This is a genomic window from Halomonas sp. AOP30-A1-24, from assembly GCF_052378165.1.
In the GTDB taxonomy this organism is placed as follows: Bacteria; Pseudomonadota; Gammaproteobacteria; order Pseudomonadales; family Halomonadaceae; genus Vreelandella; species Vreelandella citrativorans.
The window spans coordinates 56,431-107,570 of sequence record NZ_JBQSXL010000013.1; the positions used below are offsets into that span (position 1 = coordinate 56,431).

The 51,140-nt window shown below is 53.4% G+C and carries 47 protein-coding genes (1 of these 47 running past the window's edge); 34 read left to right on the forward strand and 13 right to left on the reverse strand.

All coding sequences use genetic code 11. The features are described from left to right. The 3 genes from ACT3TJ_RS09250 to ACT3TJ_RS09260 all read right to left on the reverse strand — a co-directional run. Window positions 1-33, reverse strand: partial view of a lysophospholipid acyltransferase family protein gene (locus ACT3TJ_RS09250; RefSeq protein WP_444622271.1) — the beginning only. Its footprint begins 903 nt before the window's first position; only the first 33 of its 936 coding nucleotides appear in the window; it begins with the start codon at window positions 31-33; its stop codon lies beyond the left edge, outside the window. Between the two features lie 3 nt (window positions 34-36). Then, window positions 37-438, reverse strand: coding sequence for a DUF4870 family protein (locus tag ACT3TJ_RS09255; protein ID WP_444622270.1), 402 nt, complete (start codon window positions 436-438; stop codon window positions 37-39). 116 nt (window positions 439-554) lie between these two features. Next, window positions 555-935, reverse strand: a complete 381-nt coding sequence (locus ACT3TJ_RS09260; protein ID WP_087109765.1) for a VOC family protein — start codon at window positions 933-935, stop codon at window positions 555-557. Between the two features lie 44 nt (window positions 936-979). Between ACT3TJ_RS09260 and ACT3TJ_RS09265 the strand changes: the two genes are divergently transcribed. The 4 genes from ACT3TJ_RS09265 to ACT3TJ_RS09280 all read left to right on the forward strand — a co-directional run bounded on the left by ACT3TJ_RS09265 (window position 980) and on the right by ACT3TJ_RS09280 (window position 6,012). After that, the gene (locus ACT3TJ_RS09265) at window positions 980-1,615 is read left to right on the forward strand and encodes a class I SAM-dependent methyltransferase (RefSeq protein ID WP_193054507.1); all 636 of its coding nucleotides are present in this window, start codon (window positions 980-982) and stop codon (window positions 1,613-1,615) included. A 170-nt stretch (window positions 1,616-1,785) separates the two neighbouring features. Continuing rightward, window positions 1,786-3,159 (forward strand): MFS transporter, encoded by a 1,374-nt coding sequence (locus tag ACT3TJ_RS09270; protein WP_444622269.1) that lies wholly within the window; start codon window positions 1,786-1,788, stop codon window positions 3,157-3,159. Window positions 3,160-3,288: 129 nt separating this feature from the next. After that, entirely contained in the window at window positions 3,289-5,076 is a 1,788-nt protein-coding gene (locus tag ACT3TJ_RS09275; RefSeq protein WP_444622268.1) for an acyl-CoA dehydrogenase, read from the forward strand. A gap of 162 nt (window positions 5,077-5,238) precedes the next feature. Beyond that, the gene (locus ACT3TJ_RS09280; RefSeq protein WP_441679491.1) at window positions 5,239-6,012 is read left to right on the forward strand and encodes an enoyl-CoA hydratase-related protein; all 774 of its coding nucleotides are present in this window, start codon (window positions 5,239-5,241) and stop codon (window positions 6,010-6,012) included. Between the two features lie 201 nt (window positions 6,013-6,213). On the opposite strand, the gene ACT3TJ_RS09285 is transcribed toward ACT3TJ_RS09280, so the two are convergent. Continuing rightward, a complete protein-coding gene (locus ACT3TJ_RS09285) occupies window positions 6,214-7,593 on the reverse strand; it encodes a GntP family permease (RefSeq protein ID WP_444622267.1) in 1,380 nt (459 codons plus the stop codon). Window positions 7,594-7,804: 211 nt separating this feature from the next. On the opposite strand from ACT3TJ_RS09285, the gene ACT3TJ_RS09290 reads away from it, so the two are divergent. From ACT3TJ_RS09290 to ACT3TJ_RS09325, 8 genes are all read left to right on the forward strand, one after another. Next, entirely contained in the window at window positions 7,805-8,494 is a 690-nt protein-coding gene (locus tag ACT3TJ_RS09290) for a glutathione S-transferase family protein (protein ID WP_444622266.1), read from the forward strand. A gap of 56 nt (window positions 8,495-8,550) precedes the next feature. Next, window positions 8,551-9,090, forward strand: coding sequence for a YaeQ family protein (locus ACT3TJ_RS09295; protein ID WP_444665666.1), 540 nt, complete (start codon window positions 8,551-8,553; stop codon window positions 9,088-9,090). A gap of 264 nt (window positions 9,091-9,354) precedes the next feature. Beyond that, complete coding sequence (locus tag ACT3TJ_RS09300; protein WP_172117288.1) at window positions 9,355-10,344, forward strand: lipid A deacylase LpxR family protein; 990 nt, start codon at window positions 9,355-9,357, stop codon at window positions 10,342-10,344. Window positions 10,345-10,602: 258 nt separating this feature from the next. Then, window positions 10,603-11,112, forward strand: a complete 510-nt coding sequence (locus tag ACT3TJ_RS09305) for a CinA family protein (protein ID WP_444622265.1) — start codon at window positions 10,603-10,605, stop codon at window positions 11,110-11,112. A 77-nt stretch (window positions 11,113-11,189) separates the two neighbouring features. Beyond that, the gene (gene nadE, locus ACT3TJ_RS09310; RefSeq protein ID WP_444622264.1) at window positions 11,190-12,014 is read left to right on the forward strand and encodes an ammonia-dependent NAD(+) synthetase; all 825 of its coding nucleotides are present in this window, start codon (window positions 11,190-11,192) and stop codon (window positions 12,012-12,014) included. Window positions 12,015-12,094: 80 nt separating this feature from the next. Then, window positions 12,095-13,243: an exonuclease SbcCD subunit D gene (locus ACT3TJ_RS09315; protein ID WP_444622263.1), complete on the forward strand. Its 1,149-nt coding sequence runs from the start codon at window positions 12,095-12,097 to the stop codon at window positions 13,241-13,243. After that, a complete protein-coding gene (locus ACT3TJ_RS09320) occupies window positions 13,240-16,308 on the forward strand; it encodes an AAA family ATPase (protein ID WP_444622262.1) in 3,069 nt (1,022 codons plus the stop codon). The genes ACT3TJ_RS09315 and ACT3TJ_RS09320 overlap by 4 nt, the downstream gene beginning before the upstream one ends. Before the next feature lie 86 nt (window positions 16,309-16,394). Next, window positions 16,395-17,129: a tellurite resistance TerB family protein gene (locus tag ACT3TJ_RS09325; RefSeq protein WP_444622261.1), complete on the forward strand. Its 735-nt coding sequence runs from the start codon at window positions 16,395-16,397 to the stop codon at window positions 17,127-17,129. Window positions 17,130-17,349: 220 nt separating this feature from the next. On the opposite strand, the gene ACT3TJ_RS09330 is transcribed toward ACT3TJ_RS09325, so the two are convergent. Continuing rightward, window positions 17,350-18,246: a LysR family transcriptional regulator gene (locus ACT3TJ_RS09330; protein ID WP_444622260.1), complete on the reverse strand. Its 897-nt coding sequence runs from the start codon at window positions 18,244-18,246 to the stop codon at window positions 17,350-17,352. A gap of 129 nt (window positions 18,247-18,375) precedes the next feature. Here ACT3TJ_RS09330 and ACT3TJ_RS09335 point away from each other — a divergent pair, with 129 nt between their 5' ends. From ACT3TJ_RS09335 to ACT3TJ_RS09345, 3 genes are all read left to right on the forward strand, one after another. Continuing rightward, the gene (locus tag ACT3TJ_RS09335) at window positions 18,376-19,887 is read left to right on the forward strand and encodes a CoA-acylating methylmalonate-semialdehyde dehydrogenase (RefSeq protein WP_444622259.1); all 1,512 of its coding nucleotides are present in this window, start codon (window positions 18,376-18,378) and stop codon (window positions 19,885-19,887) included. A gap of 20 nt (window positions 19,888-19,907) precedes the next feature. Further along, a complete protein-coding gene (locus ACT3TJ_RS09340) occupies window positions 19,908-21,572 on the forward strand; it encodes a GMC family oxidoreductase (RefSeq protein ID WP_193054523.1) in 1,665 nt (554 codons plus the stop codon). A gap of 189 nt (window positions 21,573-21,761) precedes the next feature. Then, entirely contained in the window at window positions 21,762-21,968 is a 207-nt protein-coding gene (locus tag ACT3TJ_RS09345) for a cold-shock protein (RefSeq protein WP_054641278.1), read from the forward strand. 504 nt (window positions 21,969-22,472) lie between these two features. Here the strand turns inward: ACT3TJ_RS09345 and ACT3TJ_RS09350 are convergent. Both ACT3TJ_RS09350 and ACT3TJ_RS09355 read right to left on the reverse strand, forming a co-directional pair. Further along, window positions 22,473-22,835, reverse strand: coding sequence for a helix-turn-helix domain-containing protein (locus ACT3TJ_RS09350; protein ID WP_226912098.1), 363 nt, complete (start codon window positions 22,833-22,835; stop codon window positions 22,473-22,475). Beyond that, complete coding sequence (locus ACT3TJ_RS09355; protein ID WP_193054524.1) at window positions 22,832-23,128, reverse strand: type II toxin-antitoxin system HigB family toxin; 297 nt, start codon at window positions 23,126-23,128, stop codon at window positions 22,832-22,834. The genes ACT3TJ_RS09350 and ACT3TJ_RS09355 overlap by 4 nt, the downstream gene beginning before the upstream one ends. A gap of 504 nt (window positions 23,129-23,632) precedes the next feature. Between ACT3TJ_RS09355 and ACT3TJ_RS09360 the strand changes: the two genes are divergently transcribed. The 7 genes from ACT3TJ_RS09360 (at window position 23,633) to ACT3TJ_RS09390 (ending at window position 32,694) form a co-directional block, all read left to right on the forward strand. Then, entirely contained in the window at window positions 23,633-25,402 is a 1,770-nt protein-coding gene (locus ACT3TJ_RS09360; protein ID WP_444622258.1) for an SLC13 family permease, read from the forward strand. A gap of 121 nt (window positions 25,403-25,523) precedes the next feature. Continuing rightward, window positions 25,524-26,189 carry an alpha/beta hydrolase gene (locus ACT3TJ_RS09365; RefSeq protein WP_444622257.1) on the forward strand — a complete coding sequence of 222 codons (666 nt, stop codon included), beginning with the start codon at window positions 25,524-25,526 and terminating at the stop codon, window positions 26,187-26,189. A 68-nt stretch (window positions 26,190-26,257) separates the two neighbouring features. Then, a complete protein-coding gene (locus ACT3TJ_RS09370; protein WP_444622256.1) occupies window positions 26,258-26,944 on the forward strand; it encodes an NADH-quinone oxidoreductase subunit K in 687 nt (228 codons plus the stop codon). Further along, the gene (locus ACT3TJ_RS09375; protein WP_444622255.1) at window positions 26,941-28,431 is read left to right on the forward strand and encodes a complex I subunit 5 family protein; all 1,491 of its coding nucleotides are present in this window, start codon (window positions 26,941-26,943) and stop codon (window positions 28,429-28,431) included. The genes ACT3TJ_RS09370 and ACT3TJ_RS09375 overlap by 4 nt, the downstream gene beginning before the upstream one ends. Beyond that, complete coding sequence (locus ACT3TJ_RS09380) at window positions 28,428-29,933, forward strand: complex I subunit 5 family protein (protein WP_444622254.1); 1,506 nt, start codon at window positions 28,428-28,430, stop codon at window positions 29,931-29,933. The genes ACT3TJ_RS09375 and ACT3TJ_RS09380 overlap by 4 nt, the downstream gene beginning before the upstream one ends. Further along, window positions 29,930-31,702 (forward strand): proton-conducting transporter transmembrane domain-containing protein, encoded by a 1,773-nt coding sequence (locus tag ACT3TJ_RS09385; RefSeq protein WP_444622253.1) that lies wholly within the window; start codon window positions 29,930-29,932, stop codon window positions 31,700-31,702. Before ACT3TJ_RS09380 ends, ACT3TJ_RS09385 begins: the two co-directional genes overlap by 4 nt. Then, entirely contained in the window at window positions 31,699-32,694 is a 996-nt protein-coding gene (locus tag ACT3TJ_RS09390; protein ID WP_444622252.1) for a YihY/virulence factor BrkB family protein, read from the forward strand. Before ACT3TJ_RS09385 ends, ACT3TJ_RS09390 begins: the two co-directional genes overlap by 4 nt. Before the next feature lie 77 nt (window positions 32,695-32,771). Here ACT3TJ_RS09390 and ACT3TJ_RS09395 read toward each other — a convergent pair whose 3' ends face one another. From ACT3TJ_RS09395 to ACT3TJ_RS09405, 3 genes are all read right to left on the reverse strand, one after another. Further along, window positions 32,772-34,181 (reverse strand): PhoH family protein, encoded by a 1,410-nt coding sequence (locus ACT3TJ_RS09395; RefSeq protein ID WP_444665668.1) that lies wholly within the window; start codon window positions 34,179-34,181, stop codon window positions 32,772-32,774. Window positions 34,182-34,384: 203 nt separating this feature from the next. Next, complete coding sequence (locus ACT3TJ_RS09400) at window positions 34,385-34,762, reverse strand: LysR substrate-binding domain-containing protein (RefSeq protein WP_444665670.1); 378 nt, start codon at window positions 34,760-34,762, stop codon at window positions 34,385-34,387. Window positions 34,763-34,764: 2 nt separating this feature from the next. Next, window positions 34,765-35,253 carry a LysR family transcriptional regulator gene (locus ACT3TJ_RS09405; RefSeq protein ID WP_444622249.1) on the reverse strand — a complete coding sequence of 163 codons (489 nt, stop codon included), beginning with the start codon at window positions 35,251-35,253 and terminating at the stop codon, window positions 34,765-34,767. Between the two features lie 122 nt (window positions 35,254-35,375). Here ACT3TJ_RS09405 and ACT3TJ_RS09410 point away from each other — a divergent pair, with 122 nt between their 5' ends. After that, the gene (locus tag ACT3TJ_RS09410; protein WP_444622248.1) at window positions 35,376-36,242 is read left to right on the forward strand and encodes a cation diffusion facilitator family transporter; all 867 of its coding nucleotides are present in this window, start codon (window positions 35,376-35,378) and stop codon (window positions 36,240-36,242) included. A gap of 99 nt (window positions 36,243-36,341) precedes the next feature. On the opposite strand, the gene ACT3TJ_RS09415 is transcribed toward ACT3TJ_RS09410, so the two are convergent. Further along, window positions 36,342-36,527: a DUF3008 family protein gene (locus ACT3TJ_RS09415; protein WP_087109712.1), complete on the reverse strand. Its 186-nt coding sequence runs from the start codon at window positions 36,525-36,527 to the stop codon at window positions 36,342-36,344. Window positions 36,528-36,650: 123 nt separating this feature from the next. Between ACT3TJ_RS09415 and ybaK the strand changes: the two genes are divergently transcribed. The 3 genes from ybaK (at window position 36,651) to ACT3TJ_RS09430 (ending at window position 39,540) form a co-directional block, all read left to right on the forward strand. Further along, window positions 36,651-37,118 (forward strand): Cys-tRNA(Pro) deacylase, encoded by a 468-nt coding sequence (ybaK, locus tag ACT3TJ_RS09420; RefSeq protein ID WP_444622247.1) that lies wholly within the window; start codon window positions 36,651-36,653, stop codon window positions 37,116-37,118. Between the two features lie 104 nt (window positions 37,119-37,222). Continuing rightward, window positions 37,223-38,620, forward strand: coding sequence for an ATP-dependent RNA helicase DbpA (gene dbpA / locus ACT3TJ_RS09425; RefSeq protein WP_444622246.1), 1,398 nt, complete (start codon window positions 37,223-37,225; stop codon window positions 38,618-38,620). 62 nt (window positions 38,621-38,682) lie between these two features. Beyond that, on the forward strand, window positions 38,683-39,540 hold the full coding sequence (locus ACT3TJ_RS09430; protein WP_444622245.1) for a PA4780 family RIO1-like protein kinase: 858 nt from the start codon (window positions 38,683-38,685) through the stop codon (window positions 39,538-39,540). 90 nt (window positions 39,541-39,630) lie between these two features. On the opposite strand, the gene tkt is transcribed toward ACT3TJ_RS09430, so the two are convergent. Further along, on the reverse strand, window positions 39,631-41,625 hold the full coding sequence (gene tkt, locus ACT3TJ_RS09435; RefSeq protein WP_444622244.1) for a transketolase: 1,995 nt from the start codon (window positions 41,623-41,625) through the stop codon (window positions 39,631-39,633). A 483-nt stretch (window positions 41,626-42,108) separates the two neighbouring features. Between tkt and ACT3TJ_RS09440 the strand changes: the two genes are divergently transcribed. The 3 genes from ACT3TJ_RS09440 to ACT3TJ_RS09450 all read left to right on the forward strand — a co-directional run bounded on the left by ACT3TJ_RS09440 (window position 42,109) and on the right by ACT3TJ_RS09450 (window position 45,486). Then, window positions 42,109-42,582 carry an RpiB/LacA/LacB family sugar-phosphate isomerase gene (locus tag ACT3TJ_RS09440; protein ID WP_444622243.1) on the forward strand — a complete coding sequence of 158 codons (474 nt, stop codon included), beginning with the start codon at window positions 42,109-42,111 and terminating at the stop codon, window positions 42,580-42,582. Between the two features lie 106 nt (window positions 42,583-42,688). Further along, the gene (locus tag ACT3TJ_RS09445; RefSeq protein ID WP_193054756.1) at window positions 42,689-44,419 is read left to right on the forward strand and encodes a dihydroxyacetone kinase family protein; all 1,731 of its coding nucleotides are present in this window, start codon (window positions 42,689-42,691) and stop codon (window positions 44,417-44,419) included. Window positions 44,420-44,508: 89 nt separating this feature from the next. Beyond that, entirely contained in the window at window positions 44,509-45,486 is a 978-nt protein-coding gene (locus ACT3TJ_RS09450; RefSeq protein WP_193054757.1) for a sugar-binding transcriptional regulator, read from the forward strand. Here the strand turns inward: ACT3TJ_RS09450 and ACT3TJ_RS09455 are convergent. Continuing rightward, complete coding sequence (locus tag ACT3TJ_RS09455) at window positions 45,468-45,608, reverse strand: hypothetical protein (protein WP_444622242.1); 141 nt, start codon at window positions 45,606-45,608, stop codon at window positions 45,468-45,470. The genes ACT3TJ_RS09450 and ACT3TJ_RS09455 overlap by 19 nt on opposite strands. A 304-nt stretch (window positions 45,609-45,912) precedes the next feature. On the opposite strand from ACT3TJ_RS09455, the gene ACT3TJ_RS09460 reads away from it, so the two are divergent. The 5 genes from ACT3TJ_RS09460 to ACT3TJ_RS09480 form a co-directional block, all read left to right on the forward strand. Next, a complete protein-coding gene (locus ACT3TJ_RS09460; protein WP_444622241.1) occupies window positions 45,913-47,019 on the forward strand; it encodes an MDR/zinc-dependent alcohol dehydrogenase-like family protein in 1,107 nt (368 codons plus the stop codon). 46 nt (window positions 47,020-47,065) lie between these two features. Next, window positions 47,066-47,710, forward strand: a complete 645-nt coding sequence (locus tag ACT3TJ_RS09465) for a DUF2291 family protein (protein ID WP_444622240.1) — start codon at window positions 47,066-47,068, stop codon at window positions 47,708-47,710. Between the two features lie 9 nt (window positions 47,711-47,719). Next, window positions 47,720-49,270 carry a sugar ABC transporter ATP-binding protein gene (locus tag ACT3TJ_RS09470; RefSeq protein ID WP_444622239.1) on the forward strand — a complete coding sequence of 517 codons (1,551 nt, stop codon included), beginning with the start codon at window positions 47,720-47,722 and terminating at the stop codon, window positions 49,268-49,270. A gap of 25 nt (window positions 49,271-49,295) precedes the next feature. Continuing rightward, window positions 49,296-50,393, forward strand: coding sequence for an ABC transporter permease (locus ACT3TJ_RS09475; protein ID WP_192528513.1), 1,098 nt, complete (start codon window positions 49,296-49,298; stop codon window positions 50,391-50,393). A 74-nt stretch (window positions 50,394-50,467) separates the two neighbouring features. After that, a partial coding sequence (locus ACT3TJ_RS09480; protein WP_444665672.1) for a substrate-binding domain-containing protein occupies window positions 50,468-51,140 on the forward strand: 673 nt, incomplete at its 3' end.

The window sequence follows — 51,140 nt, forward strand, 5'->3', positions numbered from 1 at the left end:
TCGCTTGTCTGATGTCGTTGCGTGTTCCGTCATTCGTTAGATTAACCAGCTGTCCACATTACTCGGAGCACGTTTATCCTGTAAGCCTTTAAACCCTTTAACGCAGCGAACGATAAACCAAACCGCCAGCGCAAATAAAAGCGGGAAGCCGATCAGTACAAAGGTAAGCAGGAAGCTAACGCTTGCGTACAGCAAGCCAATCCAGAAGGTGCGAACCTGATAGCGGTAGTGTTCGTCCAGCCAGGCCGGGCCTTTGCCTTGATAGACATAGGCAATGATGACGCCGACAACCGAGGTGAAGCCGACAACAAAGCTTGCCAGATAAAGCGCATAAACCACCATGGCCATTGTGGTGTCGTGCTGCTTGCTTGGCTCGGCGGTAGTGTGTTCTGAAATAATTTCGCCTTCAATCGGCGAGTCATGACGGTTATCTTGCATGTCTTTTTACCTTTAATACGGATGAGACAATAAAACGAAGGTTCTTAACGCCCTATAATACCTTGCACGACGCCGCTAAGCATTAGTCACTGGCCTGCAAGATACTGACGGTAAAATTAGCGAGCCGGGCGGCAAATTTCCAAAAGGTTACCATCGGGGTCGCGCAGATAAACGGACTCGATCGCGCCATTGGCGCCCTGGCGAGCCACCGGGCCAAGTTCAACCTCAATGCCCAGCACGTCTAGATGCTGTTTGAATTCATCCAGCGGCAATTGGCAGCGTAGGCATAAATCCAGGCTGCCAGGCGTAGGGGTTGCAGAAATAGGCTCGATGTCGGTGTCGGTTTGATGGAGTCGTAGGGCGGTATCGCCCAGCATTAAATCTACCCGTTGGGCATCACGATAGCGTACGTCTAGCCCGAGAACTCGCGAGTAAAAATCAACCGCGCGACCCATATCTGTGACAGTAACAACAAGATGATCCAAGCCTGAGAGCATGCCTCTTTCCTTAAATGCAAAACCGAAAACCAGAGAATACGACGATGCAATGCTGTCCGCTATGCGGTGAAATTAAGGTCTCGCTCTATCATCAAAATCATCGTCGTGAATATTACCAGTGTGCCACGTGTTGGCTGGTGTTTGTGCCGTCCGAGCAGCATTTAAGCGTAGCGGATGAAAAAGCAGAGTATGACCAGCATCAAAATTCACCGCAAGATATGGGGTACCGGCGATTTTTAGGGCGCTTGTTCACGCCGTTGCTAGCCAAACTGCCGAAAGGTGCCAACGGGTTGGATTTTGGTTCAGGGCCTGGCCCCACGCTGTCTGTGATGTTCGAGGAAGTTGGCCACCCCATGACGGTGTTCGACATCTTCTATGCGCCCGACATGTCCGTTTTGCAGAACACCTATGATTTTATCACCGCGACTGAAGTCGTTGAGCATTTAGCCATGCCCGGAAAGGTGCTGGCGCAGTTGGTGGCTCAGCTACTCCCTGGTGGCTATCTGGGCATCATGACCAAGCGAGTGACCACTCAAGCAGCATTTGCCAACTGGCACTATATTAATGACCCCACCCATATCTGTTTTTTCAGTGAGGCAACCTTTGAATGGTGGGCCGCGCAGCATCAACTAACAGTCGAATTTCCTGAAAAAGATACGGTTATTTTGAGAAAACACTAATCGATACGAACAGGCTATGAAAAAGCGTTGACTTTATGCTATCCAGGGCAATAATTGCGCGCCCGTTTCTTGCCTGTGGTTGTGTAAAAGGTGGCAACGGCCCTTAAACAGCTATGTCCGCTTTTTTTGACCCTGTTTTTTGACAACGTGTTTGGCAAGTTGAGGTTTTCATGTCGCGGCAATTACTGGCTATGGCGTTTGCGCCTCTGTTGGGCCTGTTTATTTTAGGCATTGGCAACGGCTTTTTGGCTACCTTGATCACGGTACGCCTGGATGCGGCAGGCGGGTCTGCGACGGTGATCGGGATTGTCTCGTCAGCGTACTTTATTGGCCTGGCCTTGGGCGCCTTGTTTAACGACCGGTTATTGCTACGTATTGGGCACATTCGCGCCTATGGCAGTTTCGCCTCGCTGGTTGCCGTGACGGTGCTTCTTCAAGGGCTCTTTTTTGACCCTTGGGCCTGGTTTGCATTGCGCTTGATTGGCGGCTGGGCAACGGTCGGTGTCTATCTGGTCATTGAGAGCTGGCTGCTCACGGCAGGCGAGCAAAAAGTGCGTGGCCGCCTGTTGGCGCTCTACATGATTTCGCTTTACGCCGCCGGTGTCATTGGTCAGCTATTGCTGGGCGTCACCAATGCTATGGGCGGGACGGCACCGTTTATGGTGATCGGCATGCTGGCGTCGCTTTCTGTGTTGCCAATGGCGATGATTCCGCGTGTTACCCCTCTGGTTGAGCACGCCGAACCGCTGCCTCCTTATCGATTAATCATGTTAACCCCAACGGGCGTGCTGGGTAGCCTGGGGTCGGGCATGGTGGTCGCGGCGGCGTACACTTTGCTGCCCCTTTATTTGCAGCGCATTGGAATGAGCGTGAATCAGGTGGGTCAGATGATGGCCTTGGTGGTGCTGGGGGCCATGCTGCTGCAGTACCCGATTGGACGCTGGTCAGACCGTCATGATCGACAAATGGTGCTTATCGGGATTAGTGGTTTTTGTGTGCTGGTGTCGGCAGCAATTCTTTGGCTACCGCTCTCCACGCCGCTGCTGGCGGTACTGCTGTTCTTGCTGGGCGGTGGAGTATTTGCGTTCTACCCCGTGGCCGTCAGTCATGCTGCCGACCGAGCACCCGCCGGGGCGCTTGTACGTATGAGCCAAGGACTTTTGCTGATTAACTCTATCGGGGCAACCTTAAGCCCGCTGATGATTTCACCCGTTATGACAGCCGTGGGCGATGCCGGGTTGTTCTGGGCATTTGGTGGGCTCAGCCTGTTCTTCCTGCTCTTTTTTGCCTGGCGGCGCAGCGTGCGCCCCGCTCCGATGCCGGTGGCGCCGTTTACCGCGACGACGCCCATGACTGCGGCCGGGGCAGAGCTTGTGATTACCGAGGAGCTTGTTCAGGGGGCGCTTGAGCACGAGCATCTGGAAGATTTGTCGGATGCAGTGCCAAACGTGGACGTAGCGGAACCTGTAGTCGGACCGCCTGCCGAGGAAGAAACCCGAATTGCCTATTATGACGATGTCGAACAGTTAGGCACGCGTAAGTAATTTGGTAGCGAGTCTGTATCGTAAAGAGGTGAGACGTTGGGCTAATGGTGTAACGATAGGCAGGAAACTACTATCGAATATAACGGTTTATAACAAACGACTGTTTTATTTCTACATCGAGGTTTTGCCATGAATCACTACGTCGCGCCGGTACGCGATTTGCGTTTTGTGCTCGAAGAACTGCTCGGGCATCACTCGCTGACGCTGTCCAATTTTACAGAGACAACACCCGACGTTGTTGAGGCGGTGCTGGATGAGGCCGCCAAGCTTGCGGGTGACGTTTGGGGGCCGCTAAATGCTACCGGTGATCATCAAGGCGCCAAACATCATCCGGATGGGCGAGTAACGACGCCTGATGGATTCGCGGCGGCCTACCAGGCGTATGTAGAAGGCGGCTGGAACGGCATCGGCGTGTCGGAAGCGTTAGGTGGGCAGAACTTGCCTGAAGTGGTGGCCAGTGCCGTCCAGGAAATGCTCCACGGTGCCAATATGGCGTTAGGGCTTTGTCCCATGTTAACTGCTGGCGCCATTGAAGCATTGGCCCATCATGGCAGCGAGCCGCTGAAAGCGACGTATTTACCCCATTTGGTAGAAGGGACCTGGACAGGCACCATGAACCTGACCGAGCCCCAGGCAGGGTCGGATCTTTCTAAAGTGCGTACCAAGGCAGTACCTGAAGGCGATCATTACCGGATAAGTGGCCAGAAAATCTATATTACCTGGGGTGAGCACGACGCCGCTGAAAATATCATCCATTTTGTGCTGGCGCGTAAACCTGATGCGCCAGAGGGTAATAAAGGCATCTCGCTTTTTCTGGTGCCTCAATTTCTCGTCAATGATGACGGCACCCTGGGCGAGCGTAATGACGTTTTATGCACCGCCATTGAGCACAAGCTGGGTATCCACGGCTCACCAACTTGTTCGTTAAGTTTTGGCGAGCAGGGTGGGGCAATCGGTTATCTGGTGGGTGAAGAAGGGCGCGGCCTGAATCACATGTTCACCATGATGAACGAGGCGCGTCATAAAGTGGGTATCCAAGGGATCGGCGTGGCCGAACGCGCCTGCCAGCACGCGTTTGCCTACGCACAAGAGCGCCATCAGGGTCGTTTGTCGGCAGCGCGAGGCGGTAAAGAGTGCCCCATTAGTGAGCATCTCGACGTGCGGCGCATGCTGCTTTCCATGCGCGCACGCACCGATGCGCTGCGTGCGTTAGCACTGTACTGTGCAGCACAGCTGGACACCGCCCGCCATGCTGAAAACGAGAGTGAACGCCTGGCGGCTCAGGCTCGCGTTGATATCCTGATTCCTGTGGTAAAAAGCTTCTCAACGGATCAAGCGGTAGAGATCGCCTCGTTAGGTATTCAGGTGCACGGCGGGATGGGATATATCGAAGAAACCGGCGCGGCACAGCTGCTGCGTGATGCTCGTATCGCACCCATTTATGAAGGCACTAACGGCATTCAGGCGCTGGATTTAGCAGGACGCAAGTTACAGCGTGATAATGGCGAAGCATTTTCCAGCCTGCTAAACGAAGTAGCCGACACGGTTGAACGTCTCAAGGCTGAACCTGCGTTGGCTCATTTGGGGCAGGCGCTGGATGCCGGGCTTGAGGATTTACGTGCTGCCAAGCAGCAGGTACTTGAGCAAGGCAAAGACCCGGAAAACGGGCCTGATGCCGTACAAGGTTATGCGACTCCGTTGCTAAACCTGGCAGGCCATGTGTTATGCGCCTGGCAAATGGGGCAGGCGGCACTCAGTGCGCAGGCGGCCATTGGGCGGGGCACAACAGACCCCTTCTATAAGGCAAAACTTCTAAGCGCACAGTTTGTGATCACCCAGTGGCTCCCTGTTGGGCGTGCCCAGCGGGCGGTAATTGAGGCAGGCATTCAATGCCTGAGTGATTTTGAGGTTGGCTAATCGCCCTATTGTGACAATCGCCGCCCCAGGAGGCGGCGATTGTATTTCTGGCGGGCGAGAAAAGAAGTGATTGCCCCCCAACCAGGCGTTCGCTAGGGTTGCAAGGTAGGTCAGTGAAGCCGTCATAACGATGTAAGTCACCATAACAATGAAGGAGCCAATATGAGCGAATCAGTTATTGAAAAGGTCGATAACGAGGGTATCGTCCGCCTGACTATCAACCGCCCCAAGGCGTTGAATGCGTTAAATAGCGATGTACTTTCCGCGCTAGAGACCCACCTGACTGAGCTTGAGAATCAGCCAAACCTGCGCGCCGTATTACTGACTGGCGCCGGTGAAAAGTCATTTGTCGCCGGAGCGGATATCACCGAAATGCGTGATAAAACACCGGAAGAAGCGCGTGCCTTTGCAAGCCAAGCGTTACGAACCATTAAACGACTTGAAACGCTTCCGGTGCCGGTGGTCGCCCTTGTGAACGGGTTTTGCCTTGGCGGCGGCTGCGAATTGGCACTGGCCTGCGACTGGGCAGTAGCCAGCGACAACGCGGTATTCGGCCAGCCTGAAGTTTTGTTGGGTGTCATCCCAGGCTTTGGTGGTACGCAACGCTTACCACGCCGCGTAGGCCCAGCCATGGCGATTGATCTTGTGACGACAGGGCGCAAGATAGACGCGAAAGAAGCGCTACGCATCGGTCTGGTGAATCGCGTAATGCCTCAGGCAGAGCTTGAAAGCTATGTAGCAGAGCTTACCCAACAGTTAAAAGGCAACGGCCCTCAGTCGGTACGCGGTGCCAAGCAGGCCGTTCATGACGGGATGGACCAGGACCTTGATAGTGCACTGGCCCTGGAGACTAGCCTATTTGCACTCTGCTTTGCCGGTGAGGAACAAAAAGAGGGCATGAGCGCATTTATAGAGAAGCGTAAGGCCAGCTTTTAGTCAGGCAACAAGCCCATAGCGCTCTATTCAAGGGTGGCGGAAGCGCCGCCCTCGTTTTATGCTGAGCTACTCCTCATCACTTATTCAACGCTTAAACGCAGGCATATTGATGGCGCTTGGGGGAAATACGTTGTTCCAGGCTGCACGCTAGGAACGCCTGGAAAGCTCTTTAGTTGATGTTTTTCTATGCAGCGTAACCGTTCAAAACAGCATAAAAATAAATGATGCGAACACAAACCCCACAACAGATTGCAGCGCCTGCTGAACGGTCCAGGTCTTGAGCGTTGTCTTGACGTCCATTCCTAACAGGCGGCCAACCAGCCAGAATCCCGAGTCGTTGACATGCCCAGCAAAGACAGAGCCCGCTGCTGTTGCCAGAGTAATCGCCACTACCTGCATGGATGTAAAGTCACCGCCAATCACGGCGGGGGCCATGAGCCCGGCGGCGGTTACCAGGGCGACAGTTGCCGAGCCTTGGGCCAAGCGCATAATCACCGCAATGACATAAGCCGCCAGGATGATCGGTAAACCAATATCGCTGAGCGAACTTGATAGCGCATCGCCAATGCCGGATGCCCTGAGTACGCCACCGAACATACCGCCGGCGCCTGTGATCAGTACTACCGAGCAAATCGGCCCCAGAGAAGAATCCAGTATTTTTTCTAATGCACTGCCTCCGACACCTTGGCGGCGGCCCAGTACTAACATCGCCACCAACGTTGAAATAAGCAGCGCTACCGGCGTGTTGCCAACGGCTGATAGCAGTTGGAACCACAGTGCGTCACTATCCACAACGCCCATTGAGCGCAGAAAGTTTAAGCCGGTGTTCATGAAGATCAGCACAATCGGCAGCAACAGCATGCTGATAACAACGCTGACAGAAGGCGGGTTGATAACGTGGTCATCGCTGACGTCGCCGAACAGGGAGTCTGCGAGAGGGAAGGGGTAGCGCTTTGCAACAATTTTCCCCCACATATAGCCTGATATCCACCAAAGGGGGAACGCAATCACCACGCCAGCAAGCAGCAATAACCCTAAATTTGCCTCATAAAGCTCCGATGCGGTAACCGGGCCTGGGTGAGGGGGCAGGAAAACATGCATAACCGAAAACGCAGCGGCAGCAGGCATGGCATAAAGAAGAATAGGGCCACCCAAACGACGCGAAACGGCAAAAATGATCGGTAGCATGACGATCAAGCCGGCATCAAAAAATATCGGAAAGCCCATTAGCAGCGACGTGATGCCGAGGGCAAAAGGCGCTCGCTTTTCGCCGAAGAGATCAATCATTTTATCGGCAAGCGCTTTGGCACCGCCTGAATGCTCAACAAGCTTGCCAAGCATTGCCCCTAACCCTACCAGTAGAGCAACAGCGCCCAGTGTTCCCCCAAAGCTATCCACCATCGTGGGAACAATCGCATTGACTGGAATCTGCGTGGCGAGCGCCGTCAGTAAGCTCACCAACATCAGCGCCACAAACGCATGCATCTTGAATCTGATGATCAATAGTAAAAGGGACAAGACCGCTACGGCGGCAATGCCTAGCAACGGTCCTGTGGACAACGTTTGCGTCCATTCATCCATGCGAGTACTCCCAATGATAGTGCTAATTGCTGGCTATGTTATCGGTAACATCGTACAGCTTGATATTTTCTTGCATACACGACCTTGGTTTAAATAAAGTAAAAAAAGAATCTGTTAGACGATGAAACAGGCAATTTATGGGATAAAGAAAGGCGACATAATGCGACTAGCGTAGCCATCCTTGCTTATTTGACGTAAAAAAGGGGTAACCATGTTTGATCTCTACATTGCCAACAAGAATTACTCTTCATGGTCATTGCGGCCTTGGGTGCTTATGAAGGCGCTTGATATTCCTTTTAAGGAACACGTTATGGTCTTTGAGGGTGGCAATGGGGCGAGTCGCGATACGTTTATTCGCTTTTCGCCTTCCGGGCTTGTGCCTTGCCTGGTGGATGGCGAGACGGCCGTCTGGGATTCGCTGGCCATTGTTGAATACATTGCCGAGCAGCATGCTCGGGTATGGCCAAAAGAGGCGACAATACGTGCCTGGGCACGTTCGGCCAGCGCCGAAATGCATAGCGGCTTTTCCACGTTACGTAACGAATGCCCCATGAACTGCGGCGTGCGCGTTACGCTTCAGGATGTTTCTGCTGGGCTCAGAGCTGATCTCGCTCGATTGGATAGGCTCTGGCAAGAAGGCCTTTCACGCTTTGGTGGCCCTTACCTGGCAGGTGACAAATTTACGGCGGTAGATGCCTTCTACGCACCTGTCGTCTTCCGTGTACAAACGTTTGGCTTGCCTTTAAGCGAGGCTTCGAACGCTTATGCAAAGCACCTGTTGACGCTGCCAGCGATGCAGGCGTGGTATCAAGCAGCGCTCGACGAAAAATGGCGTGAGCCTCATCACGAAGCCGATACGTTAAAACACAGCACCCTAACGGCTGATTATCGGAATGCCTAGCGCCTATCGGGCCGCGCATCAGGTAAACTAGCCAAAATTTATCGCTGGATATTCTGATGGCCCTTAGTGCGACGCCTTACAAAGTTGATATTAACCTTACCGACCTGGATCGTGGGGTGTATGAAACGCTACGTTTTACCGTGGCACGCCACCCCTCTGAAACAGAAGAGCGGATGAGTGCGCGGCTGATTGCTTATGTATTGTGGTACAGCGAAGCGATTGCATTTGGGCGCGGACTTTCCGATGTGGATGAACCCGCACTATGGGAAAAGAGTCTGGATGGGCGGGTGCTGCATTGGGTTGAAGTAGGCTTGCCGGATGCCGAACGCCTAACCTGGTGCTCACGGCGCGCCGAGCGCGTATCGCTGCTTGCCTACGGGCGCACCGATATATGGGAAAACAAAGTACTTCCAGGCGTGGCAACGCTTAAAAACTTTCACGTAGCGACCTTGCCTCAAGAAGCCTTGGCAGTGATTGCTCAGAACCTCCCGCGCGCTATTAACTGGGCGGTTATGGTGAGTGAAGGCTCGCTGTTTATCACTGATGAAAACGGCCAGCATGAAATTACTCCGCAGTGGCTGTTAAGGGACCGTTAGGCTATTTCTTTAAAGACATAAAGCAAGGTACTGCCAATTGATGGTGCGCGTATCGAGGGCATATGAACTGGCTATGCTTACTGTTACCCACCTTTGGTACAGAAGAGAGGCAGCGCCTTGCGCCACGGGTGTTGGGTTGTTATTGATGTTTGGCGAATAATATTTCCTTGCTATCTTTTTGCATGTTTACATACAATCAGAAATGTTTGCTAGCGCTCTTCGAGGGCGCTACTTTGGTTTTAACCCCCACTCAAGGGATGAGCAATGTACAACGTCTGCCTGCCTGCTTGGCGCCTGCTTCCCTTTGTAGCAGCAATGAGTCTACTCCCTGCCTTGGCGAATGCAGATAACAACGTCATTTCTGTGACACATGAAAATGACGGTCTAATGAGCAGTGACGATGGGCACTTTACCAGCGGCTTCGAGCTTAATTGGGCATTTAAGCCCAGCCCGGAAAACTGGACCCAGCGTTTAGCCACGGCGCTGCCGGATAGTTTGATGGGCCAGGCGGATTCAGTTGCTTTCCGATTGGTGCACCAGATTTATACGCCGGATGATATCGAGCGCTCTGAGCTAATTGAGGACGACCGCCCCTATGCAGGCCTGGTTTATGCGGGTATGTCACTTTATGAAGATGTTCCGGTAGGACGCTGGCAGCAAGCCACTGATCTTCATATAGAGGCCGGCCTGGTAGGCCCATCATCGCTTGCTGACAGCATTCAGCGTGAGGTACACCGTATTACCAATAGCGAACGTCCAAGCGGCTGGCATAACCAGTTAAAGGATGAGCCGTTGCTTAACCTGACCATGCGTCGTCAGTGGTGGCATAACGTGCCTCTGGCCGGTAAGCGCTTGGCTCATGGCCCCGGTGTCAGCGTTGCCTTGGGCAATCTCAATACCTACGCCAGTGCGGGTTATGGCGTTCGCTGGGGTGATGATGCCAGCGGTATCCCGACGCTTACCCCCAACCCCAGTAACCGTGGCCGCATGACGAGTACAACGGGCTGGCAGTGGTATGTATTCGCTAATGTCGAAGGCTACTACGTCGCGCATAACCTCACTCTGGATGGCAACGTGTTTTCCAGCAGTCACTCGGTTGACCGTAAAGAGTGGGTAGGAGAAGGGGCCGCTGGTTTTGCCATTGCCTGGGATGGGTGGCAAGCCGTTTTTTCCGGTGTTCAGCGCACACGTGAATTTGATGGCCAGGAAAAGCAGGACAAGTACGGCGCGATTACGCTTTCAAAAAGCTTCTAGTTAAAAAGCCTTCCGGCTAGTTCAGCACATGACCAGGGCAAATGCCCTGGTCATTGTAGAGGAGCGCCATGACTACCGCTTACAGAATAGCTCCTACGCGGATGGGTGGAAGAAACAGCGCTAAGCCCTTATCAATGGATAAGGGCTTTTTAACAAATGATGAACTTGCTGGCTGATTTTTCAGCCTTCTTCGAGAACAGCTACCTTTTAAGAGGAAGAATAAAACGACAGGGATTGTGATTTGTCAGGAGATACGCAATGGAATTGCTTAAGCAAATTACTGATTATCTACAGCAACAAAAGCTCAAATTGGCCACTGCCGAATCATGCACCGCAGGGCTGATTGTCTCTGAGCTGGCCCGTGTGCCCGGTAGCGGGCAGTGTATTGACTGTGGGCTGGCGGTTTATTCCCCTGAGGCAAAAAATCGTTATTTGTCGGTCAGCTTCGATACGATTGATACGTATGGGCTTACCAGTGAAGAAACCTCTCGAGAAATGGCGCTAGGGGCACTTAATAATAACGATGCCACTATAACCGTCGCCAATACCGGGATTGCAGGCCCTGAACCGCATGATGACATTCCTGTCGGTACGGTATGCTTTGCCTGGGCGTTTCTCCATGAGCAAAAGATTTACATGATTACCGAGACACGCCGCTTTTCCGGTGATCGTAACGACGTTCGCCTAGCCGCCGCGCACTATGCATTGGAGTGCATTCCTCAATATCACCGTGATGTATTGAACGGTAGCGCGCCATTAGATGAGTAGAACCAAACACATTTCTGCTCTAGCCTGAATAAAACGCTATCCGCTATGGATCAACGTTCGACCGCAAGGAGGCCAGAATGGTAGATCAGCAGGCAACCCAATCGCATATTCAAACGGTTTTGCAGGTAACGCCGCGTATTGACCCGCAGCAAGAGATTGATAAGCGCGTTGATTTCTTGTGTCGCGAAATGATCGATACAGGGCAGCATGCGCTTGTATTGGGCATTAGTGGCGGCGTAGATTCCACGGTAGGCGGCCGCTTGGCGCAGTTAGCGGTTAATAAGGCGCGTGAGCAGGGCATCGACGCCTCTTTTTACGCGATGCGGTTGCCTTATGGTACTCAGCAGGATGAAGATGATGCGCAGAAGGCACTGTCGTTTATTGAACCCGACCATGTGCTGACCGTTAACGTTAAACCGGCAAGTGATGCCCTGTTGGCCGCACTGGAAGAGGGCGGGCTAACGTTTAGAGACGGCGGTCACCGCGACTTTGTGTTGGGCAATATCAAGGCGCGCCAGCGTATGGTGACGCAATACGCAGCGGCCGGAGCACGAAGTGGCCTGGTGGTCGGAACGGATCAAGCCGCCGAAGCACTAATGGGGTTCTTCACCAAATATGGTGACGGCGCCTGTGACGTTGCGCCGCTCACCGGGCTAACCAAACGCCAGGTACGTGACGTCGGTGCGGCGCTGGGCGCACCCTCCGCGTTGGTTGAAAAGCAGCCCACCGCTGATCTTGAAACGCTCAAACCCCAGCTGGCGGATGAAGTGGCGCTAGGCGTGACTTATGCGGATATTGATGCCTTCCTGGTCGGCGATGCCATCAGCGATGAGGCGTATACCACCATCATTGACACCTATGCCCGCACCGAGCATAAACGCCAATTGCCCAAGAGCCCTTAAGTATTTCTCACCCGTAAAGGCTAAACGCCGTCAGGTTAGGTTGTTATGATGCAACCACCTAACCTGCCGTTGAGCCTGCCATGCGTCTACTCCACACCGCCGATTGGCACCTGGGGAGATTGTTTCACAACATCTCACTGCTTGAAGACCAGCGCCACGTTCTAAACCAGCTGATCGAGATCGTCGACCGCGAAGCCGTAGACGCTGTGCTGATTGCGGGCGATATCTATGACCGCTCGGTGCCGCCTTCCGCGGCTGTTACGTTGCTTGATGATGTGCTGGGCGAGCTTTGCCAAGAGCGTGGTTTGCCAGTGGTTATTATTTCCGGCAACCACGATGGTGCTGAGCGCTTGGGCTTTGGTGCACGCCATTTGCGTCAGGCGGGGCTGCATATTCTTTCTGATTTGAGCGCCTGCGATACCCCCGTTACGCTTGCTATCAACGGCGTTGAGGTCGATATTTTTGGCGTGCCCTATGCTGACCCGGAATACGTACGCAGCCAGTTCGGTGAACCGGTCCGCGACTTTGATAGCGCCCACCGCTACTTGCTAACGCGTATTGGTGAGAAGCGCCACGCTACCCGCCCAACGGTACTGATGAGCCACTGCTTTGTAGATGGCGGCAGCGCATCTGATTCCGAGCGCCCGTTAACCCTGGGCGGTGCAGAAAGTGTTGCCTGGGAGCCCATGCAGGGCTTTGACTATGTCGCGCTTGGGCACTTGCATGGCCCGCAATACCGTGGCGGCGAACATATTCGCTACAGCGGCTCGCTGCTTAAATACAGCTTTTCAGAAGCTCGGCAGCGTAAAGGCGTTACGCTTGTGGATATAGGTAACGAGGGAGTGACCGGCATTGAGCATCGCCCGCTGGTGCCCAAGCGCGAAGTGCGCGTGCTGGAAGGCGAACTTGATGAGCTGTTGAGACAAGGGCGCGAGGACCTCTGTGCCGATGACTACTTGTTGGTTCGGTTAACCGACCGCCACGCTATTTTAGACCCCATGGGTAAGCTGCGCGCGGTATACCCCAATGTTCTGCACCTCGAAAAGCCCGGTATGCTAGGGACGCAGCAGCGTCAGCAACTGGATCGCGAACGGCTGCGCTTTAATGCCCTGGATATGTTCAGCGATTTCTTCGAACAAACCAGCGGTGACGCCATGAGCGCTGACCAGGCACGCGCCATGAGTGATGTCATCACCTCCCTCAGCCGCGATGAAGAGGGCCAGTCATGACGCCGCTCGTACTCACCATGCAGGCCTTCGGCCCTTTTGCGGCCGAGGAGACCATCAATTTTTCTCAGCTGGGTAGAAGCCCGCTGTTTTTGATCAACGGCCCGACAGGCGCCGGGAAAAGCTCGATTCTGGACGCCATCTGCTTCGCGCTTTATGGCCAGACCACGGGAGAAGAGCGCTCGGGCACCCAGATGCGCTGCGACCAGGCAGCCGATACGTTGCTAACTGAAGTAACGCTGGATTTTTACCTGCGCGGAGAAAACTACCGGGTGCGCCGCGTGCCTCAGCAGGAGCGCCCTAAAGCGCGAGGCGAAGGGACGACAACGCAAAACGCAGAAGCCCAGCTGTGGCGGCTAACCGCTGACGGCAAGGAAAATGAGTGCCTCGTCGCGCGTAGCGTTAACGATGCTACCGCCCAAGTGCAGGCACTACTGGGGTTGGATGCCAGCCAGTTCCGCCAGGTGATGGTGCTGCCCCAGGGCAAGTTCCGCGAGCTGTTGCTGGCGGAGTCAAAAGATCGCGAAAAGATTTTTTCCCAGCTGTTTCAAACCCATATTTTTCAACGCATTGAAGAGCATCTGCGCACACAGGCCAACCAGATAGAGCGGGCGGTCAAAGATCACCAGCACCGTGTGCAGGGCATTCTGGATGCAAGCGATAGTGAGAGCGAAGCGGCGCTTATTGAAGCACTGGAAACGCTGGCCCCAGAGCACCAAGCTGCTGAGCAGGCGTTAACCATTGCCAAGCAGCAGCGTGAACAGACCCAGACAGCCGAGCGTCGGGGGCAGGAGTGCCAGGCGCTTTTTGATCGCCATGCGGCACTGGGTGCAGAAAAAAAACAGCTGTTACACCAACAGCCAGAAATAGAGCGAGCTCAACAGCACTTAAGCGCCCATGAACAAACCCAAGTACTGGCCGCACCCTTTCACTGCGTGCAAACGGTGCAGCAAACGGCACACGCTACCCAGCAAGAGCATGTTCAGGCTCAAACGGCCGTCGAAAAACAGCAGGCGGCGCATCAACACGCTCAGCAAGCGTTACAACAGGCACAAATACGCTACCAGCAGTTGCCGGGACTCCGTGAACAGGCTGGCCGTTTACAGCAAGCTTTGGAGCAGTTTCAGGCACTCAACCGCGTGGAACAGGAGCTGCACCAAGCCCAAAGTGCATGGCAGGGCCTGCACCAGCGGGTAGGCCAACAAACACAGCAGCGCGATACCATCGCTGAGCAGGGTGAGGCACTTGCCGCCAAGCTAAAAGCGGAACAGGTGGAGCGCAATCACCTTGCAGGCTGTGATGAGGTGCTAAAAGGCCGCCAGGCGCTGCACGGTCAGCGGCAAACGCTGGCCGGGCTTGAGTCCCAGCGCGCTGTGTTGGCCGGGCAGGTGGCTCAGACAGCAAGTGACGTCGCGAGTCACCAGCAAACGGTTGAACGCTATAAGCGTCAGGCCACCGAGCAGGAAATGCATTGGCACCAGGGGCAGGCCGCGCTACTTGCCGCTCGGCTGGAAACCCATCAGCCCTGCCCGGTATGCGGTAGCCGTGAGCATCCCGCGCCTGCCATACAGGAACAGCCCCCCGTTACCCAGGCCGATGTAAAGCGAGCACGCACGGAGTATGAACAGGCGCATCAAGCGCTGATGCAGGCTCAACAGTTACAGCAGCGGTTAACTCAGCAGCTTAAGTATAACGATGAGCAGAGCGAGAACTTGCGCCATACGCTGGGAGAGTGGGGAGCCAAGCCGCTAAGTGCATTGGAGGCCGCCTGCCAGGAGAGCCAGCGCCACGTTGAGCGCTATCAAGTGCTTACTCGAGAGCTGGCGGCGCAGGAATGTACACTTGAACAACAGCGCAGCGAATGGAAAGCGCTGGATACCCAGATAAAGTCCCAGCAGCCTGAGTTAGAGGCCGCTCAAAAGCGTTGCCACCAGTTGGAAGCCCAGTGTGAGCAGCTGCGTAGGGCGCTGCCCGAGGCACATGGGTCACTGGAGGCGTTGCAGGCAGAGCTTAGCCGTGTGCAAAGCGACATTCAGCAGTCTGAGGCGGCGTGGCAATCTGCCCAGGAGAATGCTCAGTACGCGCAAACGGCACTGGCCCGCGCCGAAACCACGCTGTCAGATAGTGCCCAGCGCACCGCCGCTGCTACACAGGCGTTAAGCGCAGCGCAAAACGAGTGGCAACAGGCGCTGAGCGGCAGCGCTTTCGACAACGACGCTGACTTTATTCAGGCTCGCCTGGAAGCGCCCGAGCGCCAAGCGCTTATTGAAACCGTCACCCTCTTTCAGCAGGCGCTGGCCAAGCTGGATGGTCAACTTGAGGCAAGCCAGGCACATCTTGAGGGGTTAACGCCGCCTGATTTAACCGATCTGGCTGAGCAAGTGGCTAGCGCGCAGGCGCATGAGCAGGTTTGCGATCAAACCTACCAGCGTCTGGCGGCGAGGATTACTCAGCTAACTGCCACTCAGCAAAAGCTCAAGGCCGCTCACGCCACCGAGGCGGAGCTCGAGGCCGAGTATCGTTTATGGGGGACGCTGAGCGAGATCGCCAATGGGCGCACCGGGCATCGCATTAGCCTGCAGCGTTTTGTGCTTGGCGTGCTGTTGGATGATGTGCTTATCCAGGCATCCGAGCGGCTGGTGCGAATGAGCCGGGGGCGTTATCAGTTGGTACGCCGTGAAGACCCCTCCAAAGGAAATAAGGCCTCAGGCCTGGAGCTGGATGTTGCTGATACCTATACCGGTAAAAATCGCCCCGTCGCGACGCTCTCGGGTGGCGAATCGTTTATGGCCGCGCTGGCGCTAGCGCTAGGGCTCTCTGACGTGGTGCAGGCGTATGCCGGAGGCATTCAACTCGATACGCTATTTATCGATGAAGGTTTTGGCAGCCTGGACCAGGATGCCCTTGACCAAGCCATCACCATGCTGAGTGAGCTGCAAATGGGCGGGCGTATGATTGGAATTATTTCTCATGTCAGCGAACTCAAAGAGCAAATGCCGGTTCGTATAGAAGTACGTGCCAGCCGTCAGGGAAGCACGGTACAAGTGCAAGGTGTTATACCGGCGTAGGTCCTCTAAACTCAGTAGGATCTATGAGTGCATTCGTTATCAGTACGTATATTGTCAATACAGCCTGTCAGCCAAGGAGTACAAGGATGAACGCTAGTAAAATTCTTCAACAGCTTATGCAGCAGGCCGGCGGCAGCCAAAAAGGCAGCAGCGGAGTCAATGTGAAGGGCATGCTGGAGGGCTTGTCTCGTCAGTTGGGCGGGGGCGGTAGTGATCAGCGCTCAAGCCAGTCGGGAAGTTCCAGCGGGTTCGATATGAAAAGCCTTTTGGGCGGTGGAGCCATGGGCATGCTGGTCGGTTCCAAACGTGGCCGGAGCATGGGCGGTAAGGCGCTTAAGTATGGTGCCATTGCTGGGGTTGGCATGCTGGCCTGGAAGGCCTGGCAGAATTCACAGGCCGCTAAAAATCAACCCGCCGCCAGCAGTAACGCAGAAGGCGAGCGTGTTGATGTATTAAGCGGTGAGGTTCAGGAGCGGCGTAGCCTTGAACTGCTGCAGGCCATGATAATGGCAGCTCGCGCCGATGGGCATATTGATGAGCAGGAGCAGGTGCTGATTACGGAGCAGATCGATGCGCTAGGGGCCGACCAGGAAATGCATAACTGGGTCGAAAGGCAGCTAAAGGCTCCATTGGATGCCGAAGCGCTTGCCCGCGAAGCGGACTCGCCCCAGGCTGCCCGGGAAATGTATTTAATGAGTGTCGCAGTAACTGATGACCAGAACCCCATGGAGCGCGCCTGGTTGGATCAACTGGCGCAAGCGTTAAAGCTTACCCCGGATGTCACCAAAGAGCTTGAGCACCAGGCCCAGCAGGCGGGCTGATAGCGTTTTCGTTTTCACACTAAAAAGCGCCGCCAGGATGTTGGCGGCGCTTTATTTTTACCGGTGGCAATAGCCTAAACGGCGTTATCGATTACTCCTGAATTTGACCCGCCAAAGGGCATTTCCAGGGTGGCAATAAAAAGTGCGTACGTCTTTTATCAATGGTTGGCTGGCGTATGTATTCGTGATAGTTCCGTCCATCTTTTTAAAGCCAGTTTCTTTAAAGCGAGGGCCATACTTCGTTCAGCGTACGTAATGCCGCGTCAATGGGAGGTTCTTCTGCACGATCATGGCGCCAAATCAGGCTAAGTGCGCAGGGCAGGCAAATATTGCTGGCAACGACAAGGCCGCTTTCCTGACGCTCGGTCATAGCCAGAGCATCGCGCGCAAGGCTCAGGCCAACGCCCGCGCGGACTAAGTCCAGCATGCAGGCCTCCTGATCGACCTGAGCGACGCGATTGGGTGTGGCGCCACTGCTGGCAAGTGTGTGTTGTAAAAGGCGGTGATGGGCCGAGTCCTCTGGCGTGACGATCCAGGGCAAGCGGGCCAGGGCTTCCCAGCGCGTATCGGCCAGTTGGGCATCCCAGCCCATCGGGGCAACAACGTAGTAGTGAAAGTGGGTCAGCTCGCGCCAGGCAAGCGCCTCATGGTGGGTTCCCAGGCCGGGTGGCGCCAGGTAAAACCCCACATCCAGGTCGCCTTGCTCAACACGCCTTAACGTATTGCCGCTCATCCCATGATGAAGCTCGGTTTCAAGCTGCGGTGCTTGCGTCATTAGACGGCGCAGGAAAGCGCCCAGGCGAATAAATTCTGGATCGACAATCGTGCCTATCTTGAGCTTGCCTCTTGGCGTGCTGTGCAACGTATTGGCCGTTTGCTCAAAAGCATAGGCGCTTGCCAGGGCTTTCTCGGCGGAGGGTAGCAGGGCATGGCCATCAGGCGTTAGCGCTAAGCCCTGGGGGCGGCGTTCAAACAAAGTAAGCCCCAAGCTTAGCTGAAGCTGCTTCAACTTTAGGCTGATGGCGGGCTGGGTAAGGTGCAGTTGCTCAGCCGCGCGTGAGACGCTGCCTAGACGGGCGACCATGACAAATGCCCGTAGTGTCGCGTATTCGTGCATGGCGCCTCCTGGTTTTCATTTTGTTATTAGCAGAGCTTATATCCCGGTTTAAATTTACTCAATTGATCGCGCCAACAATCACGCTAGTCTGGGCAGATCCCATTGGTTCTGCTTATAAAGGTAGTGATGATGACAACAACAGCCATTCAGCACTTTATTAATGGTCAGATCAGCGAAGGTCGCTCTGGCGATGCCCAGGATGTGTTTAACCCAGCCACCGGCCAAGTCACCGGCCGTGTCGCCCTGGCGTCACAAAGCGATGTGGAGGCGGCTGTAAATGCGGCCAGTGCAGCGTTTCCTGCGTGGGCCGATACGCCGCCCATTCGCCGGGCCCGAGTGCTGTTCAAGTTTCTGGAATTATTGAATACGCATAAAGATGCCCTCGCTGAGGCGATCACCCAAGAGCATGGCAAGGTATTTACCGATGCCCAGGGCGAGGTGGCGCGCGGGATCGATGTTGTCGAGTTTGCCTGCGGTATCCCCCAACTGCTTAAGGGTGACTACACCGAGCAGGTCAGTACCGGTATTGATAATTGGACAACCCGGCAACCGCTTGGCGTTGTGGCGGGTATTACGCCGTTTAACTTCCCGGTCATGGTGCCGATGTGGATGTTCCCTATCGCCATCGCCACGGGTAACACCTTTATTCTCAAACCAAGCCCGCTTGACCCTAGCGCGTCACTAATGCTGGCAGGCCTTCTGAAGCAGGCCGGTTTGCCCGATGGCGTGTTTAACGTGGTGCAGGGAGGGAAGGAGTCTGTTGAAGCATTAATCGATCACCCCGAGGTCAAAGCGCTCTCGTTTGTTGGCTCGACGCCAATTGCCAACCTGATCTATGAGCGGGGTGCCAGGCACGGCAAGCGCGTGCAGGCATTGGGCGGGGCGAAAAACCATATGGTCGTGATGCCTGATGCGCACCTGGATAAAGCGGTGGATGCGTTAATCGGCGCCGCCTACGGCTCGGCGGGCGAGCGCTGCATGGCGATTAGCGTAGCGGTACTGGTCGGCGACGTGGCGGATAGCGTGGTGCCCAAGCTTGCCGAGCGCGCTAAAGCGCTAAAAGTAAAAAATGGCATGCAGCTGGATGCCGAAATGGGGCCGATCGTAACGTGTCAGGCCCACCAGCGTATTACCGGCTACATCGAAAAAGGCGTGTCTGAAGGTGCGAAACTGATCGTGGATGGCCGTGAGTTTGATACTACCCAGGTGGGTAGTGACTGTGCCGACGGCTTCTGGATGGGCGGCACGCTTTTCGACCACGTCACGCCGGAAATGACGATCTATAAAGAAGAGATCTTTGGCCCGGTGTTGGTGTGCGTACGCGTGCCGGATGTCGCGACGGCCATTCAGTTAATCAACGACCATGAATTCGGTAACGGCGTCAGCTGCTTTACCGAAAGCGGCAGCGTGGCAAGAGAGTTCGGGCGCCGTATTCAGGTTGGCATGGTCGGTATCAATGTGCCTATCCCGGTGCCGATGGCGTGGCACGGCTTTGGCGGTTGGAAGCGTTCACTGTTCGGCGATACCCACGCCTACGGCGAGGAGGGCGTACGTTTTTATACCAGGCAGAAGTCAATTATGCAGCGCTGGTCAGACTCGATTGATAACGGGGCTGAGTTTGTGATGCCGACGGCCAAATAAGTCGATGCGGAGCAAGGCAAATGACACAACAACAAACCTTGGCATTTGACTACATTGTGATAGGTGCAGGCACCGCAGGCTGCCTGATGGCCAACCGGTTAAGCGCCGATCCGAATAATCGGGTGCTTCTAATCGAAGCGGGTGGGCGCGATAACTATCACTGGATCCATATTCCGGTGGGGTATCTGTACTGCATTAATAACCCGCGCACCGATTGGCTGTTTCGCACCGAGCCAGAACAAGGCTTGAACGGCCGTTCGCTGATTTACCCGCGGGGTAAAACCCTGGGCGGCTGTTCGAGTATCAACGGCATGATTTATATGCGCGGCCAGGCGCGCGACTACAACCACTGGGCTGAGGTCGTGGGTGATGATGCTTGGCGGTGGGAGAACTGCCTGCCGGACTTTATGCAGCATGAAAGCCACTACCGGCTGGATGAAGGAGGCGATGCGGATGCCGAGCAGCGCGAGTTTCACGGCGATAGCGGTGAGTGGCGGGTTGAAAAGCAGCGCTTGAAGTGGGAAGTGTTGGACGACTTCGCCGAGGCGGCCGTGCAGGCCGGTATTCCCCGCACCGAGGATTTTAACCGTGGCAATAATGAAGGTGTTGCTTACTTTGAAGTCAACCAGCGTAATGGCTGGCGCTGGAACACCGCCAAGGCGTTTTTACGCCCCGCGCTTAAACGTAACAACCTGACGCTTTGGCACTCTACCCAGGTGAATCGGCTCTGCTTTGAAGATGGTCAGGGCAGTCCACTCTGTAACGGAGTAGACGTTACCCAGCGCGGGAAAAACCTGAACGCCCGCGCCAGCAAAGAAGTAATTTTGTGTGCCGGTGCCATTGGCTCGCCGCACCTTTTGCAGCTATCGGGTATTGGGCCTAAAGCGCATCTTGAAGAGCACGCCATTGAGGTAGTGCATGACCTGCCGGGTGTAGGCGAGAACCTGCAAGATCATCTTCAGATCCGTTCAGTGTATCGTGTCACCAATGCAAAAACGCTCAATGCGGTAGCAGGCACTTTGCTGGGTAAAGCAGGCATTGGCTGGGAGTATCTGTGCAAGCGCACCGGCCCCATGAGCATGGCACCTTCACAACTTGGCGCCTTTACGCGCAGCTCTAACGAGTATGAGCACGCTAATATTCAGTACCACGTTCAGCCATTAAGCCTTGAGGCATTTGGGCAGCCGCTACATCCTTATCCGGCCATTACCGCCAGCGTATGCAACTTAAATCCGAGCAGTCGCGGAACAGTCCGCCTGAAAAGCTCCAATCCAGCTGATGCTCCGGCTATTTCGCCCAACTATTTAAGTACCCACGAGGATCGAAAGGTGGCCGCTGATTCACTGCGCGTTACTCGGCACATTGCAGCGCAAGCGGCTTTTTCCAAATATGCTCCCGAGGAGGTTAAACCGGGGCTTGAGTATCAAAGTGATGACGAGCTAACGCGCTTGGCAGGCGACATAGGTACCACCATTTTTCATCCCGTAGGCACAACACGGATGGGTTGTGCTGATGATCCGATGGCCGTTGTGGATGCTAAATTACGAGTGCTGGGCGTCAAGGGGTTACGCATTGCGGATGCGGGGATAATGCCCACCATCACCAGCGGTAATACAAACTCGCCCACGTTAATGATTGCAGAAAAAGCGGCTAAATGGATTTTAGAGGAAAATGTGTTGCATTAACTTTTTTTTTAAGCATAGTGTTGACGTGCGACCTGGTTAGGCGCATTCTTAAACGCAGTTGGTTAGCAAGTCGAACGTTGTCAGCAGTATCGAACGCCTAAGCGTGAGTCTGGTGAAAGTTTCTTGTTCTACCCACTGCAATTCGGGTATTTCCCGGCTTTACATTAAGCTACATCGAGGATTTCGATCATGGCAACTGGTACCGTTAAGTGGTTTAACGACACTAAAGGTTTCGGCTTCATTTCTCCGGACGACAATGGCGACGACCTGTTCGCGCATTTCTCTGAAATTCAAGCTGACGGTTTCAAAACTCTGCAAGACGGCCAGAAGGTTTCCTTCGACGTCACTCAGGGTAAGAAAGGCCTTCAGGCTTCCAACATCAAAGTTCTGGGTTAATTCTCAGCATTTGATGTTTGCTGCTAGCGCCAAGCGTTAGTAAGCTGAAAAAACGCTCGTGAGCGTAATGCCGTTCGGTTAACGATGACCGAAGGCTCTAAGAAAATCCGGTATTCTTCATTGGATACCGGATTTTTTTGTGCCTATTCAACAGACATTGCTCGATATTGATGAGCTACATTCCTTCACTGGCCTCAGCACCTTTGCCCAGCATATCCCTGTCGAATGGATAGAGTCTGCTCTTCACCTTTCTGGATGACCGTCCTCGACCATCAAGGCCGAGGACGGTAAAAATATCCAAAACCCGCTATCCAGTAAATCGCAAGGCGGCGCCGCTTAAGTGAACAGCATTACGAGCCTAGCGCCAAGGCTTTTTGCTATCCACTTCCCAGCTAGAAAGCGTCACAGGTGCCACTACCGAGCAAATCAGATACAGCAGACATTGCGGTTAGATTCTTTTGATGGGCAGGAAGGATTCAACCCCGCTGAAGCGGGGTCTGCTGGTTAGGCGACCTGATTCATAAGGCTGTCGTAAGGGATTTTCAGGCCGTCATGAAGTCTTTTTATCATGCCCAGGCTTAGCTTGCGCTTACGATTCAATACCTCAGAGACGCGGCCACTAGGACCGATATAAGCCTCAAGGTCGCGCTGCGTTAGTCCCTGTTGCTCCATGCGAAATTTGATAGCTTCGATGGGGTCGGACGGGCCAATGGGATAGTGCTTATCCTCGTACTTCTCAATAAGGATGGAAAGCACTTCAATTTCATCGGCTTCAGGAGAGTCCGGCGCGGCACTCCAAAGCTCTTCTAGGCGAGCGAAAGCGCGATCAAGGTCGCTATCATTACGGATGGGCTGAATGTTCATCATATTGTCTCCGCATCAACTTTATCGTACTGAGCATGGGTGCCGACGAATCGAACCCAGGCAATTTGCTGCTCATAACGAATGGATAGGATTACCCGGTACTTATTGCCACCGATATTGAAAACAGCGCGCCCACCTTTCAGGATGCTTGCTGTTCTAATATCAGCCTTTAGTTGCTGTGGTGTTTCCCAAGATGCCTTTAGCATCATGTTATACCACTCGGTCAGCGGGGTTTCGGCATCGCCATAGCCCTGCTCCCAAAACTCTTTCAGCGTACGCTTTGCTATGACTCTCATGCCACCTCCCAATATGGGATATTGTAGCGCCTCCCAATTTGGGAGTAAAGTTTGATTCCAATAAGCTAGCGCCACCCTCCCTTTTAAAGCTAAGATTGGTTAGAACGCCCATATCGTCAGATGCCGCTAAGCGCGTCCCCAGTGATCGACTGCATGCCTTTCAGGGGGCGCTTGCGGCGGAGGGCTGACTTCTTGGCGCGAGAGAATGAAGAAACGCGATACCGTATTTCGATCGATTCCAGTGGCACCATGGATATATCGCCTACTGCCTACTAGGGCGCTTATTTATTCTCAAGGGCTTGAGATAGGAAGACCCCGCCGAAGCGGTAATGCTGTTCGGTCATCGGCAAACCTTAACCGAATAGCATTACGCTCACGAGCGGGGTTTTTTGTGTGTGAATTTTCTTATTCTATTTTGGTATTTAAATGTTTCTAAAAATAACTTTTTAGAATATGTGGTTGAGGTCACAATAGCGCATTACTTTTTGTTAGGAATGTCGCGTTATGACACTGGATGCATGGATTGCGATAGCGGTGGTTGCCACCATCTTCCCGCTAATGACCGTCTCGAGGTTAGGGCCTGACATCATTTTGCTTGGCGCTGTCATTGTACTGATGACCCTGGGCGTTATTGAGCCAGCTCAGGCGTTAAGCGGCTTTTCCAACAGTGGGCTGTTTACGGTCGCTTTTATGTACGTGTTGGTGGCTAGTATCCGTGAAACGGGCGGTATCGATCTTATTATTCGCTATGTATTGGGGCGTCCTAAAACCGAGCGGGGTGCTTTGTTGCGGTTACTGCTGCCGGTGGCCTCTTTAAGTGCTTTTTTAAATAACACCCCTGTAGTGGCTACCTATATACCGGCTGTTATGAGCTGGAGTCGGCGGCTGCGACGCTCCCCCCAGCGGCTGCTGATGCCGTTAAGCTTTGCCTCCATTCTTGGCGGTACGATTACCTTGTTTGGCAGCAGTACCAACCTGGTGGTGTATGGGCTGCTGACGGAGCGTTATCCCAATGTGACCATGGGCCTGTTTGACCTTGCCTGGGTGGGTGTGCCGGTCGCCGTGGTAGGGCTTGCCTATCTGGTTATACTTGGGCCGCGCCTGTTACCTGCCCGCGAGGGTTTGGCCAATGCGTTCGCTAACCCGCGTGAATTTACCATTGAGATGGAGATCGATCGGGAGGGCGTTCTGGTTAATCGAACGGTGGAGGAGGCTGGGCTGCGCCACTTGCAAGAGCTGTTCCTGGTTGAGATCGAGCGTGACGGCAACGTTGTGAGTGTTGTGGGGCCTGGCGAGCAGTTAAAGGGTGGCGATAGGCTGGTGTTTGTGGGCACCAGCGATGCCGCTGTCGAACTACAGCAAATTCGTGGATTAATACCCTCGCACGATCATACCTCCAGCCTTGAAAAAGAGTTCAAAGAGCGCCGTCTGGTCGAAGCCGTAGTGTCGAACCAGTGCCAGTTCATTGGCCAGCGCATTCGAGACGGTCGCTTTAGGACGCTTTATGGTGCGGCCGTACTGGCTATTTGCCGAGGCGGTGAGCGTGTCACCGGCAATCTGGGGCAGGTACGCCTGCAGCCCGCTGATGTGCTGCTACTGGAAGCGCGTCCTCCGTTTATTGAACGTCACCGTCAGTCAAAAGACTTTCTCTTGATCAGTGAACTAAACGGTTCTGCGCGGCCTGTTCATGAAAAAGCGCCGCTCGCCTGGGGGATTCTGCTGGGGGCAGTATTGCTGGCTGCATTCGGCGTTTTGAGCATGTTAAATGCCGCGATGCTGGGCGCTGCACTGGCGCTGTTAAGCGGCTGCTGTTCGGTTGAAGCTGCTCGGCGCGGGCTGGATAGCCAAGTGCTTTTGACGATTGCTGCCTCGTTTGGCGTAGGAGCCGCGCTGCAGAGTTCGGGCGCCGCAGATGCTATTGCCGGTGGCATACTGCATGTCGTAGGCAGTAATCCTTGGCTGCTCTTGATAGGTACGTACTGCGTTGTGGCGTTGCTAACCGAGCTTGTCACTAATAACGGTGCGGCGGTGATCATTTTTCCGGTCGTCATGGCCGCCGCCGAGAGCCTTGGCGTAAGCTCAATGCCTTACGTGATCGCGATAATGTTTGCTGCTTCGGCCAGCTTTTTAACGCCTATTGGCTATCAAACCAACTTAATGGTGTATGGCCCCGGCGGTTATCGTATTAGTGATTTTATGCGCGTAGGCGGTGGCCTAAACGTGCTAACCGGGGCCATCGCACTCATATTGATTCCTCATGTGTGGCCCTTTTAAGCGTAATCACTCGCTGTGAATGCCGGTTTACGTTAGGGTCTGTTAATGTTTCATCGCCGCTTGCGCTAAGCGTTCAAGCGCCCTAATCGCGTGCTTTTTCAATTAAGTAAGGATAAATATCATGACGGACCCAGGCGAACTGATTATTGAACCGAAAAACGGTCAACCTGCCGATGCCTGTGTGTTTATCATTCATGGCTTAGGTGCCGATGGGCATGACTTCGAGCCTCTGGTGCCCGCGCTTAACCTTCCTGAAGATGCCCACGTACGGTTTATTATGCCGCACGCGCCACGGCTGCCGGTGACCGTTAACGGCGGCATGGTGATGCCCGCCTGGTACGACATTCTGGCGATGGACCTGGGGCGCCGTGTTGATGAAGTACAGCTTAAATGCTCTGCCAAGCGTATTCAGGCGCTGATACAGGAACAGGTTGATCACGGTATCGATAGCCAGCGGATTATCGTGGCAGGGTTCTCTCAGGGGGGCGCAGTGGCTTATCAGGCGGCGTTATCTTTTCCGTTGCCGTTAGGCGGGTTGCTGGCAATGTCGACCTACTTTGCCACGGCAGACAGTATCGAATTGAGTGACGCCAACAAGGCAATTCCGATTGAGGTGCATCACGGTAATATGGACCCTATCGTGGCAGAGAGTTTGGGACGGGCTGGGTTTGAGCGCTTAAAAGCCCAAGGCTACACCGCCAACTATCGCCAGTATCCTATGGCTCACGCACTTTGCCCTCAGCAAGTGGGCGATATTGGTCAGTGGTTGAGCACTCTTCTGAAGTAATCCTTACATCGACAAGTGATCAAAAGATAGGCAAAGTAATTTGTCTATAAGCCGCTGCAAGGATAGCAATGGCAGTAATCTCGTCTGTCGACCTCATTGAGGCTGTATTAGCGCTGTGTCTTTTGATAGCAGCGCTGATTTGCCTATTTGACCGCCATTTGGTGCGTGCGTGTCGCGCCTTTTTTGCCTTTACGCTCACAATGGCGCTTGCCTGGCTAACCCTGGGGATGCCCTGGTTAGCGGCTGTCGAAGGGCTATTGGGCACGGTATTAACCGTTGCCTGCTTTTTTTACGCGTTAGGTATCTTTCCCTCAAGCGCTTCTAAATTACCCCGTTACGATCATTTTGAGCCGCCACTAACGCATAGAATCATGCGCATTGTGTTAGCGCTTGCCTGGTGTTTGATGGTCGGAGCTGCCATTTTCCTTGTGCTCCCTGAAATGGCTTACTCGCCTGCAAAGCACCCCCTGGTGTTGGCCGGAGTGGCGGTGGTGGCCACAGCAATGGGCGCTTTTGCCTGGCAGCGCCACTTATTGCGCCGTTTGCTTGCCTTTAACGTACTGGGGTCGGGTGTGTTTCTGCTCTTGGCCGGGGTCGCAGGCGCAATTCCCCAAGGGCAGGCGCTGGTTATAGTGGGCCTGGTGATCGCCTGGCTCGGATCACTGCTGGGGGCATTAGTGATCCGAAAGCTTTACCAGCTTGAAGGGCAAGAGGCCCTGTTAGAGGATGACGGGCGTGAGGAGAAGGCTAAATGATAGAGCGATTTGGCCTGACAGACAGTACATTCGAGCCGCTTTTAACTAGCCATTGGGCATTGGCTGCCGCCGTGTGTTTGCCGCTTGTTTTCGGTGGGCTAGCCGCACTCTGGCCACCTAAGCGAATGTGGCCTATCGCGTTGGCATGCGTTCCTGTATTGGCCGCCGGGCTATCGTTATTGATCGACTACCAGCAAGTAGGGCTACTGCACTGGGGCTGGGAAACCTGGGGAATTAATGTTGCGCTGCGCTTAAACGGGGTAAGCGTGCTGATGTTACTGTTAACGCAGTGGCTGGCAGCGGCAGCGGCGCTTTATACCCCAGGCTCGCTGCGGCTTTCGGCACCCGAACCGTTGGCCCGTTGGATATGGCCGTTGATGGGCGTTATGGTCAGCGCGCTTTCGTTGATTTGGCTGGCCACTGACTTGATCACGCTCTACCTTGCGCTGGAGGCCATGGGGTTGGCTGCGGTAGGCATGCTGCTGCTTTCAGGTAAGGCCGCGGCGTTGTTGGCCGGTATGCGGTATCTGTTGCTTACGCTGGTGGGGTCGCTTGCCTATTTACTGGGCGTCGCGCTGCTGTTGGGCACTTGGGGGCGGCTTGATTTGGTCGGGCTTGCGCAGGTTATTGAGCCAGGGCCGATTGTCTGGATCGCAGCGGCGCTAATAGGGGCGGGGCTTGCCTTGAAAGCTGCTCTCTTTCCGCTTCATGCTTGGCTTTCTCCGGTGCATTCCAGCGCCTGGACGCCTGTGAGCGTATTGCATGCTGGGCTGGTGGTTAAAGCATCGCTATTCGTGCTGCTTCAGCTGTGGAGTCTTTTATTACCGGACACCTTTTGGGCGCCGCGATTAATCGCCTGGCTGGGCATGTTGGCCATTATATGGGGTGGCTTAATTGCCTGGCGTGCTGAAACGCTCAAAACAGTGGTGGCTTCATCAACCGTGGCGCAGTTGGGCTACTTGATGGTGGTGTTCCCCTTATTGCTAGGCCCCAATGTAGCATCAGTGGTAAAGGCGCTGGCGTGGGAAGGGTTCTGGTTGCAGTTAATAGGCCATGCGCTAGCGAAAGCCGCGATGTTTTTAGCCGCCGGTAATTTGATAATGGCCACCGGTGAAACGACCCTAAAGGGGCTTGCTGGCACCAGCCGCCGCCTACCGCTTTCACTGTTGGTTTTTGGAATTGCGTCGGTAACTTTAATGGGGCTGCCACCAAGCGCGGGTTTTACGGCTAAATGGCTGCTCCTGCAAGCCATGGTGCTCTCCCACCAGTGGCTGGCAGTGGCAGTATTGCTTATAGGTACACTGTTAACCGCCGCCTATATTTTTCGCTTTTTCCGCTATTCGTTCCTGGAGGAGGCCCCGCGCCACCGTTTTCAGCCGCTTGCTCCGGGTATGGATGCGATTGCGCTTTGCTTAGCCATGGCGGCGTTAGCGTTAGGGCTTTTAGCGCACTTTCCGCTTGAGCTTCTTCATGGAGATAACGCATGAATGTCGCTTGGCTACCCTTGACTGCGTTGGCCGCATCGCTACTGGCTGCGGTGATTATTTTTGTACTGCCTGAAGCATCCAGATGGATGCGTACCCGTATCAACCTGCTGGCGGCGGTCATCAAAATCAGCCTGGTGGCGCTAATGGTAACGCTCGTAGCACGTGGCGAGGAGGCCGTGTTCAGCTTTCAGGTGGTCGGTAATATCGACTTTGTACTGCGTGCTGACGCGTTGGGCGTCATGTTTGCTGGGCTCTCGTCGCTCTTATGGCTATGCACCACGATTTACGCCATTGGTTATCTGGAAGGAACCGCAAACCGTAAACGCTTTTTTGGGTTTTTTAGCTTATGTGTTGCCAGTACGCTGGGTATTGCGCTGGCCGGTAACTTGTTTACCTTTCTGATTTTCTACGAAATGCTGACGCTATCCACCTATCCGCTGGTGGTCCATTCGGGCACTGATAAAGCCTTAAATGCCGGGCGAATTTATCTACGTTACACCCTGACCGCAGGCGTAGTACTGCTGTTGGGTACGGTGCTTTTATATAGTTTAACGGGCGACCATTCGTTCGCCTCCGAGCGCGGTCTAGGAGGCTACTTAGTAGACCACCGCAGCCTGCTAACGTTTATATTTGCGCTTCTGGTGGGTGGGTTTGCCGTTAAGGCTGCCATGGTGCCGCTGCATGGTTGGCTGCCCAGGGCCATGGTCGCACCGGCACCGGTAAGCGCACTATTGCACGCAGTCGCGGTGGTAAAAGCCGGTGCCTTTGGCATTTTGCGAATTATTTACGACTTGTATGGCATTGAGCTAAGCGTAGAGCTTGGGGTTACGACGGTGTTAGCAGTGGCGGCCTCGGTCACCATTATATACGGCTCAATACGCGCCATCGCGCAGCAGGAGTTAAAGCCGCGACTGGCCTTTTCAACCATCAGCCAAGTGTCGTATATCGTGCTTGGGGTTAGCCTGGTGGGCCCTTTTGGCACCATTGGCGCGCTTGCTCACCTACTGCACCAAGGGATCATGAAGGTAACGCTATTTTTCTGTGCGGGTATTTATGCAGAAGAGCTGGGCATCCACCGCATTGATGAGATGGATGGAGCGGGTAAGCGTATGCCACTCACTAGCCTGGCCTTTACAGTGGGCGCCTTTGGCATGATTGGTCTACCGCCGGTGGCCGGATTTATCACTAAATGGTATTTGGGAATTGGCGCCATTCAGGCCGACATGTATTGGGTTGTCGCCGTGCTGGTGTCAAGCAGTGCGCTAAATGCCCTTTATTTTTTGCCGATCGTGCATCGTCTTTGGTTTCGTGTTGGGCCTGCCCATGGCAATGGACGCTGGCCAAAAGAGCAGCGTCTTGGGCGTTGGGAGACTCACGGCTGGCTGCTCTGGCCTGCCGTGTTTACCGCCGTTCTCAGTATCGCTGCTGGCGCACTTGCCGGGTTGCCGTTTAGCCCACTGGATTGGGCAACACGCGTAGCCGAGGGGGAGTACCTGCAATGATAACGCTACTCTTGGTGATAACACTTTGCTGGCCAATCTGCGTGTCATTGATGGGCGTATGGAAGGCCTATCGTACGCCCGATGCTCATCGTCGCTACTTCTCGTGGGTCTGGCTCAGTGCGGCATGGCCGGCACTACTGTTGGCGTATATGGGGGAAGCACACTGGGTGATAGATGCCTGGATGCTGGGCGGGCACTGGTCGCTTAACGCACTGAGCCGCCCTTGGCTTGCTTTCACCGCGCTGCTTTGGTGTTTTGCAGCGATTCATGCGCGTGGATATTTTGCCAAGGAGCAGGCCAGCGCCCAAGCGGGCGACAGTGCCGCTGAGCGCCGGTTGTTGCGCCTGGCTCTGTTATGGCCATTAACGTTTGTCGGTAACGTACTTCTGATTATTGCCCAGGATATCGCCACTTTTTACCTGGGCTTTGCGCTGATGACATTTGCCGCCTATGGCCTGGTCGTACATAACGGTACGCCGGATGCGAAACTGGGTGCGAGGGCCTATTTGATTCTCGCGGTGGTCGGCGAAGGATTGATTCTGGGAGGTTTGCTGTGGGCGGCCGGTAGTGCGGAAACCGTACTGCTGGCAGGCGTACGTGAGGGGATCGCCACGGCTGAGTATGGTGCCTTAATGGCGTGCTTGCTATGGCTTGGGCTGGGCGTGAAGGCTGGCGTTATCGGCTTACACGTGTGGCTACCGCTTGCGCATCCGGCGGCCCCCGCTCCGGCCAGCGCGGTGCTAAGCGGCGCGATGATCAAGGCCGGGCTGCTTGGCTGGATCTACGTATTACCCCTGGGGGAAACCTCGCTTTCCGGTGCGCTCACCCGGCTTGGCGACATCATGGTGGTCGCTGGTTTGGCCGCTGCCTTTGGCGCGGCGCTATATGGGGTGTGGCAGAGGCACCCCAAGGCCGTATTGGCTTACTCCAGCATCAGCCAAATGGGCATGCTGACCGCCATGGTCGCTATGGGATTGGCAGCGCCCGAGGTGTGGCCCTTGTTGCTGCCGGGCGTGGTCCTCTTTGCGGCTCACCACGCGCTGGCTAAAGGCGCGCTATTTATGGGGACCAGCGTTAGTGAGCATTTACCTCGGTGGCCGTTGGCGCTTGTCTGGGTGCTGCTGGCGCTGCCTGCCTTGTCGCTTACCGGCGCCTTTGGCGCTGGGCTCGTCAGCAAGTGGGGCGTCAAAAGCGCGCTGTATGAGATGCATCATGAGCAACTGGTCGCGCTGTTAACCTGGGCGGCAATTGGCACCTCTGCGTTGGTAAGTGTCAGTCTCTGGCGGCAGTGGCAGCAGCGCAGCACCGGTGGGAGCCATCCTGGTCAGTGGGGTGGCTGGCTTGCTGCATTAACGGCCGCTCTTGTGACGCCGATATGGCTACCGCTTCCTCAAGGGAGTGCGGAAATCCCCCCGTTGAAAGAGTGGTTTAGCCTGATGTGGCCACTGCCCGTAGGCATCGTGTTAACGTGGGCGGGATGGTGGTTAACGCGCCATTGGCGTATACGCCCCCCGCCTGCAGGCGACTTATGGTGGCCTTATGCGTGGCTCGTTCAAAATGCCTTGGTAGGGGTGCGCTCTGCTGGGCAGTGGTGTGGCGATGTTAAAGCAGCGTCTGTGGGTATTGCTCTGGCCATTGAAAAACGGATGATGGCGCGCTTAACTCAACTAACGGCCATGGAAAGCTGGATGCGCCACCATACGAGCGGCTTGATGATGGCGTTAGCCATTGTTTTGGCACTGTTATTAATCTGGGAAGGGTCGCCATGAGCCACGAGAGTTCACAGAACCACCGAGGGAGACGTGCCAAAAAGCCCGATGAGATTCCACGCTATGGGTGGTTTGATGTTGTATGGCGGGTGTTGCGCGCCGCTAAGCGTGACCGCCTTACCATGTTGGCGGCTGGTGTCGCGTTTTACGCTCTGCTAGCACTATTTCCTACCATTGCAGCGGTAATATCGCTGTGGGGATTGCTGTTTGATCCGGTGGAAGCAGGGCGGCAGCTTTATGAACTAAGCCGTTTTATGCCCCCGGATGCGGCAAGCCTTATTGATCAGCAGACCCAGACAGTGGTTGAAAGTGCCGAATCTGGCAACGTAATGGCGGTGCTTTTAGGGTTGTTGGTCGCCATGTATATCGCTTCCAAAGGCGTGGGAGTGCTCGTGGTGGGGCTGAATGTGGTTTATGGCGAAAAGGAGCGGCGTAACTTCTTTCTTCGCGGTGTTGTGTTGGTGCTACTGACGTTTGGCCTGATTGGCATGACCTTGGTATCGCTTGGCTTTATTGCGATTGTGCCTGTGGTGGTCGATGCCTTAGCGGTGGATGATCCTTTCGATAAAGTATTTAAGTGGCTGCGCTGGCCTGCCTTGTTGATCATCATGAGCTTTTTAATTGCCCTGTTGTACCGATTTGCGCCTTATCGGCGTGCCGCACAATGGCGCTGGTTAAGCTATGGCACGCTGTTGGCGACCACCTTATGGTTACTTGGGTCAGGCGGGCTTTCACTTTATGTCCGCTACTTTTCAAGCTTCAGTGAGCTTTATGGGTCATTGGGCGCCGTGGTTGTACTGATGATGTGGTTTTGGCTGTCTGCGTTTGTGGTACTGCTGGGTGCAGAAGTGAACAGTGAGATGGAGCGCCAGACCTATAAAGACACCACTATTGGTGAAGAGCGCCCATTAGGTGAGCGCGAAGCCTTTGCCGCCGATACGCTGGGGGTTGAAAACCCTTGGAACGGCGATAAAGAAAAAAACCGCCAGTAGCGAGCTGGCGGTTTTACCGTACGTTTACGTATTAGGCGGTTACCCTCGCTGTAAGAGCCCTTTTTAGAGCAGCCTTTTTACAAAAGCTCTTCAGCCGCCAGCGCCAGGCGCGAACGCTCAACGCTTTTGAGGGTAATATGTCCGGCGTGTGGCCAGTCACGGAAGCGCTCAACCACGGCCGCCATGCCGCAGGTATTGGCGGTTAGGTAGGGCGTATCGATTTGCCCCACGTTGCCTAAACAGACAATTTTGGTATTACGTCCGGCACGGGTAACCAGTGATTTAAGCTGTTTGGGTGTAAAGTTCTGTGCCTCGTCGATAATCAAAAAGGTGTCGTTTAAGGTGCGCCCTCGCATAAAGCCTGGCGAGCGAATTTGCACGCGTGAGCCAATCAGTTGCCGTGTTGCGCCATTATCCCAGGTCGACTCTCCTTCGTCATTGCGCAGCAGGTTATCCATATTGTCGTGGAAGGCACCCATCCACGGCGACATCTTCTCCCCCTCGGTACCGGGCAAAAAACCAATGTCCTCGCCCATCGGAATAGGTGCGCGGGTAAACACAATACGCTCAAACTGCTTGGTATCCAGGGTTTGCTGGAAAGCGGCGGCCAGCGTCATAAAGGTCTTACCCGTGCCCGCGTTACCGGCAATGGTGACCAGGTCAATGTCTGGGTCCATCAGCAGGTTAAGAGTAAAGTTTTGACGGCTATCATGGGCGTGAACGCCCCACACCCCAGCGTGGTGGCGATAGTTGGTCAACAGCTGTAACCGCGCTGATGAGGGCGACAGCTCACGAATAATGGCCTCAAACTCAGCGCCATTCTCGCTGTCGGAGACAAGCATTCCCAAGTGCCAGTGACGGGGCATGTCGCCACTTAATTGATAAAACGTTTGATGCTCCACCCGCTCAACGCTGACATCAACATTCAGCGCTTCCCAAAGTGCCCTGCCGTTGTGTCCCGCCGATGCGTATACTTGGGCACCCTCAATCATGGCATCGCTGTCTGAGAATGCCCGATCGTTAAAGTAATCCTCCACAGGGACTTTTAGCGCGGCCGCCTTTACGCGCAGGTTGATATCTTTGGTAATTAGAATGACCGAGGCATCGGGGCGCTCATCGCGCAGCCGACAGGTTTCCGCCAGAATACGGTTATCCGGACTGTCGTCCATCGAGTCGAAGGGCTTTAAATCGTTGAAGCAGAGAAAGTGCAGGCGTCCAGATTTGCCGCTAATACGTGGGATGGGGATGCCGCGTTGAATCTCGTCAAAAGTAACCTGGTTGGTAAGATCAGAGAGCGTACGGCTAACTTGACGTGCCGTACGGGCAATCTCACGAATTCCGTTTTTATGCTTATCCAGTTCCTCAAGAACCGTCATGGGGATAACCACGTCATGCTCTTCAAAGTGGTAGAGCGCTGCGGGGTCATGGATCAGGACATTGGTGTCCAGGACATAAAGCCTTGTCGCTTTCTTATCGAGTCTTACCATCGGGGGATAGCTCCTTGGTTGACGGCAACATCGACACTGGCAGCTACATCTTACGCCTAGATGACACTTGCCTGTGTCGTTCCTCTGGCGTGTCTTTAAATCTCCTTGTGAGGCACTTTTTTATAGCGTGGAAGGATATTGCACTTTTTTCCACTGCTATATTTCACCGAAGTGACCACTTCTACATTTTAGCGAAGTGACCACTACTGCGAGTTGCCTAGAAAACGCGCCACTTTGTTAAGGAGTGCGGTGGCCACTACGCCCAGGTTTTCACTCTCTACATAGCGGTAATAGTGGCTTTCCAGGGCAAGGTCGTGATTCAGTGAACAGAGCTGATCACTTTCCAATGCTTCTTTAACCAGCGGGTGGGGAAGTAGTGCCCATCCCGTGCCGTTTATTACCGCATCTCGGATCACCTCAAACATGGTGAAGCCCAGGTAGTTAGCGGAAAACAGCGCCTCGCTGACCAGTTTGTCGTCCTGAATGTGGGTTAAGCAGACTTGCGTGTATTGGGCGAGATCATCGCGATTGACGCTAGGAAGCCGACTCAGTGGGTGCTGTGGAGAGGCCACTAAGCGCATGCTTACAGGTGCCAGGTTGGCTGCATGGGGGCAACGCCTTCGGCGGTATAAAGCCCAAACGCAATATCGACAGTTTGGCGCAGAATAAATTGGCTGTGCTCCTGCGGTGGAACAAGATAAACCGATACCGCGGTCAGCGGGAACTGCTGCTTTAAATCGTGCATGACCTGGTGCCAGAACCGCTCAGGAAGCGCATCATCGCGGGCAATGCACAGCTGGTTTTCGACCCCTTGCAGATGTTGGTGGCAGTGCTTTTTGATTCGGCTGGCACTTGTCAGTAGCCGGTAACAGTCGGGGAGTACGCTTTCACCTACGGCGGTTAGTGTCAGGCTATTTCCCGAGCGTTCAAAGAGTGCCACCCCCAGGCTATCTTCCAGCGCATGGACCGCCGCACTTAGCGTACCGCGCTTTATACCTGACTGCCGTGCAGCGGCGGCAAAGGAGCCGTGCTCAGTGACTTCAACAAACGCCTGGACTTGTTCAGCTCGCATACGGAGTCTCGTGGTTGAGTGCTATTTTTTTTAGCGCTGAGTGATTCGTTAAACGTTAGTACACCCTTTACCATGCAGCACGATTTCCTACAATCCTGCTAAATCAGAATGGAGTTTTCTGCGTGACCCCCTTTATTGCTGAGCGCCGTGCGCTAAGATTTTCAGCTATTTCAGCAAGCTTTTTTGCGCTGTCTGGCTTGGTCCTGGGATTAGCCAGTGGCTCTATCACGATTTTATTCGATAGTGGATATTCACTGTTAAGCCTTGTTCTCGCTTCGCTCTCACTGCTTGCGTTACAGCATGCCCGCAAGCCCGCGGATGATCACTACCCCTTTGGGCGGCTAACGGTAGAGCCGCTAGCGGTGCTGCTCAAAGGTGTGGTGATTGCGCTGGTGTGTCTGTTCTCTTTAGTGTCAGCCGTGTGGAGCCTGGCGCAGGGCGGACGCTTGGTGACACTTGATTTGGCCTTGTTATTTGGTGTCGCTAACGTGAGCGGCTGTTTGTTGACCTGGTGGTGGCTAAAGCGCTATGCCCGTATTGCTCGCTCCTCCTTATTGGCGGCTGAGCTGCGTCAGTGGCAAATGGATACCTGGTTAAGCGCGGCGGTAATGCTTGGTTTTGCACTTACCTGGGGACTCACGTTAACGCCCTGGGCAAGTTATGCGCGGTTGGCTGACCCGGTAATGGTGCTGATCATTGCAGGCTACTTTTTACCCATGCCTATCCGCATGGTGCGTGGAGCGCTTCGCGAACTAATGTTTGGCGAACCCATGGGCAGCATTCGCCAGGACATGGTGGAAGAGATCGCCGAGTTTGATATCGCCAGTGACGATGTGCGCCTGGCGCAGGTGGGCAGTTTTCTGATGGTAGATATCCAGCTCGACAAGCAACAGATCGATGATGCTGAAGAGATTGTGGAGAGCGTTGAGCAGCACTGCTTGCAGCGTAATTTGCGCCCCGTCACCAGCATTACCCTGGTGACCACGTAAACTGGGGAAAATAGCACTGTCACTTTCGTTAGTGTTCATCATAACGCCTGCTTAATGAAGCGGGCGTTATGATGTAAAAGCGGAGCACTACAAGCGCAGTTAATCGCCTTTCTTCTCTGGTTTGCCTTTGCGCTCGGTGCTTGCCATCTCCTCAAGCTCCTCTTCGCTCATTGAGTCGTACATATCCTTGGAAGCATCATAAAGCTCACTGGGTTTGGTTTCTCCACGTTTGGCGGAAAGGGCGGCGCCTGCGGCTTTTTGCTGGGCTTTCGATGTAGCTGGCATAATAAGGCTCCTTTCGGTTGACTTCCCTTTAGCGCTTACGCTATTTAGCGTAGCAGGCAGGAATAGGCTTTCCAGAGCGCGCCACAAGGGCTGCCCAACTTTACTAAACATCAAGAGAGCGTCATGACACCAGCCATTAATACGGCCAAAAAAGCGGGTATCCCGTTTGAAATTCATGAGTATCAGCACGATGTAGCGGCGGAGTCTTACGGCTTGGAAGCCGCTGAAAAACTGGGGGTGGCCGTCGAGCAAGTGTTCAAGACCCTGGTAGTAACGCTGGACGGCAAGACGCTTGCCGTGGGGATCGTGCCAGTCACTCAGCAGTTGGGCCTAAAGCAGATTGCCAAGGCCGCTGGAGCTAAAAAAGCCGTCATGGGGGTACCTGCCGAGGTCGAGCGTGCCACTGGCTATGTGTTGGGCGGAGTAAGCCCTTTGGGGCAGAAAAAACGCTTGGCAACCTATATTGATGCGTCGGCTGTGGGCTTTGCCACTATTTTTGTCAGCGCCGGGCGGCGCGGGCTTGAAATTGAGCTGGCGCCCAATGACTTGGCAACCCTTTGTAAGGCTGAGCTTGCGCCACTGGCAGTATGAGATGCACGCAGGGGCAGGCACTTTCTGGTATGGTGCTTCACATTAAAGTGTATCCGTATTAGTTACCTCTTTACTGGCCGTTAAACGGCCCTGCAGGTTTTATTGTGTCAGACGTCTCCTTCTCGTCGCTCGCCTTACCGGCCACGCTGCTTACTAACCTTGAGTCGCTGGGTTATCACCAGATGACGCCTGTTCAGGCGCAAAGCCTGCCGCCCATGCTGGCCGGGCGGGATGTGCTGGCACAGGCCAAAACAGGCTCGGGCAAAACAGCGGCGTTTGGTTTGGCGCTACTCGCTGAACTACGGGTTGAAGTATTTTCTGTACAGGGGCTGGTACTTTGCCCCACTCGTGAGCTTGCTGATCAGGTGGCCGAAGAGCTGCGCCGTTTGGCGCGGGCCATGGCTAACGTTAAAGTATTAACACTGTGTGGCGGAGCGCCGTTTGGGCCACAGTTAGGCTCGCTTGAGCATGGCGCGCATATTGTTGTTGGTACCCCGGGGCGTATTGAAGAGCATCTGCGTAAAGGTTCGTTGACGCTGGGTTCGCTAAGCACACTTGTGCTGGACGAGGCGGATCGCATGCTCGATATGGGCTTTCAAGCATCATTGGACGCGATCATTGCGGAAACCCCGGCAGATCGCCAGACGCTGCTATTTAGCGCTACCTTCCCTGATGAACAGGAGTTCGGTGGCTTGGCGGCCATGACGCGCGGCGTCATGATGGATCCTGTCAGCGTTAAAGTGGCTGAGGTGCATGACGCCACTACCATTGATCAGCACTTCTATGAAGTGCCCAGTGAAGATGCCCGCTTTGGTGCGCTTAAACAGCTGTTGCTGGTCAACCGCCCGACGACCAGCGTGGTGTTTTGCAACACCAAGCGCGAAACTCAGGCAGTAGCCGATAGCCTAGTGGATGCCGGTTTTAGTGCGGTAGCGCTGCACGGTGATTTAGAGCAAAAAGACCGTGATCGTATTTTGATACTCTTTGCCAACCAAAGTGCGTCAATCCTGGTGGCCACCGACGTGGCGGCACGTGGCCTGGATATTGCGCAATTGGATGCGGTGTTCAACTATCAAATTGCTCGTGAGCTAGAGGTTCATGTCCACCGCGTAGGGCGCACCGGGCGGGCTGGCGCCAGTGGCATTGCCTGTACGCTGGTAACCCCTCAAGAAACCTATCGCTTGGGGCGCTTGGCAGAGCTTCTGAGCGAGCAGCTCACCACGGAAGCGCTTCCTAAAGCCACACAAACAGCCCCCTTTGAACCTCCCATGGCGACGCTGCAATTAGCCGGTGGCAAAAAGGATAAACTGCGGCCAGGCGATATTTTGGGTGCCTTGACCAGCGAGGGTGGGCTGCGCGGTGATCAGGTCGGTAAAATTAAAGTGTTGGCTCGCAGTGCTTATGTCGCGGTTGAGCGCAGCGCCGTTCAAAAAGCCCAGGCCAAACTCGAACGTGACAAACTAAAAGGACGCGCCTTTCGTGTGCGTCGCATTCGCTACTGAGTGCCAGAAACTGTCCCTACTTCTAACTGTTTCTACTTCTATAGGAGCCATTGCAGCTAGCCATGAAAACACCCAAACGATTACAGCCCCTGGTCGATGACGGCCTGATCGATGAGGTGCTGACGCAGTTGATGAGCGGCAAGGAAGCACAGGTTTACGTGGTGCGCTGTGGCGAAGAAGTACGCTGTGCCAAGGTATTCAAAGAGGCTAAACAGCGCAGCTTTAAGCAGGCGGTACAGTACCAGGAAGGGCGTAAAGAGCGTAATAGCCGGCGTGCCCGGGCCATGGCGAAGAAGACCCGCTATGGTCAAAAAGAGCAGGAGCAGGCGTGGCTAACTGCGGAAGTAGACGCGCTCTATCGCCTTGCCGCAGCTGATGTACGCGTACCCAAGCCTTTCGGTTTTGTGGATGGCGTGCTGCTCATGGAGATGATTACCGATGCCGAGGGCACTGTTGCGCCACGCCTGGATGACGTAACACTGACCCACGAGCAAGCGCTGCGCTATCACGATAAAGTCATCAAGGATGTGGTGCGCATGCTCTGCGCTGGCCTGATCCACGGTGACTTGTCGGAATTTAACGTGCTGGTAGATGCCGAGGGGCCGGTCATTATTGACCTGCCCCAGGCCGTGGATGCTGCTGGTAACAATAGCGCGGCTGCCATGCTAGAGCGTGACGTTAATAATATGCGCGCCTACTTTGGCCACTATGCACCGGAACTGCTAAAGACCCACTATGGCAAAGAGATGTGGGCGCTTTATGAGGCAGGCGAGCTGCATCCAGAGAGTAAGTTGACCGGCCACTTCGACTTCGACACCCACATCGCCAATGTCGATGAATTGATGGAAGTGATCGATGATGCCAAAGAAGAAGAGGCTGAGCGTCAGGCGCGGATGCGCGATGACGAGGATGAAGATTAAGCTTATTGGTCGTCAGCGTGGATAATCAGGGCATGGCATTTTTGGTGACGCTAGCCATGCTCTGAGTAGAACGTCGTTCAGCTATTTTTCTTACCTGTTTAGCATTTCGTCTGCTGTGCCAAGAATATTCTCAACCGTAAAGCCGAAGTGCTTGAACAGCTCACCCGCAGGGGCGGATTCGCCGAACGTGGTCATGCCGATCACACGGCCGTCCAGACCTACATACTTGTACCAGTAGTCGGCATGTGAGGCTTCAATGGCGATGCGCTTGGTGACCGCCCTGGGCAGGACGCTTTCCCGGTACTCGGCGTCCTGACCGTTGAAGCGGTAGGTCGACGGCATGGAGACCACGCGTACTGCTTTGCCCTGTGCTTCAAGCTCGGCGGCAGCGTCCATGGCCAGTCCCACTTCCGAACCGGTGGCGATCAGGATCAGCTCGGGCGTACCGTCGCTGTCTTTCAGCACATACCCGCCACGCTGAATGGAAGCCAGCTGGGCTTTGGTGCGGGCCTGGTGCGGCAGGTTCTGACGCGACAGGATCAGCGCCGTGGGGCCCGAGTGACGCTTGATGGCTGCATCCCAGGCCGCGGCGGTTTCCACCGCGTCACACGGGCGCCAGGTGTTCAGGTTCGGCGTCGTGCGCAGGCTGGTCAACTGCTCAATCGGCTGGTGGGTCGGGCCATCTTCACCCAGGCCAATGGAGTCATGGGTAAATACGTAGATCGCCTGCTGACCCATTAATGCCGCCATGCGGACCGCGTTACGCATGTACTCCATGAAGATCAGGAAGGTTGCGCCGTACGGGACAAAACCACCGTGCAGGACGATACCGTTCATCACCGCGCCCATGCCGAACTCACGTACGCCATAGTGCAGGTAGTTACCGCTGGCATCTTCCGGCGTAATCGCTTTGGCGCCCTTCCAGAAGGTCAGGTTGGACGGGGCAAGGTCCGCACTGCCGCCGAGCAGCTCCGGCATTTTCGGACCAATCACGTTGAGCGCTTCCAGCGACGCTTTACGGGTGGCGATGCTGTCGCCTTTTTCCTGAGCCTGCTCGATGAGGGCTTCGGTCGGTATTTCAGCCGGCAACTGGCCTTTCATGCGGCGCTTGAATTCCTGCGCCTCGGCCGGGAACGCCTCGGCATAGCGGGCAAAGCGTTTTTCCCATTCCTGCTGGCGGGTTTTACCTGCTTCACGCGCATCCCAGCCAGCGTACACGGGCTCGGGAATATGAAACGGCGCGTGGGGCCAGTCCAACTGCTTGCGTGCCAGGGCAACTTCTTCTTCGCCCAGCGGCGCGCCGTGCGACTCTTCCTTGCCCTGCTTGTTGGGCGCCCCGAAACCGATAACCGTTTTACAGATAATCAGGCTGGGCTTGTCATCGTTCTGTTTGGCAAGTGCAATGGCGGCCTGGATCTCTTCCGGCTTGTGACCATCGACATTGGGCACCACGTGCCAGCCGTAGGCTTCAAAGCGCTTGGCGGTATCGTCGGTAAACCAGCCTTCCACTTCCCCATCAATCGAGATGCCGTTGTCGTCGTAGAGCGCAATCAGCTTGCCCAACTGCTGAGTACCCGCCAGCGACGCCGCCTCATGGGAAATGCCTTCCATCAGGCAGCCATCACCCAAAAAGCACCAGGTGTGGTGATCGACAATGGTGTGGCCCGGACGGTTGAACTGCGCTGCCAGGGTTTTTTCGGCAATCGCAAAGCCGACGGCGTTGGCAAACCCCTGACCGAGCGGGCCGGTAGTGGTTTCGATGCCGGGCGCGTAGCCAAATTCCGGATGGCCGGCGGTGGGCGAGTGCAACTGACGGAAGTTCTGAAGTTGTTCCAGGCTTAACTCATAGCCGCTTAAGTGCAGCAAAGAGTAGAGCAGCATTGAGCCGTGGCCATTGGACAGCACGAACCGGTCACGATCGGCCCATTTTGGGTCTTCGGGGTTGTGCTTGAGGTGATCATTCCACAGCACCTCGGCGATATCAGCCATGCCCATGGGGGCGCCAGGGTGGCCGGACTTGGCCTTCTGAACAGCATCCATGGAAAGGGCGCGAATGGCATTGGCGAGGGCAGAGCGATTTTTCATAAGAATCATGCCTTGGTCTTGTTGATTAAATGACACTGCAAGCTATAAGGCGCTACGAGATCAATGACGCCTGGTCCTGTTAGTCGATGTCAACAGCCGAACGCCATCTGCCAGCGAGTGTTCGCTTGTCATTTTTGCTATTTTTAAAATGAACAGTCTGTGATCAAATGATTGGGCAGTTAAGAGTCTTTCGTCAAGCATGGTGACGGAGTTTTTGGATGGATGGTTACTATACAAAAGTATAAGTATTATGCTTCTACAGCTTTTTTGGCTAATAATTTATATTATTCAATCGCTTACCATATTTATGTTTTATCTCTTTTGTATAAGCGCTGACATATACTTTATGTTCTTATGATCAATCTATTTACAAATGATCATCTGGTGGTAGATTGAAGGCACCAGTAGGCGGCTGGATAGAGTGTCTGAATATTTGTTGCTATCGGTCGCCGTGCTTCTATTGCTTGTGCGGAGAGAACCAAAATGTCTAATAAAACGCCTACTCTCAGGGTCGCGATTGGTGGTGATGAGGCTGCTTACGGCTTAAAGGAAATGCTGATTAGCCATGTTCGTGAGCTAGGCTTCGAGGTTGAAGATTTTGGCACGTTTAATGCTGAGCCGGTGCTATATCCTGACGTCGCATTTGAGGTAGCAACGGCCATTAAGGAAGGGCGTTTTGATCGTGGAGTACTGGTTTGTGGGACAGGTATTGGAGTAGCTATTTCTGCTAATAAAGTGCCTGGTATACGGGCTGCTCAAACGCATGATGTTTATTCGGCCGCTAAAGCTCAAACCAGTAACAACGCACAAATCGTGACCCTCGGGGCGAGAGTTGTGGGGCCAGAATTAGCCAAGCTAATTGTCTCCACATTTTTGAGTAATCATTTTTCTGGTGGTGCTTCCGGGTTAAAAATAGCAAAAATTGATGAGTACGAGTCTCGATTAACAACCCGCTAAGCATAAGTTGATGAGATGGCGAGACTGATTAATAGCCAGAAATTAACAATAACACCACTATGCAAGCTGTGATGACGCCGTATGTCTTCACTCCGGAGGTATAATAATGACACGCCTGTTTAATGATCCGAGTGATTTTCCTGAAGAAGCGCGCTTAGGATTAGTGGCTGCTAATCGCGATAAGTTGATGGCCGTACCCGGTGGTGTTGTGCGCAGTACGCGCAGTGAACCCGGTACGGTAGCCGTTGTAATTGGGGGTGGGAGCGGCCACTACCCCACGTTTGCTGGTTTGGTTGGGCAGGGGTTAGCGCATGGCGCCGTCATGGGGAATCTGTTCTGTTCTCCTTCCTCTCAGCAGGTTTACTCAGTGGCTAAAGCAGCCCATAACGGTGGAGGTGTGCTGCTTTCGTTTGGCAACTATGCGGGTGATGTACTGCATTTTGGTGAGGCACGAGAGCGCCTCATTGCCGAGGGCATTCCTTGTGAAATCGTGCTGGTGACTGATGATGTAGCTAGTGCACCGCTAGAAGAGATAGATAAGCGTCGTGGCATTGCGGGGGACTTAACCGTTTTTAAGGCCGCTGCTGCCGCTGCTGAAAACGGCTTGTCGCTTGAAGAAGTCGTCGTGGTGGCGAAAGAGGCAAACCGTTGCACGCGCTCTTTTGGTGTTGCCTTTGAGGGATGCACGCTGCCGGGAGCGGATGATTCCCTTTTCCATGTGCCTGAGGGGAGGATGGCTATTGGGTTGGGGATTCATGGTGAGCCTGGTATTAGTGAGGCTGATGTTCCCACCGCCGATGAACTGGCAGAAATGCTCGTTAATCGATTGCTGCAAGAGGTTCCTGAAGGTATTGCAGTCAGCGGAGCCCGCGTGGCCGTGGTACTTAATGGGTTGGGTACCGTAAAGTACGAAGAGCTATTTGTTATTTATCGCAAAGTCGATGAGCTATTGCAGAGTGTAGGCATACATATTGTAGAGCCGGATGTGGGTGAGCTGGTGACTAGCCTGGACATGGCGGGGGTTTCACTGACATTTTTCTGGCTTGATCAACAAATGGAGCCGCTTTGGACCGCTGCAGCTGATGCGCCTGGCTATCGAAAAGGCAGTGTCAAGCCCGCTGAGGCGTTAGACCCGGCTGAGGTAGAGGTCGTGGTGCAGGATACTATTCCTGAGGCCAGCGAGTCTTCTCGTAAGTTAGCGCGGGGCGTTATCGAGTCGCTGGAGGTCCTTGCCAATACCGTGAACAGCCATTGCGATTTATTGGGTCAGATTGATGCCGTCGCGGGTGACGGCGATCATGGCATCGGTATGCAGCGTGGTAGTAAAGCTGCGCTAGAAGGTGCTAACGAGGCTTTTAATAAGGGTGCAGGCGCGCAAACAGTGCTGCAATGGGCAGGGCAGCGCTGGTCAGATAAAGCGGGCGGTACATCAGGGGCTATCTGGCGGGTGATTTTGAAAGCAATGGGAGAGTCGCTAGGTAATGATAGGCCGCTCTCTGGCCAGCGCCTTGCGGCAGGTGTGATAAGTGCGCGTGATCAGGTAATGGCGTTTGGTAAGGCGGAGTTGGGTGATAAGACGCTCGTTGATGTGCTGGTCCCATTTGCCGATGCTTTATCCAAAGAGGTTGAGAAGAGCGGTGGGCTGGTGGCTTGCTGGGAAGTTGCCGCACGCGCTGCTAGCAAAGCGGCTGACGAAACGGCGAAACTGTTACCCCGAGTGGGGCGGGCACGCCCGTTGGCAGAAAAAAGTCTGGGCACGCGTGATGCAGGGGCTGTTTCGCTCGCGCTGATCATTCAAGCGCTTATCCCTGTATTGAAAAAGTGTGAGCCTAGCTGACATTATACGTTCTCGTGCGAGGTGCTCTTAAGTAGGAGCGCCTCGTTTTTAAGTACGTGCCATGCTTTTAAACAATTCCCGGATGCTGAATGAATAGTCAAGATACTGCTGACATTGACTTGATGACAGAGATTTCGACTCTCTACTATGTACAGGGGGAAACCCAAGAAGCGATCGCTAATCGGCTTGGTCATTCACGAGTACGAATAGGACGTCTGCTTAAAAAGGCACAAGCAGAGGGAATTGTTGATGTTCGAGTACGAGTGCATCCCGCTGTTAGCATTGAAATTGAGCAAGAGCTTAAGCGACGTTTTGGCCTCAAGCGGGCGCTAATTGCCCTGGATAACGCGGACCCGGATGCGCAGCGTTCAGGTGTGGCTAGCTTGGTGGCAGATCACTTATCGCGTAGCTTGATTGATGGCCAGATTGTCGCCGTTGGTATGGGGCGTAATGTAGCCGCCGTGGCAGATAACGTTTTTCAGGCAGAGGTATTAAAGGTTTCTTTTGTCTGTGCAATTGGCGGATCGCTGCGTGCAGGTGAGCATATGAACCCTGATCATATTTGTCGACGCTTGGCGAGCCGGTTTGGCGGCGATAGTGAGACACTTTACGCTCCTGCCTTGGTACAAAACGGCGATGTAAGGGACGCATTGTACGAAAATTCCACTGTTCGCCAGACGCTGGACCGTGCGCGACGCGCCGATACCGCTTTAATTGGCGTGGGCGACGTAAGTGAAGATAGCAATATGGTACGCATGGGATGGTTTTCTGCCCAAGAGATAGCCGAAGCGCGCCTGTCTGGGACGGTGGGGGATATGATGGGTTATGACTTTATCGATATCCACGGTCAGCCTTCTGATACACGCATGCAGGGGCGTGTAGTAGGCCTTAATATTCAGGACCTTACGCGAATTCCCGATGTTATTGCTATCGCTAGTGAGAATACCAAAGCTGTGGGTATTTTGGGTGCGCTTCGCACAGGCGTGATTGATACATTAGCGACCAGCGTCACTAATGCTCATACTATTTTGCGCCTTGATGAAGCGACTCAGCGCAATGTGACATAAGCAGATGCCTGTCTATTGGCTTTTTGGCTGGCCTGAACGCCCAATTTATTCAGTTGCTTGGCAGCTTTGGTTATCTGCTTAATCCCTTTTTCAGTCACTTCTTTGTTTATCACTTTGTCCATGGCATATGCATTTTGGTATGCCAAGGATGTCATGTGTTAGGCGATGCATTTAATAGTCCTATGATCATATGATCGAGGGTGGTTTACGTATTTCTTATATAGTGAGATTTTATGTCTTATAGGTTTTTATTTTTTATTGTTAATAATCAATTTGTTATGGTCTTAGTCTAAAGTATTAGCATGAAAAGTTACAATATAAATTGACTCGACTATCCTTAAAGTACTTAACTCATATGTACACGGTGATATCTTTTGTAATGCACGAAAGGTTGTAAACCATAATAAGAGACATTAGGAGTGAGCAATGCGTAATGCCGATAACAACAAGCACGCTGAATTACCACTAACCATGCAAGCTGTCGTGGCCTATGCTCCAGGTGATTATCGTCTTGAGGAGGTTGCTGTTCCAGAGGCGAAAGAGGGAGAAGTGGTGATTAAGGTCGAAGCATGCGGCATCTGCGCAGGTGATCTCAAGGCATACGAAGGCGCACCCAGCTTTTGGGGAGATGATACTCAGCCCGCTTATATAAAGGCTCCTATGATTCCGGGGCATGAGTTTATAGGTCATGTAATGGCATTGGGCGACGGCGTTAAACACTTGGAAATTGGTGATCGCGTTATATCTGAGCAAATTGTGCCCTGCTGGGAATGCAGATTCTGTAACCGGGGTCAGTATTGGATGTGTGAAAAGCATGATGTCTATGGGTTTCAGAACAATGTAAATGGTGGTATGGCTGAATACATGGTCTTCCCCAAAGAAGCCATTAACCATAAGCTCCCCGATGAAATCCCGATGGAAAAAGCGGTCCTCATTGAACCCTATGCTTGTTCACTGCATGCCGTTAAACGTGCACAGGTGGAGCTGGGTGATGTCGTGGTTCTCTCCGGTGCAGGTACGCTTGGGTTAGGGATGATCGGCGCGATTAAAAAATCCGGCCCTTCGAAACTGGTAGTCCTGGATCTCAATAATAAACGGCTAGAGCTTGCCAAAGAATTTGGTGCGGACATCGTTCTGAATCCAGCTGAGGTTAATGTTGTCGACTATGTGAAAAGTATTACAGAGGGATACGGCTGCGATATTTATATTGAGGCTACGGGAGCAGTTAAGTCGGTAGAGCAGGGGCTTTATATGATTCGTAAACTTGGGCGGTTTATTGAGTTTAGTGTTTTTAAAGAACCTGTTACTGTTGATTGGAGTATTATTAGTGACCGTAAAGAGCTGGATATATTGGGTGCTCATTTAGGCCCCTATTGCTACCCATTGGTTATTGAAGGTATTGGTAATAATGATTTTCCGACGGATAGTGTAGTAACTCATAAGCTTCCATTGAATAGATTTCATGAGGGGCTGGAACTTATGCGCAATGATCCCGATGCATTAAAAGTGGTGTTAATTCCAGACTGGAAGTAAGCCGTTAAAGGTTTTTATCATAAGCATAATAATAACCGGAGTGACCATGTCAGCGACATTAAATTCGTTGCCCGCTAACAAGCGTATAAAGGTTTATGTGGTAGGTGTTTGTGCCATAGCGCTTATTGTATTAATGGCATTTGATACCAAGATTGTAAGCCTGACCGAGCTTGAGAGTGAAATGGGGTTTTCAGCAGAAAACTTTGCACAACAAAGCTTTCCTGAGATTAAAGAGTACGTAGAAACCAATGCAGTAGAAGCAACCGTGTTGGCGCCAGAGGCTCTTGAAAGTGCCGTTGCGTCAGGAGAGAAATACGGTATTCCATCTGGTATTGGCCATATTATACCGGTGACTTTAACAGGCGTGGCTGTAGACGAAAAGTCGGGCATTTATACCGTTAATGTCGCTGGTATGTCCGATGAAATTGTTGTTCGGGTACAAGCTGGGTCGGCGATTAATGGCACCGCGCTTCGCGATACCACTGGGGATATTCAGTTTAGTGATTTCACCAACCAGATTGAATATCAAAATGCAGGTGCTGCTTTAAATGAAGAAATGAAGCGTCAGATACTTTCGGAAATGGCAGGGCAGGATTTAACGGGAAAAACTTTAGTGATCGCTGGCTCCTTTAACATGATTAATCCAAAGAGCTGGCTAATTACTCCGGTGAGCATAGCGATCACTGATTAAGGAGTAGCTATGTATAACAATCAGAAATCGACAGCTAAAACGACTTCACGTGAGGTGATCCTTTCTGCACGTAATGTTGAAAAACGTTTTGGTGCAGTGCAAGCCCTTAAAGAAGTCAATTTCGATATACACCGAGGGCTGGTGACTACGCTTTTTGGCGAAAATGGGGCGGGAAAATCTACACTGATGAAAATTTTGTCTGGCGTCATCCCTCAGACAGCTGGAGATATTGTTCTTGAAGGAAAAAACGTTTGCTTTTCTTCACCATCTGATGCGGAAGCATTAGGTATTACTATCATTCACCAAGAGCTAAGTTTGGCTCCTAATTTGAATGTCCGCGATAACATCTTCATGGGGCGTGAGCTTACTAAAGTTAGTGGTAGCGTCGACTATAGCGAAGAGGCACGTCAGGCTGAGCTATTAATGAAAGAGTTGGATGAGCCCATTCATCCCTTAACGCCGGTCGAAGATCTGCGTGTTGGTCAACAACAGATCGTTGAAATTGCTAGAGCGCTGTCCAAAAAATCCCGCATTCTCATCATGGATGAGCCGACTTCTGCATTAAGCGCGTCGGAGGTCGAGACACTGTTCAAAGTAGTCCGGGATCTCAAAAGCAAGGGTGTATCGATTGTCTATATCTCACACCACTTAGAGGAAGCGCTACAGATTACAGATCATGTTGTTGTTCTGCGTGATGGCGTTATGACCGCCTATGCCCCGCGCTGCGAAATCGACCTTCAGTGGATTGTAAGGCACATGGTGGGCGAGAGCTTTGATCTTGGCTCACCCCCGGAAGGGTATGAGCAAGGAGGCATAGCGCTTTCTATTCAGCACCTTTGCGTAAGTGACGATAATGTCGCAGATCGCTATGTGGTGGATGACTTGTCACTTGATGTTCGTGCGGGAGAAATAGTCTGTATTTATGGATTGATGGGGGCAGGAAGAACAGAGCTACTAGAGTGTGTTGCTGGGCGAGTACGGCAGTCGGAGGGGAAAATACGACTCCAGTCACAAGAGATATCGCATTACAACATTGCACAGCGAATAGAAAGAGGTTTGGTGCTAGTACCGGAGGACCGCCAACGGGATGGATTGGTGGCAACCATGACAGTCGGGCGTAATTTGTCGCTGGCTAGCATCAATGCATTTACTCGTAAAGGAATTACTTCATCCAGCTTAGAGGAGGGAATGGTTGCTTCAGCCATCAATAAGGTACATATCAAAACAGATGGTGGTGAGGCTGAAATTGGCTCATTGTCTGGAGGCAATCAGCAGAAAGTTGTTATCGGTAAAATGCTGGCAACCAATCCTGACGTCTTCATGCTTGATGAACCGAGCCGAGGTATTGATATTGGCGCGAAAGCAGAGGTCTTCAAGCTGCTCAGTGAAGGGGCGCGCGAGGGCTTGGCAGTCGTTTTTACAACATCTGAAGTAAGCGAGTGCTTAAGCATACCGCATAGGGTTGTAGTGATGAGCAAGGGGCGAATCTCTGCTGAATTCGGACCTGGCGTATCAAAGGAAGAAATTATGGCCGCTTCAGGCGAATCAGTTGCCGCGTGAGTATTCAATCGGATAGGTGTTTAACATGTCTCATTACAACAACGGATCACAAGGCAAAAAGGGCGGCATTGATATCATCAAGATATTATTGGAAGGCAGGGCCTTTTTTGCATTGATCGCGATTATTATCGTCTTTTCTATTCTCTCGCCTGTTTATTTCTCGACGGGCAATTTTTTGACGATGTCCTCGCACGTAGCCGTTTTCGGTTTGCTAGGTATAGGAATGCTGTTTGTCATCCTAACAGGCGGTATAGATTTGTCGGTAGGCTCTACATTGGCGCTGTGCGGAGTATTTGCCGGCATGCTGCTAGAAGGGGTTGAGATTGAGGCGCTTAATTTAGCGTTCTTTCCCTCCGTGTGGGTTGTTGTAGTGCTTACGTGTTTACTAGGTGGGTTGGTCGGAAGTATTAACGGTGTTCTGGTTGCCTATTTTAAAGTGCCTGCTTTTGTTGCCACCTTGGGCATGTTGTATGTTGCCCGCGGCGCAGCATTGTTATTGACTGATGGCCTGACTTTTAATCGCTTGAGTGGCGATCCTGCATTAGGTAATACGGGATTCGAGTGGCTTGGTTTTAACAAATTATTGGGGATTCCTGTGGGAGTTCTGATCCTCTTTTTTGTGGCTATTGTATGCATGCTGGCGTTAAGTCGCACACCGTTTGGGCGCTGGATCTACTCAACGGGTGGTAATGCACGGGCGGCAGAGTTATCGGGTGTGCCTGTTAATAGAGTGAAGCTCTCTGTTTACATTATTTCCGGTGTATGTGCTGCCTTGGCTGGGATTGTTCTTGCCTCTCAATTAACGTCAGCAGGACCCACCGCCGGAACAACCTATGAATTAACGGCAATCGCTGCAGTCGTTATAGGGGGTGCTTCACTAATGGGTGGGCGCGGCTCAGTAAGAAATACTCTGCTGGGTGCATTTGTAATTGGCTTCTTGGCAGATGGCCTGGTAATCATTGGGGTTTCTGCCTACTGGCAAATGGTGTTTACAGGAAGTGTTATTGTTTTTGCCGTCATGCTTAATAACATTCAGTACAGTGCCAAAAATAAGTCTTCTAAAAAGTTAGAGACAAAACAAATTGATTCAAAAGATAAAAATTCTGAAGCAACAGCCGCTTAGCGTGGTTTTGCTTAGAAGTATGGCCTGCTAAGGGCTACGCAGAAGCTCTAATAATCATAACTATGAGGTGATGTATGTTTCCAAAAAGCAAAAAGCTAGCTCTAACAGCGCTTGCCAGCATATCAATGCTAGTAAGTGGTTCTATTGTGGCTCAGGATAAAGGGTTAATATCTATTATTGTGAATGATATGTCTAACCCCTACTGGCAAACAGAAGGAGCAATTGCTGAGCGCACCGCACAAGAATTAGGGTACACAGCAAATGTCAGTTCACATGTAGGTGATACTAATACGGAAAGCAATCAGGTGGACACGGCTATTACCAATGGGGCTGAGGCTATAATTTTGGATCCTGCTAATGCAGATGGCTCCATTGGCGCTGTCCGTAGGGCTGTCGACGCAGGAATTCCTGTATTTATAATTAATGCTGAGATAAATGAACAAGGATTAGCTAAGGCTCAGTTAGTTTCAAACAACGCTCAGGGGGCTGCGTTAGGTGCGCAAGAGTGGGCAATGCAGTTGAACGGGGAAGGGACCTATATAGAATTAGAAGGTCCGCCTTCAGATAATAATGCAGCAACACGCTCTAATGGGTATGAGACTGTCCTGAGCCAGTATCCTGATCTAACCCAAGTAGCCTCTGACATCGCTAATTGGGATCGTACCCAAGGGCGCAATAAGATGCAGAGTATGCTGCGTTCTCACCCAGATATTAATGGTGTCATTAGCGGTAACGATGAAATGGCAC

What these genes read in the sequence shown, in the direction of transcription:
- ACT3TJ_RS09270 (WP_444622269.1), top strand. Translation starts at nt 1,786, where the DNA reads ATGTCGCGGCAATTACTGGCTATGGCGTTTGCGCCTCTGTTGGGCCTG.
- ACT3TJ_RS09315 (WP_444622263.1), top strand. Translation starts at nt 12,095, where the DNA reads ATGCGTCTACTCCACACCGCCGATTGGCACCTGGGGAGATTGTTTCAC.
- ACT3TJ_RS09325 (WP_444622261.1), top strand. Translation starts at nt 16,395, where the DNA reads ATGAACGCTAGTAAAATTCTTCAACAGCTTATGCAGCAGGCCGGCGGC.
- ACT3TJ_RS09395 (WP_444665668.1), bottom strand. Translation starts at nt 34,181, where the DNA reads ATGGTAAGACTCGATAAGAAAGCGACAAGGCTTTATGTCCTGGACACC.
- ACT3TJ_RS09475 (WP_192528513.1), top strand. Translation starts at nt 49,296, where the DNA reads ATGTCTCATTACAACAACGGATCACAAGGCAAAAAGGGCGGCATTGAT.
- ybaK (WP_444622247.1), top strand. Translation starts at nt 36,651, where the DNA reads ATGACACCAGCCATTAATACGGCCAAAAAAGCGGGTATCCCGTTTGAA.
- ACT3TJ_RS09460 (WP_444622241.1), top strand. Translation starts at nt 45,913, where the DNA reads ATGCGTAATGCCGATAACAACAAGCACGCTGAATTACCACTAACCATG.
- ACT3TJ_RS09290 (WP_444622266.1), top strand. Translation starts at nt 7,805, where the DNA reads ATGTTTGATCTCTACATTGCCAACAAGAATTACTCTTCATGGTCATTG.
- ACT3TJ_RS09365 (WP_444622257.1), top strand. Translation starts at nt 25,524, where the DNA reads ATGACGGACCCAGGCGAACTGATTATTGAACCGAAAAACGGTCAACCT.
- ACT3TJ_RS09405 (WP_444622249.1), bottom strand. Translation starts at nt 35,253, where the DNA reads ATGCGAGCTGAACAAGTCCAGGCGTTTGTTGAAGTCACTGAGCACGGC.
- ACT3TJ_RS09265 (WP_193054507.1), top strand. Translation starts at nt 980, where the DNA reads ATGCAATGCTGTCCGCTATGCGGTGAAATTAAGGTCTCGCTCTATCAT.
- ACT3TJ_RS09300 (WP_172117288.1), top strand. Translation starts at nt 9,355, where the DNA reads ATGTACAACGTCTGCCTGCCTGCTTGGCGCCTGCTTCCCTTTGTAGCA.
- ACT3TJ_RS09465 (WP_444622240.1), top strand. Translation starts at nt 47,066, where the DNA reads ATGTCAGCGACATTAAATTCGTTGCCCGCTAACAAGCGTATAAAGGTT.
- ACT3TJ_RS09390 (WP_444622252.1), top strand. Translation starts at nt 31,699, where the DNA reads ATGAGCCACGAGAGTTCACAGAACCACCGAGGGAGACGTGCCAAAAAG.
- ACT3TJ_RS09340 (WP_193054523.1), top strand. Translation starts at nt 19,908, where the DNA reads ATGACACAACAACAAACCTTGGCATTTGACTACATTGTGATAGGTGCA.
- ACT3TJ_RS09375 (WP_444622255.1), top strand. Translation starts at nt 26,941, where the DNA reads ATGATAGAGCGATTTGGCCTGACAGACAGTACATTCGAGCCGCTTTTA.
- ACT3TJ_RS09260 (WP_087109765.1), bottom strand. Translation starts at nt 935, where the DNA reads ATGCTCTCAGGCTTGGATCATCTTGTTGTTACTGTCACAGATATGGGT.
- ACT3TJ_RS09430 (WP_444622245.1), top strand. Translation starts at nt 38,683, where the DNA reads ATGAAAACACCCAAACGATTACAGCCCCTGGTCGATGACGGCCTGATC.
- ACT3TJ_RS09450 (WP_193054757.1), top strand. Translation starts at nt 44,509, where the DNA reads ATGAATAGTCAAGATACTGCTGACATTGACTTGATGACAGAGATTTCG.
- ACT3TJ_RS09470 (WP_444622239.1), top strand. Translation starts at nt 47,720, where the DNA reads ATGTATAACAATCAGAAATCGACAGCTAAAACGACTTCACGTGAGGTG.
- tkt (WP_444622244.1), bottom strand. Translation starts at nt 41,625, where the DNA reads ATGAAAAATCGCTCTGCCCTCGCCAATGCCATTCGCGCCCTTTCCATG.
- ACT3TJ_RS09445 (WP_193054756.1), top strand. Translation starts at nt 42,689, where the DNA reads ATGACACGCCTGTTTAATGATCCGAGTGATTTTCCTGAAGAAGCGCGC.
- ACT3TJ_RS09305 (WP_444622265.1), top strand. Translation starts at nt 10,603, where the DNA reads ATGGAATTGCTTAAGCAAATTACTGATTATCTACAGCAACAAAAGCTC.
- ACT3TJ_RS09385 (WP_444622253.1), top strand. Translation starts at nt 29,930, where the DNA reads ATGATAACGCTACTCTTGGTGATAACACTTTGCTGGCCAATCTGCGTG.
- ACT3TJ_RS09400 (WP_444665670.1), bottom strand. Translation starts at nt 34,762, where the DNA reads ATGCGCTTAGTGGCCTCTCCACAGCACCCACTGAGTCGGCTTCCTAGC.
- ACT3TJ_RS09415 (WP_087109712.1), bottom strand. Translation starts at nt 36,527, where the DNA reads ATGCCAGCTACATCGAAAGCCCAGCAAAAAGCCGCAGGCGCCGCCCTT.
- ACT3TJ_RS09255 (WP_444622270.1), bottom strand. Translation starts at nt 438, where the DNA reads ATGCAAGATAACCGTCATGACTCGCCGATTGAAGGCGAAATTATTTCA.
- ACT3TJ_RS09285 (WP_444622267.1), bottom strand. Translation starts at nt 7,593, where the DNA reads ATGGATGAATGGACGCAAACGTTGTCCACAGGACCGTTGCTAGGCATT.
- nadE (WP_444622264.1), top strand. Translation starts at nt 11,190, where the DNA reads ATGGTAGATCAGCAGGCAACCCAATCGCATATTCAAACGGTTTTGCAG.
- ACT3TJ_RS09360 (WP_444622258.1), top strand. Translation starts at nt 23,633, where the DNA reads ATGACACTGGATGCATGGATTGCGATAGCGGTGGTTGCCACCATCTTC.
- ACT3TJ_RS09350 (WP_226912098.1), bottom strand. Translation starts at nt 22,835, where the DNA reads ATGATGAACATTCAGCCCATCCGTAATGATAGCGACCTTGATCGCGCT.
- ACT3TJ_RS09345 (WP_054641278.1), top strand. Translation starts at nt 21,762, where the DNA reads ATGGCAACTGGTACCGTTAAGTGGTTTAACGACACTAAAGGTTTCGGC.
- ACT3TJ_RS09295 (WP_444665666.1), top strand. Translation starts at nt 8,551, where the DNA reads ATGGCCCTTAGTGCGACGCCTTACAAAGTTGATATTAACCTTACCGAC.
- ACT3TJ_RS09440 (WP_444622243.1), top strand. Translation starts at nt 42,109, where the DNA reads ATGTCTAATAAAACGCCTACTCTCAGGGTCGCGATTGGTGGTGATGAG.
- ACT3TJ_RS09335 (WP_444622259.1), top strand. Translation starts at nt 18,376, where the DNA reads ATGACAACAACAGCCATTCAGCACTTTATTAATGGTCAGATCAGCGAA.
- ACT3TJ_RS09355 (WP_193054524.1), bottom strand. Translation starts at nt 23,128, where the DNA reads ATGAGAGTCATAGCAAAGCGTACGCTGAAAGAGTTTTGGGAGCAGGGC.
- ACT3TJ_RS09275 (WP_444622268.1), top strand. Translation starts at nt 3,289, where the DNA reads ATGAATCACTACGTCGCGCCGGTACGCGATTTGCGTTTTGTGCTCGAA.
- ACT3TJ_RS09370 (WP_444622256.1), top strand. Translation starts at nt 26,258, where the DNA reads ATGGCAGTAATCTCGTCTGTCGACCTCATTGAGGCTGTATTAGCGCTG.
- ACT3TJ_RS09330 (WP_444622260.1), bottom strand. Translation starts at nt 18,246, where the DNA reads ATGCACGAATACGCGACACTACGGGCATTTGTCATGGTCGCCCGTCTA.
- ACT3TJ_RS09280 (WP_441679491.1), top strand. Translation starts at nt 5,239, where the DNA reads ATGAGCGAATCAGTTATTGAAAAGGTCGATAACGAGGGTATCGTCCGC.
- ACT3TJ_RS09320 (WP_444622262.1), top strand. Translation starts at nt 13,240, where the DNA reads ATGACGCCGCTCGTACTCACCATGCAGGCCTTCGGCCCTTTTGCGGCC.
- ACT3TJ_RS09380 (WP_444622254.1), top strand. Translation starts at nt 28,428, where the DNA reads ATGAATGTCGCTTGGCTACCCTTGACTGCGTTGGCCGCATCGCTACTG.
- ACT3TJ_RS09455 (WP_444622242.1), bottom strand. Translation starts at nt 45,608, where the DNA reads ATGGACAAAGTGATAAACAAAGAAGTGACTGAAAAAGGGATTAAGCAG.